Source organism: Peribacillus sp. NPDC076916, from assembly GCF_050269675.1.
GTDB lineage: Bacteria > Bacillota > Bacilli > Bacillales > DSM-1321 > Peribacillus > Peribacillus aracenensis.
This window is the reverse complement of record NZ_JBNNIU010000002.1, coordinates 801,829-859,499: the sequence shown is the minus strand read 5'-3', so window position 1 is coordinate 859,499 and position 57,671 is coordinate 801,829. Positions and strand designations below refer to the sequence as shown.

At 39.2% G+C, this 57,671-nt stretch carries 52 protein-coding genes (2 of these 52 only partly in view); 12 read left to right on the top strand and 40 right to left on the bottom strand.

Features of this window, described 5'->3' with window-relative positions; genetic code table 11:
- Together ACQKFG_RS09085 and ACQKFG_RS09080 are read left to right on the top strand one after the other, a co-directional pair.
- Nucleotides 1-995, top strand: the 3' portion of a protein-coding gene (locus ACQKFG_RS09085) for an L-lactate MFS transporter (protein ID WP_353872075.1). It extends 274 nt beyond the left edge of the window; the window shows 995 of its 1,269 coding nt (coding positions 275-1,269); the start codon falls outside the window, past its left edge; its stop codon occupies nucleotides 993-995.
- Between the two features lie 554 nt (nucleotides 996-1,549).
- On the top strand, nucleotides 1,550-2,617 hold the full coding sequence (locus ACQKFG_RS09080; protein ID WP_427558050.1) for an AI-2E family transporter: 1,068 nt from the start codon (nucleotides 1,550-1,552) through the stop codon (nucleotides 2,615-2,617).
- 448 nt (nucleotides 2,618-3,065) lie between these two features.
- On the opposite strand, the gene ACQKFG_RS09075 is transcribed toward ACQKFG_RS09080, so the two are convergent.
- Nucleotides 3,066-3,518 (bottom strand): YueI family protein, encoded by a 453-nt coding sequence (locus ACQKFG_RS09075; protein ID WP_349728351.1) that lies wholly within the window; start codon nucleotides 3,516-3,518, stop codon nucleotides 3,066-3,068.
- Between the two features lie 222 nt (nucleotides 3,519-3,740).
- Between ACQKFG_RS09075 and ACQKFG_RS09070 the strand changes: the two genes are divergently transcribed.
- Nucleotides 3,741-4,484 carry a L,D-transpeptidase family protein gene (locus ACQKFG_RS09070; RefSeq protein ID WP_427558047.1) on the top strand — a complete coding sequence of 248 codons (744 nt, stop codon included), beginning with the start codon at nucleotides 3,741-3,743 and terminating at the stop codon, nucleotides 4,482-4,484.
- Between the two features lie 394 nt (nucleotides 4,485-4,878).
- Here the strand turns inward: ACQKFG_RS09070 and ACQKFG_RS09065 are convergent, their stop codons facing one another.
- The 11 genes from ACQKFG_RS09065 to ACQKFG_RS09015 form a co-directional block, all read right to left on the bottom strand.
- Complete coding sequence (locus ACQKFG_RS09065) at nucleotides 4,879-5,007, bottom strand: hypothetical protein (RefSeq protein WP_260398137.1); 129 nt, start codon at nucleotides 5,005-5,007, stop codon at nucleotides 4,879-4,881.
- Between the two features lie 110 nt (nucleotides 5,008-5,117).
- A complete protein-coding gene (locus ACQKFG_RS09060) occupies nucleotides 5,118-5,561 on the bottom strand; it encodes a nucleoside 2-deoxyribosyltransferase (protein ID WP_349728572.1) in 444 nt (147 codons plus the stop codon).
- A 305-nt stretch (nucleotides 5,562-5,866) separates the two neighbouring features.
- Nucleotides 5,867-6,187, bottom strand: a complete 321-nt coding sequence (locus ACQKFG_RS09055) for a type II toxin-antitoxin system HicB family antitoxin (RefSeq protein ID WP_076369562.1) — start codon at nucleotides 6,185-6,187, stop codon at nucleotides 5,867-5,869.
- 110 nt (nucleotides 6,188-6,297) lie between these two features.
- Nucleotides 6,298-6,579 (bottom strand): DUF4190 domain-containing protein, encoded by a 282-nt coding sequence (locus ACQKFG_RS09050; RefSeq protein WP_349728349.1) that lies wholly within the window; start codon nucleotides 6,577-6,579, stop codon nucleotides 6,298-6,300.
- A 93-nt stretch (nucleotides 6,580-6,672) separates the two neighbouring features.
- Nucleotides 6,673-6,873 (bottom strand): hypothetical protein, encoded by a 201-nt coding sequence (locus ACQKFG_RS09045; protein ID WP_349728348.1) that lies wholly within the window; start codon nucleotides 6,871-6,873, stop codon nucleotides 6,673-6,675.
- 55 nt (nucleotides 6,874-6,928) lie between these two features.
- Nucleotides 6,929-7,579: an amino acid ABC transporter permease gene (locus ACQKFG_RS09040; protein WP_349728347.1), complete on the bottom strand. Its 651-nt coding sequence runs from the start codon at nucleotides 7,577-7,579 to the stop codon at nucleotides 6,929-6,931.
- A gap of 14 nt (nucleotides 7,580-7,593) precedes the next feature.
- Nucleotides 7,594-8,232, bottom strand: a complete 639-nt coding sequence (locus ACQKFG_RS09035; protein WP_076369568.1) for an amino acid ABC transporter permease — start codon at nucleotides 8,230-8,232, stop codon at nucleotides 7,594-7,596.
- A 106-nt stretch (nucleotides 8,233-8,338) separates the two neighbouring features.
- Complete coding sequence (locus tag ACQKFG_RS09030; protein WP_192204962.1) at nucleotides 8,339-9,166, bottom strand: transporter substrate-binding domain-containing protein; 828 nt, start codon at nucleotides 9,164-9,166, stop codon at nucleotides 8,339-8,341.
- A gap of 22 nt (nucleotides 9,167-9,188) precedes the next feature.
- Nucleotides 9,189-9,917 (bottom strand): amino acid ABC transporter ATP-binding protein, encoded by a 729-nt coding sequence (locus ACQKFG_RS09025; protein ID WP_192204963.1) that lies wholly within the window; start codon nucleotides 9,915-9,917, stop codon nucleotides 9,189-9,191.
- Nucleotides 9,918-10,360: 443 nt separating this feature from the next.
- Nucleotides 10,361-10,771, bottom strand: coding sequence for a hypothetical protein (locus tag ACQKFG_RS09020; RefSeq protein ID WP_192204964.1), 411 nt, complete (start codon nucleotides 10,769-10,771; stop codon nucleotides 10,361-10,363).
- A gap of 268 nt (nucleotides 10,772-11,039) precedes the next feature.
- Entirely contained in the window at nucleotides 11,040-11,942 is a 903-nt protein-coding gene (locus ACQKFG_RS09015) for an AEC family transporter (protein WP_260287526.1), read from the bottom strand.
- A 260-nt stretch (nucleotides 11,943-12,202) separates the two neighbouring features.
- Here ACQKFG_RS09015 and ACQKFG_RS09010 point away from each other — a divergent pair, with 260 nt between their 5' ends.
- The 3 genes from ACQKFG_RS09010 to ACQKFG_RS09000 all read left to right on the top strand — a co-directional run bounded on the left by ACQKFG_RS09010 (nucleotide 12,203) and on the right by ACQKFG_RS09000 (nucleotide 15,650).
- Nucleotides 12,203-12,655 (top strand): nucleoside deaminase, encoded by a 453-nt coding sequence (locus ACQKFG_RS09010; protein WP_192208293.1) that lies wholly within the window; start codon nucleotides 12,203-12,205, stop codon nucleotides 12,653-12,655.
- Nucleotides 12,656-12,687: 32 nt separating this feature from the next.
- Nucleotides 12,688-14,445, top strand: a complete 1,758-nt coding sequence (gene ade, locus ACQKFG_RS09005; RefSeq protein WP_427558038.1) for an adenine deaminase — start codon at nucleotides 12,688-12,690, stop codon at nucleotides 14,443-14,445.
- A gap of 146 nt (nucleotides 14,446-14,591) precedes the next feature.
- Nucleotides 14,592-15,650 (top strand): lactonase family protein, encoded by a 1,059-nt coding sequence (locus ACQKFG_RS09000; protein WP_427558035.1) that lies wholly within the window; start codon nucleotides 14,592-14,594, stop codon nucleotides 15,648-15,650.
- A gap of 58 nt (nucleotides 15,651-15,708) precedes the next feature.
- Here the strand turns inward: ACQKFG_RS09000 and ACQKFG_RS08995 are convergent, their stop codons facing one another.
- The 5 genes from ACQKFG_RS08995 to ACQKFG_RS08975 form a co-directional block, all read right to left on the bottom strand.
- Nucleotides 15,709-16,506 carry an endonuclease I family protein gene (locus ACQKFG_RS08995; RefSeq protein WP_427558032.1) on the bottom strand — a complete coding sequence of 266 codons (798 nt, stop codon included), beginning with the start codon at nucleotides 16,504-16,506 and terminating at the stop codon, nucleotides 15,709-15,711.
- A gap of 93 nt (nucleotides 16,507-16,599) precedes the next feature.
- A complete protein-coding gene (locus ACQKFG_RS08990) occupies nucleotides 16,600-17,214 on the bottom strand; it encodes an NUDIX hydrolase (protein ID WP_192204969.1) in 615 nt (204 codons plus the stop codon).
- 320 nt (nucleotides 17,215-17,534) lie between these two features.
- Complete coding sequence (locus ACQKFG_RS08985) at nucleotides 17,535-18,875, bottom strand: aspartate aminotransferase family protein (protein WP_192204970.1); 1,341 nt, start codon at nucleotides 18,873-18,875, stop codon at nucleotides 17,535-17,537.
- Between the two features lie 71 nt (nucleotides 18,876-18,946).
- Complete coding sequence (locus ACQKFG_RS08980; RefSeq protein ID WP_427558029.1) at nucleotides 18,947-20,404, bottom strand: CoA-acylating methylmalonate-semialdehyde dehydrogenase; 1,458 nt, start codon at nucleotides 20,402-20,404, stop codon at nucleotides 18,947-18,949.
- 219 nt (nucleotides 20,405-20,623) lie between these two features.
- The gene (locus tag ACQKFG_RS08975) at nucleotides 20,624-21,172 is read right to left on the bottom strand and encodes a GNAT family N-acetyltransferase (RefSeq protein ID WP_427558026.1); all 549 of its coding nucleotides are present in this window, start codon (nucleotides 21,170-21,172) and stop codon (nucleotides 20,624-20,626) included.
- Nucleotides 21,173-21,729: 557 nt separating this feature from the next.
- Between ACQKFG_RS08975 and ACQKFG_RS08970 the strand changes: the two genes are divergently transcribed.
- Nucleotides 21,730-21,930 (top strand): cold-shock protein, encoded by a 201-nt coding sequence (locus tag ACQKFG_RS08970; protein ID WP_029714163.1) that lies wholly within the window; start codon nucleotides 21,730-21,732, stop codon nucleotides 21,928-21,930.
- Nucleotides 21,931-22,149: 219 nt separating this feature from the next.
- Here the strand turns inward: ACQKFG_RS08970 and ACQKFG_RS08965 are convergent, their stop codons facing one another.
- The 9 genes from ACQKFG_RS08965 to ACQKFG_RS08925 all read right to left on the bottom strand — a co-directional run bounded on the left by ACQKFG_RS08965 (nucleotide 22,150) and on the right by ACQKFG_RS08925 (nucleotide 32,093).
- Nucleotides 22,150-23,004 carry a crotonase/enoyl-CoA hydratase family protein gene (locus ACQKFG_RS08965; RefSeq protein ID WP_228467421.1) on the bottom strand — a complete coding sequence of 285 codons (855 nt, stop codon included), beginning with the start codon at nucleotides 23,002-23,004 and terminating at the stop codon, nucleotides 22,150-22,152.
- A gap of 205 nt (nucleotides 23,005-23,209) precedes the next feature.
- A complete protein-coding gene (locus tag ACQKFG_RS08960) occupies nucleotides 23,210-24,202 on the bottom strand; it encodes an ABC transporter ATP-binding protein (protein WP_048679436.1) in 993 nt (330 codons plus the stop codon).
- Between the two features lie 13 nt (nucleotides 24,203-24,215).
- A complete protein-coding gene (locus tag ACQKFG_RS08955; protein WP_192204973.1) occupies nucleotides 24,216-25,229 on the bottom strand; it encodes an ABC transporter ATP-binding protein in 1,014 nt (337 codons plus the stop codon).
- A 49-nt stretch (nucleotides 25,230-25,278) separates the two neighbouring features.
- Nucleotides 25,279-26,208, bottom strand: coding sequence for an ABC transporter permease (locus tag ACQKFG_RS08950; protein WP_427558021.1), 930 nt, complete (start codon nucleotides 26,206-26,208; stop codon nucleotides 25,279-25,281).
- Nucleotides 26,208-27,137: an ABC transporter permease gene (locus ACQKFG_RS08945; protein ID WP_063235007.1), complete on the bottom strand. Its 930-nt coding sequence runs from the start codon at nucleotides 27,135-27,137 to the stop codon at nucleotides 26,208-26,210. Before ACQKFG_RS08945 ends, ACQKFG_RS08950 begins: the two co-directional genes overlap by 1 nt.
- Before the next feature lie 133 nt (nucleotides 27,138-27,270).
- Entirely contained in the window at nucleotides 27,271-28,905 is a 1,635-nt protein-coding gene (locus tag ACQKFG_RS08940; RefSeq protein WP_342613938.1) for a peptide ABC transporter substrate-binding protein, read from the bottom strand.
- Between the two features lie 703 nt (nucleotides 28,906-29,608).
- Nucleotides 29,609-30,043 (bottom strand): DMT family transporter, encoded by a 435-nt coding sequence (locus ACQKFG_RS08935; RefSeq protein ID WP_349728337.1) that lies wholly within the window; start codon nucleotides 30,041-30,043, stop codon nucleotides 29,609-29,611.
- Nucleotides 30,044-30,216: 173 nt separating this feature from the next.
- Nucleotides 30,217-30,795, bottom strand: a complete 579-nt coding sequence (locus ACQKFG_RS08930) for a GNAT family N-acetyltransferase (RefSeq protein WP_427558016.1) — start codon at nucleotides 30,793-30,795, stop codon at nucleotides 30,217-30,219.
- Between the two features lie 65 nt (nucleotides 30,796-30,860).
- Nucleotides 30,861-32,093 (bottom strand): NAD(P)/FAD-dependent oxidoreductase, encoded by a 1,233-nt coding sequence (locus ACQKFG_RS08925; RefSeq protein ID WP_427558013.1) that lies wholly within the window; start codon nucleotides 32,091-32,093, stop codon nucleotides 30,861-30,863.
- Between the two features lie 322 nt (nucleotides 32,094-32,415).
- On the opposite strand from ACQKFG_RS08925, the gene ACQKFG_RS08920 reads away from it, so the two are divergent.
- The 3 genes from ACQKFG_RS08920 to ACQKFG_RS08910 all read left to right on the top strand — a co-directional run bounded on the left by ACQKFG_RS08920 (nucleotide 32,416) and on the right by ACQKFG_RS08910 (nucleotide 34,977).
- Nucleotides 32,416-33,042 (top strand): CAP domain-containing protein, encoded by a 627-nt coding sequence (locus tag ACQKFG_RS08920; RefSeq protein ID WP_427558010.1) that lies wholly within the window; start codon nucleotides 32,416-32,418, stop codon nucleotides 33,040-33,042.
- Between the two features lie 267 nt (nucleotides 33,043-33,309).
- Nucleotides 33,310-34,191 carry a helix-turn-helix domain-containing protein gene (locus tag ACQKFG_RS08915; RefSeq protein ID WP_427558007.1) on the top strand — a complete coding sequence of 294 codons (882 nt, stop codon included), beginning with the start codon at nucleotides 33,310-33,312 and terminating at the stop codon, nucleotides 34,189-34,191.
- Nucleotides 34,192-34,377: 186 nt separating this feature from the next.
- Complete coding sequence (locus ACQKFG_RS08910) at nucleotides 34,378-34,977, top strand: exonuclease domain-containing protein (protein WP_427558004.1); 600 nt, start codon at nucleotides 34,378-34,380, stop codon at nucleotides 34,975-34,977.
- Between the two features lie 203 nt (nucleotides 34,978-35,180).
- Here ACQKFG_RS08910 and ACQKFG_RS08905 read toward each other — a convergent pair whose 3' ends face one another.
- The 8 genes from ACQKFG_RS08905 to ACQKFG_RS08870 all read right to left on the bottom strand — a co-directional run bounded on the left by ACQKFG_RS08905 (nucleotide 35,181) and on the right by ACQKFG_RS08870 (nucleotide 47,614).
- Nucleotides 35,181-37,574 (bottom strand): YhgE/Pip family protein, encoded by a 2,394-nt coding sequence (locus ACQKFG_RS08905; protein ID WP_427558001.1) that lies wholly within the window; start codon nucleotides 37,572-37,574, stop codon nucleotides 35,181-35,183.
- 417 nt (nucleotides 37,575-37,991) lie between these two features.
- Complete coding sequence (locus tag ACQKFG_RS08900; RefSeq protein WP_427557998.1) at nucleotides 37,992-38,990, bottom strand: NAD(P)H-dependent flavin oxidoreductase; 999 nt, start codon at nucleotides 38,988-38,990, stop codon at nucleotides 37,992-37,994.
- Between the two features lie 170 nt (nucleotides 38,991-39,160).
- Nucleotides 39,161-39,904, bottom strand: a complete 744-nt coding sequence (locus tag ACQKFG_RS08895; protein ID WP_427557995.1) for a Cof-type HAD-IIB family hydrolase — start codon at nucleotides 39,902-39,904, stop codon at nucleotides 39,161-39,163.
- Nucleotides 39,905-40,081: 177 nt separating this feature from the next.
- On the bottom strand, nucleotides 40,082-41,077 hold the full coding sequence (locus ACQKFG_RS08890) for a cation diffusion facilitator family transporter (RefSeq protein ID WP_427557992.1): 996 nt from the start codon (nucleotides 41,075-41,077) through the stop codon (nucleotides 40,082-40,084).
- Nucleotides 41,078-41,324: 247 nt separating this feature from the next.
- Nucleotides 41,325-42,077 carry a hypothetical protein gene (locus ACQKFG_RS08885; RefSeq protein ID WP_427557989.1) on the bottom strand — a complete coding sequence of 251 codons (753 nt, stop codon included), beginning with the start codon at nucleotides 42,075-42,077 and terminating at the stop codon, nucleotides 41,325-41,327.
- 282 nt (nucleotides 42,078-42,359) lie between these two features.
- Nucleotides 42,360-43,871 (bottom strand): APC family permease, encoded by a 1,512-nt coding sequence (locus ACQKFG_RS08880; RefSeq protein WP_427557986.1) that lies wholly within the window; start codon nucleotides 43,869-43,871, stop codon nucleotides 42,360-42,362.
- Between the two features lie 512 nt (nucleotides 43,872-44,383).
- Complete coding sequence (locus ACQKFG_RS08875; protein ID WP_427557983.1) at nucleotides 44,384-45,529, bottom strand: histidine kinase N-terminal domain-containing protein; 1,146 nt, start codon at nucleotides 45,527-45,529, stop codon at nucleotides 44,384-44,386.
- A gap of 252 nt (nucleotides 45,530-45,781) precedes the next feature.
- Nucleotides 45,782-47,614 carry a sigma-54-dependent Fis family transcriptional regulator gene (locus ACQKFG_RS08870; protein ID WP_427557980.1) on the bottom strand — a complete coding sequence of 611 codons (1,833 nt, stop codon included), beginning with the start codon at nucleotides 47,612-47,614 and terminating at the stop codon, nucleotides 45,782-45,784.
- Nucleotides 47,615-48,115: 501 nt separating this feature from the next.
- Between ACQKFG_RS08870 and ACQKFG_RS08865 the strand changes: the two genes are divergently transcribed.
- Entirely contained in the window at nucleotides 48,116-49,597 is a 1,482-nt protein-coding gene (locus tag ACQKFG_RS08865; RefSeq protein WP_427557977.1) for an aldehyde dehydrogenase family protein, read from the top strand.
- A gap of 201 nt (nucleotides 49,598-49,798) precedes the next feature.
- Here ACQKFG_RS08865 and ACQKFG_RS08860 read toward each other — a convergent pair whose 3' ends face one another.
- From ACQKFG_RS08860 to ACQKFG_RS08845, 4 genes are all read right to left on the bottom strand, one after another.
- Complete coding sequence (locus ACQKFG_RS08860; RefSeq protein ID WP_192204992.1) at nucleotides 49,799-50,503, bottom strand: TerC family protein; 705 nt, start codon at nucleotides 50,501-50,503, stop codon at nucleotides 49,799-49,801.
- Between the two features lie 314 nt (nucleotides 50,504-50,817).
- Nucleotides 50,818-52,305 carry a tagaturonate reductase gene (locus ACQKFG_RS08855; protein ID WP_427557974.1) on the bottom strand — a complete coding sequence of 496 codons (1,488 nt, stop codon included), beginning with the start codon at nucleotides 52,303-52,305 and terminating at the stop codon, nucleotides 50,818-50,820.
- An 82-nt stretch (nucleotides 52,306-52,387) separates the two neighbouring features.
- Nucleotides 52,388-53,401 carry a zinc-binding alcohol dehydrogenase family protein gene (locus ACQKFG_RS08850; RefSeq protein ID WP_427557971.1) on the bottom strand — a complete coding sequence of 338 codons (1,014 nt, stop codon included), beginning with the start codon at nucleotides 53,399-53,401 and terminating at the stop codon, nucleotides 52,388-52,390.
- 45 nt (nucleotides 53,402-53,446) lie between these two features.
- Entirely contained in the window at nucleotides 53,447-54,952 is a 1,506-nt protein-coding gene (locus tag ACQKFG_RS08845; protein WP_427557968.1) for a UxaA family hydrolase, read from the bottom strand.
- 198 nt (nucleotides 54,953-55,150) lie between these two features.
- Between ACQKFG_RS08845 and ACQKFG_RS08840 the strand changes: the two genes are divergently transcribed.
- Nucleotides 55,151-56,020 (top strand): helix-turn-helix domain-containing protein, encoded by an 870-nt coding sequence (locus tag ACQKFG_RS08840; protein ID WP_427557965.1) that lies wholly within the window; start codon nucleotides 55,151-55,153, stop codon nucleotides 56,018-56,020.
- A gap of 96 nt (nucleotides 56,021-56,116) precedes the next feature.
- Here the strand turns inward: ACQKFG_RS08840 and ACQKFG_RS08835 are convergent, their stop codons facing one another.
- Nucleotides 56,117-57,358: an MFS transporter gene (locus ACQKFG_RS08835; RefSeq protein WP_192204997.1), complete on the bottom strand. Its 1,242-nt coding sequence runs from the start codon at nucleotides 57,356-57,358 to the stop codon at nucleotides 56,117-56,119.
- Between the two features lie 158 nt (nucleotides 57,359-57,516).
- On the bottom strand, nucleotides 57,517-57,671 hold the end of the coding sequence (locus tag ACQKFG_RS08830; RefSeq protein ID WP_349728316.1) for a LacI family DNA-binding transcriptional regulator. The gene runs 847 nt beyond the window's last position; 155 of the gene's 1,002 nt are visible here — the last part of the coding sequence; the start codon falls outside the window, past its right edge — the gene reads right to left on this strand; the stop codon is at nucleotides 57,517-57,519.

The window sequence follows — 57,671 nt, the reverse complement described above, 5'->3', positions numbered from 1 at the left end:
TAATGGTCGATTCACTTCCGCTATACCTATTGACATATGGGGTGTTAAGTGGACTTGGCATGGGGATCGGGTACATTTCACCTGTATCCACTTTAGTCAAATGGTTCCCAGATCGCCGGGGATTGGCAACAGGAATGGCAGTATTAGGATTCGGTGCCGGAGCTCTCATTACAGCCCCAGTAGCTGCAAGCCTTATGGAATCCGTTGGCATTTATACTACCTATTATATTTTAGGAGCAGGCTATTTCATACTGATGTTCTTAGGTGCATCCTATATTGCACCTCCAAAGGCCAACTGGCTACCTGAAGGAATGAAGAAAGATATTGAATCCGGTAAGAAAGAACTAAAGAAAGACCTAAGGCAATTAACTGCAAAAGAAGCGGTTAAAACGAAACACTTCTGGATGTTATGGTCCATGAAATTGATAAATACAAGTGCAGGAATCATGATGATTTCTGTAGCTTCACCTATGGCTCAAGACGTTGTTGGTCTGTCTGTAGCAGGTGCAGCAACATTAGTCGGCATTATGGGAATCTTCAATGGCGGAGGAAGACTTGGCTGGGCAGCAGCATCTGATTATATTGGCCGTCCAAATGTTTTCGTCATTTTCTTCATCATTCAAATCGGAGCGTTCCTGTTACTTCCAACGACTACAAATACACTATTGTTCCAAGGACTTATCTTGCTGGTCGTTAGTTGTTATGGTGGAGGGTTTTCAAATCTCCCTGCGTTTGCCGGGGATTTATTTGGTACTAAGGAAATTGGGGCCATCCACGGTTATCTTTTAACTACGTGGTCTCTAGGTGGGGTTTGCGGACCAATGTTGGTTACTGCAATCAGGGAAAGTACGAACAGCTACATCCCGGTATTCTACGTTTTCGCAGTATTAATAGCGATAGCATTCGTCATCTCCATCTGGCTGCGTCTCGACATTAAAAAAATGCAAAGAGCACAGAATCAAGGAGTAACGAACACATTAAGTCAAATATCCTAATTTAAAAACTTGCAAAAAGGCATTATCAAGTAAACTTCCCTAAACGGAATTTACCTTTGATGATGCCTTTTTTAGTTTGTTTATGGTTATTACGGTGTATCTTTTTGAACTGTAGCACAACCGAAGATTTTATGGAATATGCCATCACCCCGGAATGTTTGCTCGTACAGTTGTGATCATTTCTAATGCAGTAGCCTTGGGAAATGCAGTTAGCTGTGCAATCCTTATAGGCGGACTTTATTGAGGACTTATGCACGTAAAGGCAGGAAAACGAAAAAGTAATGATGAACGTTTATCATTCATCTTTAATTCGATTGGAATGTTTCACTTTTGAATCTAATCACCTGATTTAAAAAGCTGGAATTCGTATTTCTTATACTTTTATGGAATTCCGATAGCTAAAGCAGCAACCAAACGAAGCTGTTGGAATTGAATACAAGACTTTCACTGTGAATGATGGTTAATTTTTAAAAAAATATCGGTGCCGGTTTATAAAGTTTAACATTAAGCTAAATCAGGGAATCAAGTAAGAGATGGATTTAGGGGGGATTGTCTTGTGGATCAATAAACCGTTTTTCAAATATGCATGCGCGACCATTTTGATCATTTTAATTATTTTTTTACTAGGTAAGATTGATTACGTTCTGCTGCCGCTACAAAAAATCATTGCTGCCATGTTTTTCCCTATTATTGTGGCTGGGCTTTTATACTATATTTTACGGCCGGTAGTTAACTTATTAACTGAATTTATCCCGAGGTCAATTAGCATCTTCACCGTGTTTTTGATTATATTTAGCATGATTGGGATGGTAAGTTACTTTGGAAGTCCTGTAATCGTGGACCAATTTCAAAAATTATCTGAAACCCTTCCAAGCAAAGTCAAGGAATTCTCTAAAGAATCTGAAGTCATGATTGAGAAAAATGATTTTGGCATGGTTAATATGGAAGATCTAAAAGAAAAAACGGTCACGCATTTGAAAGATTACTCGGAAAAACTAATAGTGAATGTCAATACCATTTTTTCCACGATTACGAGTGTATTAACAGTATTGGTCATTACACCATTCATTTTATTCTATTTCTTGAAGGATGGAGATAAATTAAGACCATTTCTATTAAAATATATACCGAACGATGTTGAATCAGAGGGAAACACGATATTAAAAGATGTCGATAAAGCCCTTTCAACTTATATTATCGGTCAATTCATCATATCAATCGTCATTGGGACTTTGATGTATATCGGCTACTTGATTATCGGTCTCGATTATGCACTCGTATTAGCCATATTCGCCATGATTTTTACCGTTGTACCATTCCTTGGTCCCTTAATAAGCATCATCCCTGCCCTTTTCATTGCCTTACAGCAAGACATTGGGTTGGCAGTGAAAGTACTCATTGTCCTTACCGTTGTTCAACAGGTCGAAGGGCACTTGGTTACACCGAATATTATGGGAAAACGGCTTAACATTCACCCGCTTACCATTATCTTATTGCTGCTTGCTGCTGGATCAATTTACGGTTTCATTGGCATTTTAATCGCTATCCCCACTTATTCTGTAGTAAAAACAATTATAGGGAATTTCAGGAAATTTTATAGATTACGAAAAGGGGTTACTTAATTAAGGAGCTGTATCCTTAGTAGTCCTAATTAGAAGTATTTTTTAAAAAAAGGACATCTTATCAACGCTTCAGATTGTAGGTATAGTAACCTCTATGAGAAGCGGGTTGGCTTTAGTTTTTTTCTTGAAAAGTGTTCAGTTGAATCCAATAAGTTTACCTTGAACTTTAAAAAAACATTCCAGTTGATTGGAACGGAAGGCGCGAGACTCCTGCGGGAAACGCGCCAAGGGAGACCCCATAGGCGTTAAGAGCGCTGTGGAGGCTCCCGGACCGCCCGCGGAAAGCGAGTGCCTGGAGTGGAAATGAAAGTTCAATTTCACAAACCTCCAAAAAGTTCCTGTTGATTTCAAACGGTAACAAGAAGGATAACCTATTTTTGTTTTAAAATCATGGTTCGGGTGAGACCATCCCCCTTTTGTACACAAAATAAAAACGTTGATAATTCTATCAACGTTTGTTTAATAATTTTTTAACAATGCTTTTAAAAAAGGCTTTGTAACTTTTCTTTTTGACAACTTGCTGGACATGATATTTCTTCTCGATATAAATTTCCTCTTTATTTATGGCATTATGTTCTGCTAATACCAGACCCAAGTCGGAGTTATGATCTTTATTCAGGACAATTTTGTATGGGATATTATGACTCATTGCCAATTTTATATATTTCCCTAAATATTGATAGTCCATCTGACCATTTAAAAATAAATTTGAACGGGGATGCTGCTTCATCATTTGCTCTATCTCCGGATATACATTCGTTTCAAAGACTTGGCTTTTTTTTAGGACGATGACGACGCGCTCCCGTAATGTGCCCAGAAATTCCCTGCGTTCACCAGGCTTGATTTCTTTTGGACCATGGATGCCTTGTTCTAGATAGTCCTCCACCTTTAGGCGTGACAATTCTTCCCCACCTCCGCTTTCACATCAATAATGTATGTAATATGGCCAAAAATAGTGCCCATCATTTCTACGTTTGCCAAAAAAGCAGAAAGTTGCCCTTATTTTAATATTACATATTTTTAGTCTACCCCCACTTTAAAAAATTGTCACTTTAGCTCCACTTCATGCATAGGATAGTGTATGTGTAAATGTAGGTTGCTTAAATGAGGGACGGGGAAAAACATGAAGAAATTGATGGTATTTATATTAATATTCGCTTTTAGTTTTGTTGGGTTCAGTAATACTTCAGATGCGGCAGCAAGGCAACTGATTATCATCAATAAAGCCAATAATCAGCTTGCCTATTACGAAAATGATAATTTGGTGAGGGTTTTCAGCGTGGCGACAGGAAAGAAAGCCTCCTACACCCCTGAAGGAAAGTTCAAGGTAGTGACAAAGATTGTGAATCGTCCCTATTATAAAGGCAACATTAGAGGCGGAGACCCAAAAAACCCTCTAGGTAAAAGATGGCTCGGGATCAATGCAAGGAATACACCAGGAAATACCTACGCAATACACGGAAATAATGATCCTGCCACCATTGGGAAATATATAAGTGCCGGTTGTATTCGTATGTATAACAATGATGTTCAATGGCTGTACGAAAGGGTGAAAATGAATACTGTAGTGTTGATTGCCAGTTCGAATAAATCATTTGCCACCATAGCTGCCACGAATGGCTATAAAGTGAGCGGATCTGTGAGCCTACCCGTAAATACCAGCCCTTCCCTGAAGAAAGGAAGCAGTGGCCCCAAAGTAATTGAACTGCAAAAAAGATTAACTAAACTTGGATACAGCACTAAAGGAGTAGATGGGTCATTTGGAAAAAATACTGAAGTTGCTGTAAAGAAATTCCAAAAATCCAAAAAGCTCACTTCAGATGGAGTCGTCGGACCAAAAACGAAAAAAGCGCTTGGACTTAAATAATTTTCAATACCGATATCCACTGTTTAGAGGATATCTTTTTTTATGTTTTAATTGTACAACCTATACATTATTACCCATATCGTCTTTATTTTCCCACCATCGGTTATTGACTTTATGTTATAATTTATACATCAACAGCTAATCATAATCGCACTGTCATTACATACAAGGAGGTAATACAAATGTACGATGAAATTCTCGTAACATCCATTAAAGCAATTTTTGTAATAGGCACCATCGCGATGTTTGTGATTTTAGGATTCGTAAAAGGACGCCGTTTTTAACTTTATCTAAAATATCCTCACCTGCCTGATTACATGTATAATTTTATACCGGTAATCAGGTTATTTTTCACTCAAAAAAAAAAGCATATCCTCTCTGGGCATGCTTTTCCTTACCAATTCCAATAATCCGTTTTATCTAAAAGTTGATCGATGTCAAATGTATCAAGATGGAATGGAACTGACTCTTCCGCAATCGCTTCAGTGGCTGACAATAATTGGTCGATATCAATAATGGCCAAAACAGTCCTCTCCTTTTTTTAATGGTATTTACCCTCATTTTCATTACATTAAACACTTCGTTCAAAAGAAATTTTATTTGAGGGTATCCTTTAAATTTTACATTTGACATTCATTTTAGATGCAGTGAATCTTTTTCAGATCCTTCCTGAGAAAGCGTATGTATCAATTTAACCAGCTTATAAAAAGTCCCGCTGCAGATTGTAACCTCGGGCAGATTATGAAATATTGATTTTTTATTAATATGATAATTGTCTTTCTCGGGTGAATACACTATAATTTTCTTATTTAAAGATAAAGCATATCCAAGCTCATATAGATTACCTTTACCTGCTGTTAGGAAGATCAGCATGAAATCGGCTTCCTCAATCCCTTTTTTTTCATATTCTCCAATGCCGTCCTTTATTTGGTTTTTTTCATCATTCGTAATTAAATTCAAGTCATTCACACAAGTAAACCCTTTTGAAGTCAATTTCTTGATCAATGACCTTACTTGCTTCAAATTTTTTTCGTCTGATGCTATATAATATTTCACACATACACCTCCAAAATAAATAACTATTGATACTTTTTACCTATGTTACCTATACTATACATATTCGTTATAAAGAACGCAATATCCTTTCCCCAAAAATAAAAAATATTTAAAGGGGTTAAAGCGAACCAAAAAACCATCATTCCTTTTTCAGGCAATGATGGTTTATCAAATATGCAGTGGAATCATTTCCACCGTCGAATCAGCTTACTCAAAAAATAATAAACTATGTACAAAATTTGGTTTGACATTCCGGGTTATAAAATGTTCATTGAATGTAAAGAAATACAAAATAAAAACCTTGTCCCCTAATCGACAAGGTTTTTTTATTTTTCATATGTGATATTTTCTATTTCAATCCTGAAGGGGGCAGCCTCACAAATATTAATTCCCCTATCCAGATTCACCTTTTCCATTTCACTTGCATCCGGGATTGTTTTTTTATCGTGAATAAAATGTTCGACCATGGCTTCCAACAGTTCTTGAGCACAAGCTAAGGCATCTACCCGATTCCTACCGCTAACGGAAGAAATAATTCCTTCTCGCCTAAAATCCGGGAAGCAAACTTGAACGGAAAAAGAATCGATAATCAACGGGTGCTTTTCATAATAGAATACGGCTGGATACTCAAAGATTTGAATGGTCAAAATATCATCCCTTCATACTATATTTAGGTTTTTAAGTTAATTATAACATGAATTTCCATTTTAAATATGTTTAATTTACTTTTCTTAGTTTTTTAGGTTAATACTTAGATTTAAAAGGTTGTTATGTCCGTACTTACTGTGAAATAAAAAAACACCAGGAAAATCAGGATCAAGATAACATTCCAGATTATTCCAATGATACTGCACACTTTTCCAGCTGTCACTAATCCCTTTCCAGATTCACCAGTAAGCTTAATTTCTTGTTTACTCTTCGAAGCAAATATTAAACCTAGAATACCTAGTATGATGCCTATGAATGGAATTAACAGGGATAATACCCCCATGATCAATGATACTATAGCTTTGCTATTGGTTAGTTTGATTTCCGACATATATTCCACCTTCTTTCTTCCTTTATATATACGGTTAGTAAAAGGAAAAGATTCGTTTTTTGTGTACTTATACTTCTAATATTCCTGATGATTTCAGAAATCCGCTCCCTTTCCGCAGACTGTCTGCCAATCCTTCTCGCCGAATGCATCTAGCGGTGTCTCAGCTTGCCAGTTATTCGGCAGTTGTGTCGCAAATTCTTCTAGCTGGTTAGGGACTCTTCCCTGATTAAAAATGTAAAAATACATGAGCCTATCCAAGTCTTCTTTTATAACGATGGCCCGAAGTGAGAGCAATCCGATCCCTCCTTTTGTAGACAAGTAGAAAACGACTCATTCCTGAGTCGTTTTTTTAGGTTCGTTTCAATTCAAGTCTTTGGGCTACCATAGAAAGACAATAATTAACAATGAAATACATGAGAGCCACAAGGATCAAAATTGGGATTAAGTACTTTTGACTTTGTCCATATATGATTTGACCATGATGAGTCAGCTCCGGTAAAGAGATGACAACAGCTAAAGAGGTATCCTTTAATAATGAAATGAATTGGCTGACAATAGGAGGAACCATGCGGCGCAGCGCTTGGGGAAGAATAATATGTATCAACGCCTGTGTATAGCTCAAGCCTGATGAACGGGCAGCTTCCATTTGGCCTTTATCAATCGATTTAAGTCCACTTCGAATGACTTCAGAAAGCATGGCAGACTCGAAAATTGTCAAGGCAACAATGGCCGCTGGAATGATTTCCAGTTTAATCCTCACCTCTGGCAAAGCAAAATACGTAAAAAATATTATTAATAGCAGCGGTAAATTCCTTATCGTTTCTACAATCAAAGCTAATATTTGTGATAACACCGGCACCTTTGCGTAACGGATAATACCAACAAGCCCGCCAATAATGAAACTTAGAATGATGGATATAAAAGCTACCTGGAGCGTTACCCAAAATCCTTCTAATAAAAACTTAAGATTATCTGGTGTATAGGCACCTGCAAAATCCATATCATATACCTCCTTCAATTACTCTTAGCCAGACGTTTTTCCAAATAACCAACGCCAAAACTTAAAGGAATGGTAAGTATTAAGTAAAAGGCTGCAACGAAAATGTACACATCAAACACGACAAATGTCCTTGAAGAAATCAAATCCCCGTGGTACATAAGATCGAGTCCTGCAACGACGGCTAAAATGGAAGAATTCTTAACTAGATTGATAAATTGGTTCCCTAAAGGAGGTATGACTATTTTAACGGCTTGTGGCAATATGACGAGCCTCATTGCCTGCCCATATGTCAGGCCTGAAGAACGGGCAGCTTCCATTTGACCCTTTGGCACGGAAAGTATGCCCGCTCGAATTGCCTCAGCTATGAAAGATGAAGTGTAAATGGTCAAGGCCAATGTCCCTGCGTAAAGACCGCTAAGTTTAAGACCGAGAAAGAAGAAAAAGGTTATGATCAATAACGGTATATTCCGAATGAACTCGACATAGGCGGTACCCAGCCAGTTTAGTGGCTTTATCGGCGCAATCCGCATGATAGCAATAAGCACACCAAGAATCAAACTCGCTACCAACGCGATCAAACTCGACATGATCGTATTTCTAAAGCCTAATAAATACATATCCAGATTCTCTGTTAAAATGGAGAAATCAAGCACGGCGTACACTCCTTTAACTAGTAAGGATGAGCAAAACGCTCATCCCCACAGACAAATGTTCAAATGTTATTTAAGGCCAGCTTCCCTTATACATTTGCTAAAATGTTTAATGTTTAATCCATTTATCATGGATTTCATCGTACTTGCCTGAATCTTTAAGTGACTTAAGAGCTTTATTCAACTCGCCAACAAAGTCAGCATTTCCTTTTTTCACGGCAATTCCATAAGGCTCTTCCGTAAATGTACCGCCAACAAGTTCATAACTTGGATCTTCATCCGCCATTCCATAAAGGATGGAATCATCCGTGGTCAAGGCATCCCCTTGTCCGGATTTAAGTGCGGCGAACGCTTCGGAATAGTTTTCAAATTCAAGCACTTGTGCTTCAGGGGCTTTTTCACGGATATTTATGGAAGAAGTAGAGCCCTTGACGGCCAATACCTTTTTCCCTTTTAAGCTATCAATACCCTTAATATCACTGCCCTTTTTGACTAACAAAGATTGTCCGGCATCGAAGTAAACATCAGTGAAGTCAACTTCTTTTTTACGATCTTCCGTGATTGTCATGGTCGCTACAATCGCATCGATATCACCATTATTCAATAATGCCATCCTTGTCTTAGATGTCACTTCTTTAAATTCAACTTTATTCTCATCACCAAGGATTTCTGCTGCAAGAGCTTTGGCGATATCAATATCAAAGCCTTCTACATCTCCAGTCTTAGGATTTTTCAGTCCGAATAGCCTTGTATCATTTTTCACCCCGAAAACGATTTTATCCTTTTCCTTCACTTGTGCGAGAACATCTTTTGCTTTGTCTTTACCTCCACCCTCATCAGCTTTGTCTGATTCCTTGCCCCCGCCGCATCCAGCTAATAAGATGACAGCCAGTAATGATAGCAAAGATAATTTTAACCATTTCTTTTTCTTAAACATGAAATTCACCCCTGTTTTTTATTTAATGATTTAATATACGGCTAAGGAATAAACGAGCCCTCTCTTCACGAGGATTGACGTAAAACTCAGCCGGTGATGCCTCTTCCAAAACCCTGCCTTCGTCCATGAATACGATTCGATCCGCTACTTCACGGGCAAATCCCATTTCGTGCGTAACCACCACCATCGTCATGCCTTCATGGGCAAGGGCCTTCATTACATCCAGTACCTCGCCGATCATTTCTGGATCCAAGGCTGAGGTAGGTTCATCAAATAGCATGATTTCGGGACCCATTGCCAAACCTCTGGCAATCGCTACCCGTTGTTGCTGTCCACCTGAAAGCTGGGAAGGAAATGAATTTGCTTTATCTCCAATCCCCACCTTATCCAAATACTTTAGTGCAATCTTTTTCGCTTCCTCTTCGGATTGGCCTAAAACCTTCCTGGGGGCAAGCATGATATTCTCTAGCACGGTTTTATGAGGATACAAGTGAAAATGCTGGAAAACCATACCGATATTCCGACGGAGTTTGTTTATGTCCGTTTTTTTATCCGCTACATTTGAACCATTTATGGAAAGGGAACCTTCCGAAATGGTCTCTAGACGATTAATGCATCGAAGCAGTGTACTTTTCCCTGATCCGGACGGTCCGATGACCACGACCACTTCCCCCTTCTTAATCGTAAGATTAATCTCTTTCAATACATGGAAATCGCCATAAAACTTATTCACTCGGTCAAAAACTATCATAATTAGCCCTCCGCCCCTAATCAATCTCAAAAAAACTGAAAATTTATAATAATCAGAATTATATAAGCGTGATATAGCATTCTCCTAACTCGAATCAAATTTTATGTATAATCCTTTCTCCCACTATTATTTCCCAATATTTCGAGAGTAATAGTGAAACGACCATTTTTATTGTTATTTTAAACTAGTAATTCAAATAATATATTCAATATTCACACTTTTTATTATATAAAATCTTTCTTAAAATTACCATATAAACTTTAATTTGTTAAAAGTGATATCATATTTCGTGATATTATTGCTATATTTCATAAAACGGATAAGTATAAACTGTTAATTCCCGAATCATTCCCTCTTCTTGTAAAAAACCATTTATTTCCCATCAGCACAAAGAGCTTTTATAAATCAGCACGAAAAAAAGACAGCAATTGCTGTCTTTTTCATCATTCCTTTAACGCATCTTCAAATGGAGCTGAATATAAACCTCTTGGCGCCAGCATATCCGTATCCGATTCACGGATTTCCCCACCGAGAGTATATGGACCTGCTGGAAAATAATCATACATTTCACTTTCCTTATGTATGATCAAGAAATAATCGAATAAATCATCCATAAGTTCTTGATGTTCATCTATTTTGATGATTTCGCCACATTCATCAATTTCAAAGTTTTCATTAATCGCATCTTGAAGTTCCTCATTATTTGAATACGCGATATAAAAATCGACATCCCCGCACTCCATGCATAGCAAGAGTTTTTCTTCTAGTGCTTCTTCATAGGTCTTCAGGACGATTTCCTTTAAAATGGCATCAATCTTTCCAGTATTAATCAGTTTAATTTTAGTCTGGAACACAAAACCCCTCCAATCAAATACAGCATTTAAAAAAGTAAACGCAGTTAAACAAGTTCACCCTTAAATAGGAAATTGTTGAAGATCATTCTCAATCATCACATAAATCAAAGTCGCTAAGTTCGTTTATTAACAGCCATGGGAACCTACCCCAAGACTTGGTCATCAAGGGCAATACAGGCAATTTCTAAGATCCCGTTTTTGAATTAGATAAGAATCCCCCACTTCGTGCATATAATAAGTTTGCCCACATAATTAGAATCATAATCTTCTATAATACAAAGAAAAAGATGATTGGAAGCGTAATCAGGCTTAATGAAGTACTTATGAAAGTAGCACTTGATACGAATTCAGGCTCTGTGTTGAATTGGAGCGCATACATCGTAGTGTTGGCCGCCGTTGGCATGGCAGCTACGATGATCATGATATGCCTGACCATTTCACCCACTGGTAAGGCAAGTGATAGCAGGAAGGCAATGGCTGGTGAAACGGCAAGCTTAAGCAACAGCGAAACTGATAGTTTTCGATAGGCAATCTTTTTCAGGGAAATGTTGGCCAGCTGCATTCCCAGTGTAATCATGATTGTTGGGATTGCTGCATTTGCTACAAGGTTAATAGCTTCCATAACCGAATTGCTTAAAGGTATGTTCCCGAACTGAAATACTGTACCCGCAATGGCTCCATAAACAATTGGCATCCGACATACTGCTTTAATCGCTGTTTGAACTCCGTTACCTTCCGGGCTGCCCTTTGCTGCGAAATAAATGCCTATCGTGCACATCACCAACTGCTGTCCCACCATAAGGATGATTGCATAATCGAGTCCTGCGGCTCCGAATAACAGGAAAATGACAGGTGTTCCGTAATTCCCGTTATTCATGAATGCCGATGCCAATATCATGCCGCTTGTTTCAGTGACTGTATAATTGCGAAAAAAAGATATGATGTAGACTACCAGAATGAGAGAAAGACAAAGTACTATCGTGAATAAGAACAGGTAAACATAATTAATCGTAAATTCTGCGGAATAAAAAGTTCGGAATACAAGAAAAGGTGACATTAAATATAATGCCATCGTTGAAATTGATTTTGTATCAAGTTTAAACTTTTTCTGACCGATGAAACCTAAAACAAATATACCAAATATCGGTAAAAGAACTCCCAAAAACCCCATGCATATCACCTTCATAATTCTAATGATTTTCTTCTAACCATATCAGTTTTATAATTATTTGTAAAAAATCTTTTAAACCACTTTTGATTGCACCTCTTATATATTACCGCAAAATGAATTTTCTTTATTTTCAGAAAAAAATAATCCATTTCCCAAAGCGTATGGTATATTGTTTATTATATTTACGTTCATAAACGTAACATCAACACTTTTTGGTTATTAATATATGAAGGGGTGTTTTTTTAGTGGATGTAAAATACATGGAGATGGCAGTTCGGCTTGCATATGAAAATGTTATGGCAAAGAACGGGGGACCTTTTGGTGCAATAATCGTTAAAGATGGCAAAGTCATAGGCAGAGGATGTAATAATGTAACAACGGCCAATGATCCTACAGCTCACGCCGAAGTACAGGCGATTCGTGATGCATGCAGGAATCTCGACAGCTTCCAACTTACTGATTGTGAAATTTACACTAGCTGCGAACCTTGCCCCATGTGCATCGGTGCTATTTATTGGGCACGACCTAAAGCCATTTATTACGCATGTACTAAAGAAGACGCTGCACTTATTGGCTTTGATGATCACTTTATATACAAGGAACTTGCCCTGCCAATGGAAAAACGGACGATAAAAATGGAACAACTTTCTTTTAATGACCACGAATTACCATTCCGAACATGGGAAACCAATACTGATAAAGTGAAATATTAACCGGTTATACTTTTGTCAAAGGGGTTACGCATATGAAAAAAAACTTGCTTAAAAGGAGAATAGACGTTGCTGCTGGGAGAACGCCTGCGGATTGCGTCATAAAGAACGGGCAAATCATAGATGTTTTCAATGGTGATATCTATAAAGGTGACATTGCTGTCGTCGATGGTTTTTTTGCTGGAATTGGGCGTTATGAGGGTGTTTCAGAAATCGATGCAGCAGGAAAATTCGTATGCCCTACATTCATTGATGGCCATGTCCATATTGAATCTTCGATGGTAAGTCCATCGGAACTCGCAAAAATCCTCCTTTTACATGGTGTGACGAGCATCATTGCAGACCCTCATGAAATTGCCAATGTTTCTGGCAAAATGGGCATGGAATATATGATTGATCAATCCGCTCAACTCCCTTTCGACTTTTACTTCATGATGCCTTCTTGTGTACCTGCTACGGAGTTTGAACACTCTGGTGCTGTCCTAAAAAGTGAAGATTTAATTCCGTTTTATCAAAACCCGAGAGTGCTCGGTTTAGCTGAAGTCATGAATTTCCCGGCCGTTTCACTTACGGAGGAGGATATGCTGCAAAAAATATACGATGCTAATAAATTAGGCAAAAGCATCGATGGCCATGCAGCAGGCTTATCCGAACAACAGCTCGATGTTTATATGTGTGCAGGCATTAAAACGGATCATGAATGCACTACAGCGGAAGAGGCAAAAGAAAGACTGCGTAAAGGAATGTATCTTATGATCAGGGAAGGCACCGTTGCCAAAGACTTAAAAAACCTGATTCCAGTTATAAATGAGAAGAACTCCCGACGTTGTTTATTCGTCACCGACGACCGGCACCTTGACGATATTGTATCTGAAGGGAGTATCGATCACAACGTTCGACTTTCCATAAAAACAGGTGTCCCGCCAATTACCGCCATTCAAATGGCGACCATTAATGCAGCAGAATGTTTTGGCTTAAAGGAAACTGGTGCGATAGCACCTGGATACAAGGCGGACTTCCTTATATTGGATGACCTTGATTCAGTCATCATTCACTCCGTCTTTAAAGAGGGAAAGCTTATCGTTCAAAATAATCGTTTACTTAACTTTCCACCTGAAAAGGATCATGCCATTGACGCCGGGTTGAAGCACTCCGTTCAATTTCATGAATTAACGGAAGGTGATTTGGCGATACCTTTTAAAAATAAGTTCGCTAATATTATTGAGATAACTCCAAACAGCTTGATTACAAAGCATTCGATTGAACCGGTTACACTTAATCAGGATGGGCTATTCCGGTTCTCCGAACTTGTTGATCATATAAAACTTGCTGTTATTGAACGGCATCATATGACCAAACAAGTAGGTCTAGGCATCGTCAAAGGGCTCGGTTTGAATTCAGGCGCAATTGCCACGACAGTAGCCCATGATTCACATAATTTGATCATTGCCGGGACGAATGATCAAGATATGCTTTTGGCAGCAAATGAAATAAAAAAAATGCAGGGCGGATTGGCCGTAATCCAAAATGGGGAAATACTCGCTTCACTTCCCCTTCCGATAGCCGGATTGATGAGCGAATGGAATTATATCGATGTAGTCCATTCGTTGAAAAAAATCGATGGAGCCCTATTGAAACTGGGTGCCAACAGGCATTTCAACCCTTTCCTTACACTTGCATTCTTGGCGTTGCCTGTCATCCCCGAAATTAAACTGACGGATAAGGGTTTATTTTCAGTTTCTGAGTTTAGGCATATTCCTATCGAAGCATCAAAGCCAGTCGATAAAATTTGACCCCCTAGTCGGGGTTTTTTTCTTCTTACCCCAGTAATTTCTAAATGAATCAGGTTCCAACTCGACTTAAACCGGGAAAAGGATATAATGGGTATCATCTATGTTAAAATAAAATTAAACACAAATCTTTCTTGGAGGAGATAAATATGGCAAAACATGATAAACGAACCATAATTGGATACATAGGCACTTACACAAAAGAAAATAGTAAAGGTATTTACCGCTTCACTTTAGATACAGCAGAAGGAAAACTCAGTACACCGGTTCTTGCAGCAGAATTAACCGATCCGACTTATGTTGCCATCAGCCAGGACAAGAAGAATCTCTACGCCATTTTAAAAGAAGCGGGCAGCGGTGGAGTTTCAGCCTATTCGATCAATGAAGAGTCAGGTAAGCTTACCTTCTTGGGCAAACAACTGACACCAAATGGTTCTTCCTGCCATATAAGTGTCGACAGCAAGAAACAGGTCTTGATCACTTCCAGTTATGGAGAAGGTGTGATTGAATCCTATCCGCTTCATGGCGATGCGACCCCTTTGCCCGTATCATCCACTGTTCAGCATGAGGGTCAAGGACCGAATGAAGAACGTCAGGAAAAAGCGCACACTCACTTCGCCGGGTTCACACCGGATGAAAGGTTCATTGCCGTAGTAGACCTTGGAATAGATAAAGTAATAACCTATAAAATAGATAATGGGGTTTTGGAAGAAGTAAACAGCTTAACTGTTTCTCCCGGCAGCGGACCACGGCACTTGACCTTCCACCCAAACGGAAAATTTGCGTATGTTATGGCAGAACTTGTACCAGAAGTCATTGTTTTAAGCTTCGATAGTCAAACCGGAAGCTTTTCTGAATTACAAACGGTTAGATCCGTCCCGGAAGATTTCAAGGAAAATAACCAAGGAAGCGCCATTCACATTTCAGATGACGGGCAATTCATATATGCTGCAAACCGCGGACATGATAGTATTGCCGTTTACCAAATCAATCAAGAAACAGGCAAACTGGCATTCGTGGAACTGGTTTCTACCGAAGGAAATTGGCCACGTGATTTTTCATTGGATCCTAGCGGAAAATTCCTGATTGCTTCTAATGAACAATCAGGAAACCTGACACTATTTGCCCGAAATGAACTTGACGGAAAGTTAACATTACTGCAAAAAGATGTTCAAGTTCCCTTCCCTGTTTGCGTAAAATTCTTATAATCGATAATAAAAAGGATTGAAGCTACAGCAGCTTCAATCCTTTTTTTGTTATCCTTCTTTAATTCCATTTCTCCGCCATTTCGGGAAAATCTATATATGGGTTACGATTACCCTGCATTTCATGTATAGCCTGGTTTCTATGTTTTTCATAAGTGCTGACCGGAAAAAGCCGATGCCATTCCATAAGCAGCTCCAGGTCAATATTGCCGCTATCGATGCTGCCCTCATATCTGAGTAAAAAGTATAAAGTAGCCCTCGCCACGATGCCTTTTCCGTATTCAGGCTCGAATTTACCCTCATCTGATTTCCCGCAACCCGCTTTTATACCGGCAGCCGATTTTTCAGGGATATAATCCTTAAAATCATAGTATGGATAGTTACTCCGGCTACTGTTACACGTTGGTTCACAGGCGAACAGATGATGCAAATCCCCCCTCATCGGTTCTTTTTTATCGAACCATGATTGAGGTACGACATGTTCACAATTAACGAGAATGTTCTCCGTATTTGTTGATTCTATGCCTCTTGACACCACTTCAAGTATACGGATATCTTCCTCAATGACTCGTACAGGGTCCATCCCTTTACCGGAATACAGGCTTTTCAACTGGCCATTTTCCTGTAAGTCCACCCAAGGGTAAACATGACGATGTGGTGAGTAGTTCAGCTGGTTTTTATGGGTTGCCACAAGTAGGTCCTTCAATCCTTCCCGGTCCAAAGAACCATCTTTATAGTATGCCAGCTTAAGTTCCTGATCCTTGGTTTCATCATAGTATTCGCGGTTTTCATTGAAGTTCACAAGTGCAGCCATTGCCATTTCCCGTTCTTTTTCAAGTACTTCAAAACTATACTTCATCCACTCATCCCCCCACTTCTATTAAAACCTAACTTTTACCATAATTTAAGTTTAATAGAAATCCATCTAGAAAAAAAGGTGCTTTAGAAGGGGCTAACGAAGAATTTCAATAAAATGGGTAAGGATTTTCGCCGTCATCCCCCAAATTACTCGTTCATTATATATATAAAAATATTCTTCCATCTGTTTTGGCTGCCATTTATAATTCTCCCCGCCAACTACTAAATCATGAGGGAAGTTGTCATGCGGTTCCACCTTATATTTCACATGATAAATCTCTGGAGGTTTTTCCATGAAAAAGGATAGGGGGACCGTAAAAACGGTTTCTACCTCAGCTGGATTAGGTATGATCCGTTGATGGTTACGAACAAATCCTGCATATGGATAGACAATCATCCCAAATGGAGATACCAAATAATCGATTGGAAAGACATTTTCGATATCTTCTTTTCTCAAATTAAGTTCCTCATATGTTTCCCTTAGGGCAGCATCCTGTTCATCACGGTCCAGCTTGTCTATTTTCCCGCCCGGAAAACATATATCCCCCGGCTGCCTTCTCAGTTTGTGTGAACGCTCTTCGAAAAGAACATGAATTCCATCTTCTTTCTCTATAAGCGGTACCAATACCGCATACTTTGAAAAATTCCCACTCCCTAAAATTTCAGGGATATGCAGTGTCAGTTTTTTTGTTATATCTTCATTATTCATGTCCCTCACCTCTTCTGCCAGATAGTATTGATTTTCTGCCACTCCTTATCATTCCATTTTCGAACATCCGCTATAACTTAGCAAGGAAAACGATTCCAAAATGCCCCCTCAGTTCGCATTAGAATCCTTTTCCGCTCCCTCTTCCTAAATCATTGCCAAAAGCACCGTTCAAAGTTCTGAACGGTGCTAAAATTAAACAGCAGTCTCATTTAATAAGCAAAGTATGGATGCAATCTTTCTTAAATAAATAATGAGTATCAATAAGTACATACAGAAACTCAATAAAATGCTGAATTTTCAGTTTTTTCATCACCTTATTTTCATAGTTCAGCTAGCGTTCGCTTTACAGTCGTTATGATGAATGAAAAATCCTCTTCAGTTATACTAAGCGGGGGAGCAAGGGTCAGGACATTATTGAAACCTGCTACTGTATCACCATTTTTACCTATGATCAGACCCTTTTCTTTGCATGATGCAATTACTTTATTGATTTTGGTAAGTTCAATCGGTTGTTTTGTCAGTTTATCTTCCACTAGTTCAATGCCTACCAACAAACCTTTGCCACGTACATCCCCGACATTCGGATGAGATTTGATTTCTTCAAACTCTTGCAGAAAGCGTAGACCTAGCTCCTTAGACCGTTCTATAAGTTTTTCATTTTCATATATTTCAATATTCTTCAAAGCAAGGGCACAGGCAGCCGGATTGCCGCCAAATGTATTTACATGTCGAAAGCGGTCATAAACGTCTGAGCCAATATACGCTTCATAAATTTCACGTTTGACTGCTGTAGCGGATAATGGCAGGTAAGCGCTCGTGATTCCTTTAGCCATTGTTACGATGTCTGGTTTTACATCATAGTTCATAAATCCGAACTTCTTACCGGTACGGCCAAACCCGCAAATGACCTCATCCGAAATGAGAAGGACGCCATTTTTCTCACAAATTTCCTTGACACGTTTCATATAACCATCAGGCGGCATCAAAATTCCGCCCCCAGTGATTATTGGTTCCATGATGACCGCAGCCACCGTTTCGCTCAACTCCCATGTAATGGTCCGTTCAATTTCCGCTGCACTTTTTTCACCGCTTTCACCCTCTGGATTTCGGTAAGAATCTGGCGGTGATACATGAAGAAATCCTGGGGCGAGTGGTTCATATTTATATTTTCGCTGTGCCTGCCCGGTGGCTGACAGGGCGCCCATTGAATTTCCATGATAGCCGCGATAACGGGAAATGAATTTATAACGTCCATGTTCACCTTTTTGCTGATGATACTGCCGCGCAATTTTAAAAGCAGTCTCATTCGCTTCCGAACCGCTGTTAGAGAAGAAAATCACATAATCCCCACCAAGCCATTCATTTAATTTCTCTGCTAGCTTAATGGCCGGGATGTGGCTATTCGTTAAAGGGGCATAAGGAAGTTCCTTCAGCTGCTCGTAAGCCGCTTCAGCCAGTTCCGTGCGGCCATACCCAACGTTGACACACCATAAGCCTGACATCCCATCCAGGAAACGATTCCCATCAACATCCGTTATCCATGCTCCTTGCCCGTTTTTGATCACCATTGCTCCAGGGCTGGATTCAGCCCCTTTCATATGATGCCATACATATTTACCATCCATCGCTTTAAGATCCTGACCATGTTTTTCAACTTGCATAAGGTACACTCCTCCTAAAATAATTTATAAATGAAGGCCGACCACAATTTGTGTCGACCCCCAATTTCCTATCAGTATCTTGCCGTTAACATTTTCTTTCTAGTGTAAAATTCAACGCCGTCTTTCCCATTGGCATGAAGATCTCCATAAAATGAACTTTTATAGCCGGAAAATGGAAAGAATGCCATTGGCGCGGGTACCCCAAGGTTAATACCAAGCATACCTGCATCAATTTCTTCGCGAAATTCCCGGATGGCTTTTGCACTATCCGTATAGAGGCAGGCACCGTTGGCAAATTCGGATTGATTGGTCAATTCGATTGCTTCTTCAAGGGTATTAACCCGTACTATGGATAAGACAGGGGCAAAAATTTCATCCTTCCATATTTTCATATTTGTTTTCACATGATCAAATAAAGTCGGTCCAACGTAATAGCCATTTTCCTGATCGCCTTCATTCCTGCCATCACGAAGGAGGACAGCTCCTTCTTTTTCCCCGATTTCAATATATTGTTCAGTTCTCTTTTTATGAGTATCACGGATCACTGGTCCCAGGAAAACGTCCTTATCCATTCCATTTCCAATCTTGATATCATCCGCTGCAGCCTTTAATCTCTCAACGAGCGAATCTCCCACTTCCCCCACCGCAACAACCACTGATGCAGCCATGCAGCGCTCGCCTGCAGAACCGAAAGCGGCATTCGTTATGTTCGTTACAGCATTATCCAAATTCGCATCAGGCATGACGATGGAATGATTTTTCGCTCCTGATAAAGCCTGGACACGTTTTTTATTGGCAGCTGCCGTTTTGTATACATACTCTGCGACAGGCTGGGATCCCACAAATGATACCGCTTTAATATCTTCATGTTCCAAAATCCCATTCACGACATCGTGGGCACCATGGACAATATTGACAACACCATCCGGAACTCCGGCTTCTGTCAATAATTCCACAAGACGGTTGGCTAAAAGCGGTGTCCGTTCTGAAGGTTTTAAGATAAACGTATTTCCACAAGCTATTGCCAGCGGGAACATCCAACATGGCACCATCATCGGAAAATTAAACGGTGTAATCCCGGCAACGACACCCATTGGATACCGATACATGCCGGATTCAATGCCTGGGGAAATATCAGGTAGCTGACTTCCCATCATCAATGTAGGCGCACCTGCTGCGAACTCTACGCATTCAATCCCCCGCTGAACCTCACCATATGCTTCTGTATAGCTTTTTCCGTTTTCGATAGTGACCAGCTTTGCAAGCTCATCCCAATGTTCTATCAATAATTGCTGGTAACGGAATAAGAAGCGAGCTCTTTTTGGAACGGCCACCTTTTTCCATTCTTTAAAAGCCTTTTTAGCAACTTGCACCGCTTGGTTTACATCTTCCTTTGTTGAAAGGGGAACGATTGCCAATGCTTCCCCTGTTGCCGGATTAGGCACTTGTTCATGTTTCGAAGTTGTGGACTCCACCCATTTGCCACCGATATAATTTTTCAACGTTTCTACATCATTGATAACTGCCATTAATATACCCTCCATTTCAACACGATTTCATAGTTTCATTATATTTTTCAAATCGACTTTTTTCATTAGACGTTTTGTATAGTTTTTTATTCAATATTTGCACATATTGTTTGTTTTTGATTTTCCCATATTCATAGTAATCTTGAAAGAAATTCACGCTTTCAAAGCCGATGTATATTTCCTTATTATTATCTCTTTGATCAGCTGACTTCACAGCCATCATTTTATGATGGAATATAGCTTTAGGTCTTGATGCTTTCCCTTAACAAACATTCCTTTTCTTATGATTCCTTCAAAAGACATGCCAGACTTTTGCATGACTCGCTCTGAACCCAAATTTTCAACGAAGCACCGTGCTTGTATTCGAACTAGGTTCATATTTTCAAAGCCAAAGGCGATTATCTTTTGAGCTGCCTCCGTCATCAAGCCACTCCCCCAATATTCGGGTGCAAGCACATATCCGATTTCTGCACTATGATGATCAACCTGCCATGTAACAAAATCAATCGTACCAATCAACTTACCACTTTGCTTGTGTTCTATGCCCCATGGAGCAATTTTCTTATCCTCATAATTTTGTAGGATAAACCGGATAAAATCTTTTGTATCACTTAGGGAACGATGAGCTTCCCATGTGACATAACGGGAAACTTCACTGTTGGATGCATAAGCGAACATGTCTTCGGCATCATTCATGGTGACTTTCCTCATTACCAAGCGTTTTGATTCCATAGTAGGAAGCTGTCCATATATGTCTTTCACGTTCATGAATACACCCCATTCCATTGATTACTAGTATTATAGCAAGATTGTTAAGCACTCGCTGTCCCATTTAAAATATTATCGAAACTTACGAATGATTCGGAAAAGAATGATTCAGGGCGTGAAAACCCATAATAAGCCAAAATTTGAATGAGTTCTTTTCTGGAAAAATCGGACAGGAAACCTCAAAAATTGCCAAGTCCTTTGGGATGACAGTATTAGGAATGCATCATAAATCGGAAAAATTTGTAGATGAGATGTCCACAATTACAATTTGCGATTGATTAACTTGAATTCTTTTTTTCGAACATATTCCATGTTTCTGGGGTCAATGTAATGTCACGGCAATCACACCCAGGAGGAAAATCATGGGTATCAAGAATTATTCATGGCCTGTGCACATAAATAATCTTCCATTGTTAGCTTGCAGACTCCGACATTATCTGTTATATTTAAAAAGAATTATTTTTGTTCGGGAAGATTGATAAGTGAAAAACTTTTCGTCTAATGATTGAGCAAGGGTAGTAACACAATGTGTGGATTCACACTAGGAGGCAACAACAATGGAACAAGGTAAAGTAAAATGGTTTAACGCAGAAAAAGGATTTGGCTTCATCGAACGCGAAAACGGAGACGATGTATTCGTACATTTCTCAGCTATCCAAAGCGAAGGATTCAAATCATTAGACGAAGGTCAAGAAGTTACTTTTGAAGTTGAGCAAGGTCAACGTGGACCCCAAGCAACTAACGTTCAAAAAGCGTAATTTTAAATACAATATATAACGGACCCTACTTGTAGGGTCTGTTTTTTTGATTGAAAAAGCAATCAAAAAAAACCCTATTCACATGGAATAGGGAACATGAAACAAGTTTAGTAAATGGTAAACTCAGTATAACACACTAGGAATAGAAACCCTAATTTATCCGAAAAGTAAAAATTATCACGCACTTACGAAGCCCTGGATTCCCTGATATTACCCCATTCATTTCTTCTCCACTTCATAGGTTCGGTCCGTTCCCCATGGATAAAACGGTGGCATATCAGTGCTGCTTTTCATTTTGAAATCGGCTTTCCTTTTTTCGAGAAAAGCTTCGATTCCTTCAAGTGCATCAGCTTGTTTTCCGGTCCAATGAATCATTTTCGATTCTATTTTGTGTGATTCAACCGGATGGTTCGCACCGAGCATTGACCACATTAACTGCCGGGATAGCGTCACAGAGACGGAAGATGTATTTTCCGCAATGTCTGTCGCAATCTCCATTGCTGCAGACATCAATTCGTCTGGCTCGACGATCTTGTTTACCAGCCTTCCCTCATATGCTTCACTGGCCGTAATCATCCTGCCGGTAAAAATCCATTCGGAAGCTTTTCCCATTCCGACAAGTCTAGGCAAGAACCAACCGCTGCATGCCTCCATCGTTATCCCCCGCCTTGCAAATACAAAACCCATCTTTGCATCTGTTGAAGCAATTCTAATGTCCATGGGCAAAGTCATTGTTATCCCAATCCCGACTGCCGCTCCATTAATGGCTGCTATCATAGGTTTCTTCATCTCAAAAATCCGTAATGACAACATTCCCCCTGCATCGCGATATTCAACCAAAGGAGTGTGATCCATAAAGGTTTCTGCACCTTTTTCCAAATCCATCCCAGCACAAAAAGCATCTCCAGCGCCAGTTAATATGACGGCTCGTACGTCATCATTTTCATCCGCTTCATTAAAAGCGTGAATCATCTCTTCACACATTTTTTCATTGAAAGCATTCATTCTCTCTGGACGATTAAGAGTAACAATCATGACACGATCGACGATTTCACTAGTTATCGTGGAATACACTAACAATCCCTCCTTCTCTCACAAATTGAAACATTCAACAGAATTTTATATTTACATATAATTACATTTTATATGTTTTATTTTCAGATTCCTAGTTTTTTATTTTGACATGCTGATAAATAATTTGATAATTGTTTCCATTCCAAAAATATTTTACATAAATGTGTAAAAAAAGACCAGTCGCAAATGCAACTGGTTTTTTTGTTTACCAATATAAATGACAAGCGACGAAATGCCCTGGTTTTTGTTCTTTCCATTCAGGTACAGCACTTGAGCATATCTCCATCGCCTTAGGGCAGCGCGTCCGAAATACACAGCCGCTCGGCGGATTGATCGGACTTGGTACATCGCCTTTAAGGACGATCCTTTCCCGTTTAATAGTCGGGTCTGGTATCGGTACTGCGGATAGCAAGGCCTGTGTGTATGGATGTAGCGGATCTTTCGTTAAAGAATCACTATCCGAAAGTTCCATCATTCTTCCAAGGTACATGACTAAAATGCGATCTGAAATATACTTGACCATCGATAAATCATGCGCGATGAATAAATAAGTCAATCCCATTTCTTTTTGCAGTTCTTTTAATAAGTTGACCACTTGGGCCTGTATCGAAACATCCAAGGCAGAGATTGGTTCATCACAAACGATGAATTTAGGATTTAAAGCCAAGGCCCTTGCAATTCCAATACGCTGGCGTTGTCCGCCACTGAATTCATGCGGAAAACGAGTGATATGCTCCGGACTTAAACCAACCAGCTTTAACAGGTCTTCCACCCGTTTTCTTCGCTCTTTACCTTTTGATATCCCATGAATGGCAAGTGGTTCCCCAATCAATTCCTCCACCTTCATCCTTGGGTTCAAGGATGCGTAAGGATCTTGGAAAATCATTTGTATTTCACGGCGGATATGTGACATTTCCCCAGGTTTGTAATCGAAAATATTTTTCCCCTGAAAAAGAACTTCTCCATCTGTCGGTTCATATAATCGAGTGATTGTACGACCTGCAGTCGACTTACCGCAACCGCTTTCCCCAACAAGACCGACAGTTTCCCCTGGATAGATTTTGAGATCCAAACCGTCTACCGCTTTAAGCGATTGAGAACCGATAGGAAAATGCTTCTTCAGATTCTTTATTTCAACAAGAGGAGAATTTTCGTTGTATGTCTTTTCTTTTACAGCCTTATTTTTCAGTGAAACCATTGGTTCTCCTCCTTTACACATTAGTCGGTGCTTGTACTTGTGCTGCCTTTGCCATCGGGTGGTGCAGCCAGCATGCGGCTGTCTGACCTTCTTCCACTACTTCAAGCTCCGGATCATGGTCTTTGCACACTTTCATTGCTGATTCACATCTTGGGTAAAATGGGCATCCTTTTGGCGGATCCAATAAATCCGGTGGTGATCCGATAATCGGAACCAACGGAGCCGTTTTTTCCATATCGAGCCTTGGCACCGTTTTAAGCAGACCTCTTGTATAAGGATGCTGCGGGTTTGAAAATATAGCCTCTACCGTACCCGTCTCCACAACCTTGCCTGCATACATGACGACTACCCGTTCACAAGTTTCCGCAACCACACCTAAATCATGAGTGATTAAAATGATGGAAGTATCCATTCTTCGTTGGATATCTTTCATCAGCTCCAAAATTTGCGCTTGTATCGTTACATCCAATGCTGTTGTAGGTTCATCGGCAATCAGTAATTTCGGTTCACAAGCAAGGGCCATCGCAATCATTGCCCTTTGGCGCATACCACCTGAAAACTCATGCGGATATTGCTGCATCCTTTTTTCCGGCTGAGGTATACCTACCAGTTTGAGCGTTTCCAACGCCCGTTCATATGCATCATTTCGGGGCATGTTTTTATTATGCTTTAAAATACCTTCCATGATCTGGCTGCCGATTTTTGTCGTTGGATTGAGCGAAGTCATCGGATCCTGGAAAATCATGCTGATTTCATTCCCGCGAATCCTCTGCATTTCTTTTTCACTCATTTTAAGAAGGTCTTTACCGCCAAAGTTTATCGACCCTTTTCCATACTCTGCCGGGGGTGTTTCCAATAATCTCATGATAGATTTCGCTGTAACACTTTTGCCGCATCCGGACTCCCCAACAATCGCAACGGCTTCCCCCTTTTTCACGCCAAAGTTCACACCGCGAACCGCTTGCACTTTACCTGCATAAGTATGGAAGGTGATTTGTAAATCGTTGACTTCTAATAGGTTCTCCATCATCGTCCCTCCTATTCTAGTAATATCAAATCATTATGTTAGGACTCATTTATTTCCGTAGTTTTGGATCTAAGGCATCCTGCAATCCGTCACCAACCACATTGAACGCGAACATCGTTAAGGAAATCAATATTGCAGGAATTAAAAGTTGATAGAAATTCCCTACCAGAATGCTTCCCAGTGCATCACTTGTCAATGTTCCCCAGCTTGCCTGAGGTGCCGGAACTCCCAGTCCCAAAAAGCTAAGTGTAGCTTCGGCAAAAATGGCAGTAGGTACAGTCAACGTTAAATTGACAAGGATCGGTCCCATTGTATTTGGAATCATGTGTTTTCTTAAAGTCCAGCTCGTATTGGCTCCAGAGATTGTTGCAGCATGGATATATTCATTCTCTTTCAGTTGTAAAACTTGTCCACGTACAAGTCGCGCCATCGGAATCCACCCCGTAATCGACATCGCAATGATGATCGGCAGAATACCAGGTTTTAATACGACCATCATTAAGATAACCATCAATAGGTATGGAATCGCATAGATCACCTCAGCGAAACGCATCATGATATTATCCGTGCGTCCACCGCGAATGGCAGAAATCCCGCCATAAAGGACACCAATTAAAAAGTCGATCAGCGCTGCCATCAATCCAATGAACAAGGATATCCTTGCACCGTACCAAGCTCGCGTAAATAGATCCCTTCCTGATGAATCCGTTCCAAACCAATGTTCGCTATTTGGGCTAAGATTCTTTTTATCGAAATCTTGTCCATAATAAGTATATCCGTTAATATACGGACCAAAAATCGCCATCAAGACCAAGAGGATTATTAGAATAAACCCCGTCATCGCCAGCTTATTTTCCTTAAATCGACGCCAGACGTCAGACCAATATGAAACTGTAGGTCTTGCTATTTTTTCAGCTTCCTTAAAGTTGCCTTCGGCGGGTTGGAACATATCTTCGGTTAAATGCACTTTTTCTGCCATTATTTCTTCTCCCCCGTCACTTTAATTCTAGGATCAATCAACGTATAGGCTATATCAACGATGAATATCAATAGAATAAGCACCGCACTATACACAATTGTGGAACCAAGAATGACCGGGTAGTCCCTGTTGGATATTCCCTTTACGAACATATCTCCCATGCCCGGAATACCAAAAATACGTTCAATGATGAAGCTTCCTGTCACGATATTAGCCGTAAGGATGCCCAGAATCGTGATAATCGGCAATAACGCATTCCGAATCGCATGTTTGATTATGACACCGCTCCGTTTCAGTCCTTTGGCTTTTGCTGTCAAAATGTAATCCTGCCCCATTACTTCAAGCATGCTTGTCCGCATCAGTCTCGCGATGAAAGCAAGCGGCATCATCGAAAGGGCAATGGATGGTAAAATGGTATGCTGCCATGTCGCCCATGTAGCAACAGGGAATATATTCCATTTAATTGCGAAATAATTAATTAAAATAGTCGCCAGGATAAAGTTAGGAACGGAAATCCCTACGATGGCAATGATCATTGATAAATAGTCGGGCCATTTATTTCTTTTCAGTGATGCCACGACACCCAAAATGAGGCCAAAGAAGATGGCAATCACCAAAGCTTGTGCCCCTAAGTGCAATGACACCGGAAACCCCTTCAAAATGTAATCATTCACGGAAATGGAAGAAGATTTCAATGAAGGACCAAAATCAAATTGAACGACTTCCAATAAATAATTCCCATATTGGGTCAACAACGGCTTGTCCAATCCATAGTGGACTTGAAGGTTTTCATAAACAGCAGGAGGCATGGCTCCTTCTTTTGCAAATGGATTTCCCGGAATCGTATGCATTATGATGAACGTTAATGTAATAACAGCCCATAAAGTAATAATCGCCCATTTAAAACGGTTTAATGTATATCTCAACATGGTAATCACCCCAATCATCGATTTTCTAAGAAGTTGAAAACGGAAATGAATGCATGAAATATTCAAATTCGCAATTGAAAAATGGGGTATGTCCTTAATCTGACATACCTCCCATTTCACTATTATCCTTCTATTATTTTTTATCCGCGTAAATAAAGTTCGGATAAGCGTTAATTGGAGCAAAAACTCCAGTAACATTCGATTTAACCATATATGGTTTTGTATAGAAGTAAACCGGAAGGATCGGCATTTCGTCAATCATGACTTTCTCTGCTTTATGCAAAGCAGCCATGCGTTCTTTTGGATCCATTGTAGATTTTGCTTCTTTTAATAAATTATCATATTCTTTGTTTGACCAACCTGCATCATTATAGGCGCCGTCCGTTTCCCAAAGCATGAATGTCATCGGGTCAACATAGTCACCAACCCATCCTGCACGGGAAATTTCAAAGTCACCAGCTTTTTCACGGTCAAGCTTAACTTGGAATTCTGCATTTTCAAGTGTCACTTCAACACCCAGGTTATCACGCCACATTCCTTGAACCGCTTCAGCAATTTTCTTGTGTGAATCTAAAGTGTTATACAAAATTGAAAACTCAGGTAATTCTTTCATGCCTTCTTCAGCAAGTCCTTCTTTTAACAATTTCTTAGCTTCGGTAACATCTTCCTTAAATAGGTTACCTGTATTTTCCTGGAAATCTCCAGATGCATCAGGAATACCCGGAGGGACTACGCCGAAAGCAGGCTTTTGTCCGCCTTGAGCAACATTTTCGGTGATTTTTTGACGCTCGATAGCCATCGAAAGCGCTTTCCTTACTTTAGCATTATTGAAAGGTTTCACTTCTGTATTAAAGTTGTAATAGTAAACGGCAAGTTCTTTGCCCATTTTGAATTCTTTATCATCAGAATTGACCATTTGACCTTGAATATCCACTGGCAGTGGATAAGCGAGGTCCAATTCGCCACTCTGATACATTTGCCATGCTGTATTTTCATCTTCAATTAGAGCAAAGTTAACTGCATCCAATTTGATTTTATCTTTATCGTAGTAATTTTCATTCTTTTCGATTTTCAGGCTTTCTTTATGTTTCCATTCCGTTAATTTGAACGGACCGTTCGAAACGTGTGTTTTTGCATCCAAAGCCCATTTTGGATTTTCTTCCTGCACCTTTTTATTGATTGGATAGAAAGTATAGAAAGAAGTCAAGTCAAGGAAGTATGGTGTAGGCTGTTCCAAAGTGACCACTAACGTATGTTCGTCTGTCGCTTTAACTCCTACGTCCTCTTCCTTCCCTTTCTTACTGTTGTATGCTTCCCCGCCTTTAAGATAATAAAGTTGGTAAGCATAATCAGCAGCTGTTTCCGGTTTCAAAGCATATTTCCAAGCATATTCGAAGTCAGTCGCTGTAAGCGGATCTCCATTTGACCATTTCAAACCATCTTTCAATTTGAATGTCCAAGTTAATCCATCTTCACTGATTTCCCATGATTCCGCAGAACCAGGAACGATTTTGCCCTCTTCTGTTTTCTTCGTCAGTCCCTCAAACGTATGTTCAAGGATCCATGATTCATGAGTACCTTGTGCATTGGCAGGGTGAAGCGAACCAGGTTCACTTGAGTTGTTTACGTTTAATACTTTTGGTCCGGATGATTCACCCGAGCCGCCTTCCTTTTCATTCGAAGTTTCCTTCGAACCGCCGTTGCATGCCGCAAGCATTAGCATGATGGCCATAAGAAGAGCAAGCACTGAAAATTTAGACTTTTTCAAAAAATATTCCCCCTATCTTTATTCTTTCTTAGAATATTCCCATTTAAGAGATTATCCTTCTAGCACCTATTAATCTTCCGTATAGTACATATAATGTCCGCGAGGAAAGTAAGAAGCATTCATAGCAGGGATCCCACCAAAACAACTAGCGAACCGTTTGCATAAATCCATATTTCTCCCTAATAAAGCATTAATGCAGTTTACTAGTGAAAAAATCAGCCTCTTTTCAACCTCGCTAAGGGTACTATACCTCGAATTAAAGATGTTGAATTTTAAGTATATTACGAATAAATCAAAAAATCAATAAACCGATGAGTACTTTTTCACAAGATAGTATTTATTTGCTAATCAATTCGATCTAGATACTAGGTAAAAAGGAATAATTACCTTTTTAATGTAAAATGACTCCCGACTTGCAGTGTTTTTTCAAACACATTTATACCAGTATTCATATAAGTTCGCTCACCCGCCTTTTTTCTAAATATTCTAATAATTCGAGCCAGGTCGGTTGCTAAGGCCACGTTCCTAGCAAACCATTTACTAACAAACATTAAACTTTAGTAGAATAACATTTTTTCTCCATATAATATTCAGGTCTTTTCAATCACACCCCAAATAATGGATAATAACTATGTAGGAATAGTGATATTCCTTCAATTCCTCACCTTAAGTACGCGTCAAATCCAATGATAATGACCCTTCTTCATTTATGATTAAATAAATATAATGACACGAAAAGCAAACAAATGCCTGTCACCTTTTTCACATCCAATGGGATCCGTACGCCTCCAAATAAACCGAAATGGTCAATGACTGCCCCAATCAGTATCTGGCCTGCGATAACCCCGGCCAATGCTGGTGCCACTCCAATCTGAGGGACGACCAATACCATCACAATGACATAAATAGCCCCTAAGAGTCCGCCTATCAATTGCCATTTTGGAACAGACGCGATGGCAGATATGTTTCCATTTCCCGCGAACAAAACAATAAATAATAAAGCGAGTGTCCCGATTCCAAAAGATATGAAAGAGGCTTCAATAACTCCCACTTTTTTCCCTAGCCCACCATTGATTTGACCTTGTATGGCAATGGTGATTCCGCCTAGGACCGCAAGCAACGGAAATAACATCTTCACAATGATTTTGCTCCTTTTTATGTCCATCCGGACTGATTAATGAATCCTTATTCTAATATTAACATGAAAAATATGTATATTGTCCTTTAGTGATATAAATTGATCCTAACGGGAGAGAAATGCCACAAATAAAAACTGGCCCAATTGGCCAGCTGCAATGTTCTAATACTAAACTATAATCTATTTGATTCCTGAATAATTTGTTGTCTTAACTGGCAATACTCTGAACTTAACAAGGAAAATACCAGTGCATCATGCGATTGATCCCGAAGAAATAGATAACTTCGAAGGGTGCCTTCCTCTTTAAATCCAAATTTCTTCAATAGGTTTCTGGATGCAATATTATCCTTGAAAGTTAATGCCGCAATTCTGTTTAGTCCCAATTCTTCAAAGCAATAGCGCAATACTTCGTTAACGGCTTCAGACGTAAAATGATTCCTCCAATATTCGGGATGGATTTCATAACCTATTTCGGCCCGTTTGTTCGCAAGGCTCAATTGGTTCAGGCCAACAGTACCGATGAATTTGCCTGAATCCTTTAAAATGACTCCCCACCGCAGCCCACGTTTGTTTATATAAGCACTTTTAAACGAGTCGATTAAGCGGCGGGCATCTTCAACTCGGGTTAAACTTTCTATACCATCATATTTGGTCACTTCATCTTTAGAGAGAATTTCAAACAGACTCTCAGCATGATGGTGACCTATTTCGATTAAACGCAGCCTTTCTGTTTCCAATTCCTTTAACCACATCGAAGTATCCCCCCGGTATATTCAGTTGTCTACTTTATTCTATTCTTGAAGAAGAGATACCTGTCTCAGTGGACAATACTTTTTGAAAAATTCCTTTCCTTAACATACAATGCCGAGTCTTCATGTCCTCCCTTTGTAATCAAATCCCTGATGATTTGGGAGAGGATGACACTGTAAACCGTCCCATTACCGCCATAACCTAATAAGAAATAACAATTAGGATGGTTAGGATATATTCCTATTGTCGGTAAACCATCATGGGTCTCACCAAAAAAAGCTCCCCAATAATAATCAGCCCTGACCCGATTCTCTAATTCTGGAAACAAATTGATAAGCTGCTTCAATAATTTATCTCTTTTGTTCAAAATCATTGAATCCCTCTTCTCCAGATAATTGATAGATTCATCAAGACCACCAATGATAATTCGATTGTCAGGAGTTTTTCTTGCATATAAATAAGGCCGTGCCGTTTCCCAGATCATCATATTATCATGCCATTTAGCTTGATCGGCTATTTGATTTGTTGTTATGGCATATGAACTGAGGATCACTGCATTTTTATCCTTCACTTCTTCTTGGGCTTCATACCCAGTTGCGAAGATTACTGCCTGTGCATGTATCGTGTGTCCGGTTTCAGTAAATAACTGGGTTTTATTCTCTTTTAATATCTTCCCATTGATTTTCGTTTTTGAATAGACACGTACGCCTTTCGAAAATGCCTTTTCAATCAATAAATGTGCATGTTTATAAGGATTGATTTCAGCATCATTACCTGTAACCAGCGCTCCTTCTTTTGAAAACAAAAATTTTCGGCCAAGCTCTTTTTCAGTATAATATTCAACAGGAAAATTACGGGATTTAAGATTACTATATTCTTCTTTAAGCTTGGAAACATCCTCTGGATTGGATGCAAAGTACAAACTTTTTCTAATTTTAAAATCCGGATTTTCCTTTAAATTTGGAACAACCTCTTTCTCAAGGGTCCGAATGGCGTCCAAACAAAGCTGAACATGTCGTGTCCCAGCTTCTTCTCCAAAACTATGGATGAGGGAAGTTAATGTTTTATCATTTGAATACTGTAAAAGTCCAGTATTCGCAAGCGTACTTCCTTCACTTATATCCCGTTTATCGATAAGGACGACATTCAGACCCGTCTCTGCCAAAAAATAGGCACAGTGCGCCCCCGATGAACCACTCCCTACTATACAAACATCACATGAAAGATCCTCTTCCAAAATTGGATATTTTCTAGCTTCAAATGTATCTTTCCAAAACATTTTCCCTGCCTTTAAATCCATACAAGCTCCACCCTTAGGATAATTTATTAGTTCCATATAACTATATCGTTTTGCTGCTATTATTATTTACCCTGACAAACATGGCCTTCAAACGTAAAATGATTCTTTTTCTACATGAAATAATTCTTCCAATTTATCAAAAAGCCCTATGATTTTGGTTATCCTTAACACACTTCCAGGTTATATGGACCCTTAACATCAGCTTCCCATTCGATACCTTTTCCCCATTCCAGTAAGGAATGTTAATGAGCTAATTTTACACAAAACTATTTTTATAGCATACTATACTTCCAATCCAGATATTCTACTAGGAGGAATCAAAATGAAGAAAATCATCCTTTTATCAGCACTGTCGCTATCCCTATTAGCTCCAAAAGTTGCTCTGGGAGCCAATACTTACGAGGTGGCAAAAGGAGATACCTTAACGAAAATCGCTACTGAATATGATGTCAGTATTGACGAATTACTTAAAACGAACTCTGCTATAAACGATGCAAACCAAATTCGAATCGGACAAATCATAAATCTTCCCGCTTCCAACACCACAGTTAATCGAGAAGAAAGTCAATCAGTTGAACAGCAGGTCCTTAGTTTAGTGAACGAAGAACGGTCAAAACAGGGCATCCCTTCCCTTAAAATGGATACAGCCATTTCTCAAGTAGCAATTCTGAAATCCGAGGATATGCGAGATAGTAATTATTTCAATCATACAAGCCCCAGTTATGGATCGCCTTTCGAAATGATGAAATCCTTTGGGATCAGTTACAAGTACGCAGGGGAAAATATCGCAGCAGGTCAACCTAGTGCGGATGCTGTCATGAAATCTTGGATGAACAGCCCTGGACATAAGGCTAATATTCTGAACAAGAACTATACACATATTGGAATTGGGCATGTGACAGGAGGGAAATACACCCACTATTGGACCCAGCAATTCATTGGAAATTAAAAACGTTAGAGGCGGCAGATTGCCGCCTCCTTTTTTTATCCTTATATTCCAAATCTAAAGCTTGCTATTATCCTTTATTAGAAACTCCAAGCAAAATATGCGGGAACCTTTCACTTTATTTAGAAAAATGCAGTTTCCACATCAAAAAAATGTCATTCCAGAACATATGTAAAGTAGTTATATCATACTATCTTTCAATTATCGTACTTATAAAAATTAAATTATGTTAAAATAGAATTCAGACATAGGTACAAAGGGGCAATTGTAATGAAAATAGAGGTTGGCTCTGTTATCAACGAATTACGAATAAAACAAAATCTTACAAGAGAAGAACTGGCTAAGGATATATGTGAACCTAATGCCCTGTCGGATTATGAAAGAAGCATTACTTCTCCAACCATTGATGAATTGGCACTTTTTGCGGTTAGACTTAAAGTTGACCTGCCGTATTTCTTCACCACCAAAAATGAACCGATTTATAATTACATAGAAACCATTAAACTTTTGATTAACAAATACAAACGCACACGTAATTTTGAAGCAATTTATGAAATCGTCCAAAAAGAAATGGCAACTGCACCGGAAAAATCGATATCGTTTTATCAATTCTTGAAATGGCATGAAGGTATCTCTTTTTTTTATTTGTACAATGACAAACAAAGGGCTATAGAATTATTGAATGAAGCCATTCAGATTACCATGGGTAAACGGGTCATTCTTCATCAACAGGAGATAGAAGTTTTAAATAGTATCGGAATTATCCATTTTAAAACGAAGAATTATGAAGAGGCCATCAACATTTTCAATGAAGCACTGGAGTTTATCGAGAATATTCCCCATGTGAATCAAGAAGGCACCATTATCTTGAAGATCATTCATGGATTGGCCCAAACATTGAATGAACTTCATTATTATCAGGAATCATTGAATTATACCCTTAAAGGGATCAACATTTGTAATTCGATAGAATCATTATATTTATATGCGGAACTCCATCTTTTAACTGGTAAGAATCTTGTTCATCTTCAACAACCTGAAAATGGACTGCACTATATAGAACAATCCAAGAACCTTTTCAGTCTTCAAAAAAACGAAGAATTCATACGAATTGCCGAACATGAATTGGAAAGCATTTTGCAATGCTTATGAACTTCTATGGATAAAAAAAGATAGAGATTGCTTTGAAAAAAGCAATGCTCTATCTTTTTTTATCATTGTTTGTCCTCACTTACTCTACCAATTTTCAGAATGCTACTTTAAAACAATCATTACACTTTCAATAGCTATCCTAATTCAGCTATAATAAAAGAATGTAACCCAACTGGAGGAAAAAAAATGTCTAATAGATTAGGTTTATTGCTTGACGTAGAAACAACCGGTTTACGTCCCTCTTCAGATGAAATTATCGAGCTTGCTCTTATACTCTTTACATACAGCAGTGAAACAGGGGAAATTATTAATCTTATTGATCAGGAATCTTTTTTAAGGGAGCCCCTCTCCTATGGAGCAAGAAGGAATTATGATCAAGCGTATAGAATTCATGGAATTCCATACAGCTCCGTAGAAGGAAAAAGTTTTCATGATGAAAAAGTTAAATCCTTCATTTCCCGTACCGATTCGATTTTCGCACATAATGCTTCTTTCGATAGAAGTTTCCTTTACCAAATGTATCCGGAAATCAATGATCAGAAATGGTTCTGTACGATGCGGAATGTACCTTGGAAGCAATACGGATTTGAGAATGGTAAACTCTTAACATTATTGCAGGCACATAATATCACAAATTTCCAAACACATAGGGCTATGGACGATATATCTTACCTAATGGAACTCATGAGAAAACCAGGACCTTCTGGCCATCCTTATTTAAAGGAAGTCATTGCAAAAAATCCAATGAAGAAATATGCACCTGCTTCTCAAAAGACAAGGGTATAGCTGATTGCATAATTACCTCATTGTACAGGCTGCACCAAACAAAAAACCGTTTTATTGCAAATTGCCCATTCCACGAGAACAGGAATGCATATCTTTACGATGGATGTTATTTTAGGGGCACTTTCATTTCCCTGCATTTCACTTATTACCTGATATTTATCAAAAAACAGCGACCCATGACGGGTCGCTGTTTTTTTTGACCATTATACAGTTGCTTCTTCCTGTTTTTCATTTAATGCACCGTTCAATTTCTTATACCGATAAATAAAGTAAAGAAGTGATAATATTAATGCGACAACGAGGAATATGGCCAATATGCCAAGATTATGCCACATGAAGCTATAATCTCCTGTTGAGATGACTGCACGGAAAGCATTAATAGAATATGTCATCGGTAAGAACGGTGTGAATCCTTGCAGGAAGCCAGGAACTAATTCATTCGGGAATGTTCCGCCACTGCTGGTCAGTTGAAGAATCAAAATCAATAATGCTATGAACCGGCCAGGATTGTCAAAGGCCGAACCCAGGAACTGAATGATTGCCATGAATGTACAGCTAGCAAGAATGCTTACTGCAAAAAATAGCGGCAGGCTCGTAACATTGATTCCAAGACCTAAAATTAAAATCGAGTCCACCAATATGGCTTGACAGATTCCTATGAGTGCCATGACGCTGTATTTACTAATAAACCAGCTAAATCCACTCGCGGGTTTTACAGCAGGATCTTTTAACGGGAAAATGATCGTCAGAACGATAGCCCCGATAAATAAACTTAATGAAATTAAATATGGTGCAAAACTAGTGCCATAGTTCGGGACATCATTAATTGGTAATTTATCCACTTTAACTGGGCTTGCAAACATGTCATATACTTCATCATTGGACTTTATCTTGCCTGCTTCGTCTGCCCCATCACTTAATTCGTCATGTAATTCTGCAGATCCATCTGAAAGTTTGGCGATTCCATCTTGTAACTTAATGGCTCCATTCGCCAGTTCTCCCATTCCGCTAGTAAGGCTGGATGAACCTTCCTTCAACTTATCCGTTCCTGTAACCAGACCTTTCGAACCTTCGGAAAGCTGTGAGGTTCCACTTGATAATTGCTTGGAGCCATCTTCAAGCTGATCAAGCCCGCTTACCAAGTTATTGCTGCCTTCGGTTAACTGTCCAAGCCCACTTTGTGCAGAATCTATACTATCACCAAATGTTGTCAAGCCAGATACCAATTGACCTTGACCATTTTTCAGTTCATTCGCCCCATTGGCGAGTTTATCCTGAGCTTGCTTCAATTGAGTGAAACCGCCGCTTATTGCACTTGTGCCTTCACCTAACTGATTAGCTCCAGCACTAAGGCTATTTGAGCCCTTAGCAATTTCAGTTGCACTTGCCGATAGTTTACCTACTCCTTCAGATACTCCTTTACTACCTTCACTGATGCGGGTTAGAGAAGTGATCACTCCCTCCAAACGCGCTTTCTCTGCAGGATCATCCGTAGCTTCTGATTGTTGTTTCAATCCGGAAATAACCTCATCCAAACCTGCCGAAACTTCAGATGCCCCAGCTTTTGCTTCGTTCGATGCTGCACTCCATTCAGACAATGAACCTGAAAGTTGGGAAGCCCCATCAGCTACACCATTTGCTCCCTCTGTCAAAGCGGGCAGCTTTTCTTCGATTTGATTGAAGCCCTCTAAAGACTGTTGCAGTCCAGAGGCCAATTCACCAGTACCCGCTTCAGATTTCTTGGCTCCTTTCAAAAGCTCGGATTGCCCATCTTTCATCTGTCCAACACCAGAGCTAAACTGTTGTAACCCTTGATTGAGTTCTTTTGATCCTGCGGCTGCCGAACCGACCCCATTCGAAAAGGTCAATGATTTTTCAGCTAATTTTTCCAGGTTTTCATGGATTTCGACAGAACCTGAATGAAGGGAATCAATTCCTTCATCGACTTTTTTGGAACCTTCTTTAGCAGAGTTAATTCCTTCACCAAGTTCATTTGATCCGTTCTTCACTGTATCTGTTCCATCTTTCAATTCTCCAGCTCCATCACTGGCACTTTTGAGTCCGTCAGCCATTTCGTTCAAATTATCGAACATTGACTCCGCATAGGTTTTCGTAACGGCTGACGAAACCTCCCCTTTAATTTTCTCCGAAGCTGCGTCACCTATTTTTGTGGATATATAGTTGAACCCTTCATTGGACGTATAAATTAAATCAAGTTTTTCCGGATTGTCCTCCTGTAAGGTCGTTGCATTTTTGGAGAAGTTCTTCGGAATTTCTATTTTCATGTAATAATCTTGTTTTTCCAGGCCTTCATTTGCTTCTTTTTGACTGACAAAATGCCAATCGAAATCCTTCTTTTCCTTTAACTCCTTGACTAAATCTTTTCCTATTGTAAGTTCCGATTCATTGAACTCCGCACCCTCATCCATGTTGACAATGGCAACAGGCAATTGGTCCACCTTCCCATATGGATCCCAAAATGCCCACAGGAAAGTGCCGCTGTATAATAAGGGAATCAGTATGATCCCTATTATGGAAATGAGTATCATAGGATGTTTTATTATGGCTAAAAATTCACCCTTTAAAGATTTTAACACGCCTACCAAGCCCTCCTATACGACGAATATGCCGTTTATTTAATCTATCTCGGTGAAAAACGGATTGAAAAATACATATTTAACTCATTTGCTTCTGCAATATATATTTAAAATTCACTATCTTAATCTTTAATATATATTTACTTTTCACGCAAATAATAACTAATGACTATATTGTTCATTCGGTCATTATCACGAAAATAATATAACATTTTTCCATTCTTTTATCAATATTTTTTCACTGTCTTACATCCTATATCTACTATTTATCCCTCCTGTTTAAATTGCCTCTTAACTGATTAAGACCTTAGCATCGGCTGATAAAATCCCCTCTATTTTTCATGGCAAAAAAGGGCATCCATTTTGGATACCCTTTTAATAAGGTATATAAGCATAATTAAATGAAGCGCTTACAAATCATTTTGTTATAATGCCTTTTAATTTTTCCGCCTGTCCGTTCAGTTTCTTTAAGGATTGCTGATATTCTTTTTCTAATTGTTTAATGATGCCTGCGGCGGTATCTATTTTTTTAATCGCCCCCACACCATGACCCGCTGACCAAATATCACGCCACGCTTTAGATTCAGATGATTTGGACATGCTGTCAAAATCGACTTTTTCTTTTTTGGCTAATTGTTCCGGGTCCAATCCTTCCTTTCTGATGCTCGGTTTCAGCATATTACAATTAACTCCTGAAAATGCATCAGTCAAGATGATGTCATCATGATCAGAATCGACAAGCATTTCACGATAATCATCATTTGCCCTGCTCTCTTTCGCCACGATAAAACGAGTACCCATATATGCAAGATCCGCTCCTGCAGCCTGAGCTGCCAAGATACTGTGACCAGTACTGATGGATCCGGCAAGCAAAATGATTCCGTCCCAGAATGTTCTTACGCTGTCCACGAAAGCAAAGCTATTTATTTCACCAGCATGACCACCGGCTCCCGCAGCAACCAAGATCAATCCGTCCACACCTGACTCCGCAGCTTTTTTTGCAAAATCCACGGAGCTGACATCCGAAAAGACCAACCCGCCATAGCTATGTACGACATCAACCACCTGTTTTGGTGAACCTAATGATGTAATGACGATGGGAGGCTGATGCTTTTTGACCAATTCCAACTCTTCTTCAAGACGGCTATATGTACGGTGGACAACCATATTCATTGCCCATGGAGCAATCTTTGAGCCAGGTTCTTTATCCTTTGCTGCAATCAATGTATCGTTTATATCACTCATCCATTGATCCAACACCTCAATCGGCCGCGCATTCGGTGCTGGAAAAGAGCCAATCACCCCATTCAAGCAGCATTCTTTCACTAACTCAGGACCCGATATTAAAAACATAGGTGCTGAGATAACTGGTAAAGATAATTGATTCCACCATTGTTCAGGCAAACTTCTTGTCATCTATGAAACCTCCCATTTTAGTATATTACCAAAATATAACACTACAATATTATCATACTTCTAAAATACACAATTTTCAAGAAATTAATTCAGCAGCTCAATTAACTTGTCATGAAACGCCATTTCAATAAAAAAACTGTATATGGCTACATCCCATATACAGTTTCGATTCAATTTGAAAGCGCCCATTTACGAATGGCCTTGGCCACACCATCTTCATCATTTGTTGCTGTAACCCAATCTGCCTTTTCTTTCACAATTTCTTGGGCGTTTCCCATAGCCACACCCACTTTTGCATCAGAAATCATTGCAAGGTCGTTAAGGCTGTCACCTACAGCCATAACATTATCCATCGTAATATCGAGCAATGAACATACGAGCTTGATCGCTTTCGCTTTATTAACGCCCATGGCATTCACTTCAATATTCGTTGGGCTAGAATTGCTTATTTCAAAGTTTCCTTTTGATGCCAGTTCATCCATGATGATTTGGCGGATGTCATCATCAGTTGTATCAAAACCGAATTTAAGCCATTGCGAATCATGGATTTTTTCAGGCATTTCAGCCCTGTAAATATTATCGCAACTAATCGCCCAAAAATGTGTACCGTGTTTTTGGCTTAATTCCCACATCCATTGTATGGACTCACTATCGACGACATTCCTTTCCACCAGTTTTCCTTGATTATCGTATATTTCGCTTCCGTTTACGGTAATGAGGTATGATTGGAGTTCCATTGACTTTGCAAAATCACTGCATGTCGCGTAGGATCTCCCTGTGCTCAATACAACAAAAATCCCTTGATTTTCTGCTTCTTTTATCGCTCTCCGATTTTCTTTTGATATCTCCCCATCCTTATTGAGAAGCGTGCCATCCATATCAAGTGCAACCAGCTTAATATCTTGTTCCTTCATTCTTATTCACCCTTCCATAATCCTTCTTTATGTAACTAAGTCCATGATAGCTTATAATGCATACGTTAGGAAAGTACGTGAATAATTGAACAGGCATTGCCATTCGTTTTCATGATTTTTATAATCCACCAAATATCTTTATCCGGCCACTTTATATTCTGCCAATCTAAACATCCTCTACTCCCTTTCTTTTTTCATTTCATTCAATTCTTTTTTTAGCTGACCTTCCCATTTTGGGATACCATCATTTTCATCAAATTCTATAATGACATCCGTTACTCCTCTTTCCTTGAATATCTCATTAAACAACCGATCTTTAATGTCATCCGCTTGGGCGATTGAAATATGGGGATCGAGTTCAACTTCAAGTTCAACATGAAAGTCTTCTCCTTCTTTTATTACGGCAAGTTTCTGTATATCCCTTACGTCTGGATCATCCATGACCATAGTTCCAATTTTTTGTCGCATTTCAATATCGGCTTCCCCAAGAGCACCTGCAGCATTATCAAGAAATACCCTACCAACCACATAGAACATCCCGAGACCGATCATGACGGAAGCAACGCCTTCAGCTTGGATGAAGGGCGTGAAGTTTGCTAATAAAATGGCAATTATCGCTAGTACCCCACCACCGGTTGCTACCATATCTTCCATGAATACTAATTTCGTCGCCGGTTTTGCTCTTTTTAAACCAGCGAAGCTCTTAAATATGATGGCTGCTCCTTTAGCTTCGATTCCAGTCTCATGCACCACTTCTTTCATCGCTTTAAATAATACATATGATTCCAACACAACCGCTAACGAAAGGACCGACAAGTTAATAAGGATACCAGTTGATTCTACAGGGTGCAAAATGTGATGGAATCCTTCTTTAATCGTTTCATAAGACATGATCCCGACAACCAACACTGCCCCTAATAATACGAGGTTAACCAAACGTCCAAAACCATCTGGGAATCGATCAGTTGGTGACTTTTTACTTAGTGCGGATCCAATAAATACGAAAAACTGATTCGCAGCATCGCCCAAAGTATGTAAAGTTTCAGCAAACATGGCTACATTGCCTGTCATGAAATAAGCAATCCCCTTTAGCACAGCGATGATACTATTCACACAGGCAGCAATGAACGCCGATTTATTACCTTGTTTTAATAACCGAAATAACTCTTTCATATAAAAACCCCCCTTATATTATTATAAATCCATTATCATAATGTATTATCCCCAACACTGGAAAATATGAAACCACATAAGCCAAACCCTTATCTATACGATTGGTAAACGAATATATTCCAGGAATGGACCCATCTATTCTAATAAGTTCACATGAATGCATTCATTCCTATTGAAAACTGATTAATCAACAAAAAAGGGAGTAAGCGGCGGCTTACTCCCTTTCGCAAGAACTTCTGCGTTAAGCTTACATCTCTTGTTTCACTAACTTAGATGGATTATTAACTTTATATCGTATTTCTTTATTGTATTTTTTGTCGACCACTTTTCCATCAAATTCGATTGCGTCCCCTTCTTCGAGCTCAGCTTTTTTTAATGTCTTGCTATATCCACACCAAGCATCGCCGATAGTCAATGCAGGCTCCGTTGTCACTTTGACATTCTCCAAGAGTATGACTTCATCTTCTTCACCAGTGAAATGGTTCATTTTCGCCGTAAACTCCTTGACTGTTGCGGTGAAATGCACTTTTTCCCCAGGTAAGTCCAATTTAGGTTTTGCAGTCGCCTTTTTAGTTTTGGTTTTTGCTTTTTTTTGTTCTGCACTTAGCGGATCGGAGTTTTCCGTAATTGGTGCTTCCATCACCTGCTCAGTTTCACTTGAATCTGCGGATGTTTCTGAAACCGGCCCACTCAACAATTCTTTTCCGAAACTGTTGCTTTGCATTTCCTTTAAATAGGAAGGGTGAATGCAACTAAGCTTACCATTTTCAAATTCAACAACTACAGTGTCAAGGCCGTTTCCATATTGTTCATAACCTGCCAATTTAACTTTAGCTTGAAAACTACCGCTTTTATATAATAGTTCTCTTTTTACCGAACGGGCAGTGAATAATTTCCATTCCAATCCTTTAGCGATATAGTCCGTATCATCTAAAAAAGGGATATACTCTCCTTTTGGTGCAATATAATGAATCAATTCTTCAGCTGAATTTCCAGCCACAGTCACCACTCCTAATCTTTTCTATAGATTATATTCTAGCAAAGGATTTCAAAGTTGCAAATGAATGAGTATCATGATCACAGTCTGCACTAAAAATCAGCCAGACATGAGAGTAATAGAAAACCGTTTATATACAAATTTCTCACGAGTTTTTCTGCGAAATAATTACCATCCTTTTGGACCTAGCAAAAAAGCTGCTCACTAAGAGCAGCCCTTTAATAACAATAATAAATCTTTGTCGCATATGTTTCGCCAAAAATGACTCAGATTAATTCATTCCTTTTACCCTTCTTTCACCTCATCCATTGGCAACTGGTCTGCGTTGTACTTCATTTCGCCAGAACTATAATTTTTTCTCATTTTAAACATGAGGAGAAAACCAATAGCCCACCAGCCTGCAAAAATCAGCCATTCATAAGGCCAAATTAAAGCCGCTGGCATACCTGGTAAGTATAAGGCAATAAATCCAATGCTAAGAACCAATGCGATCCAGCCCACGATATTTGATTTTCCAGCACGGAAAGGCCTTGCCATCTCAGGAGCATTTTTTCTCAATTGAACAAATGCAATTGCAACGAATAAATATGCCAATACAATAGCCAGTCCGCCAGCATCCACCAGCCAAACTAACATAGGTCTCCCTAATAATGGACTAATCATGGATAAAGCACCTATAAACAATACAGCATTTGTAGGCGTATTTGTTTTCGGATGTAATTTACCAAACCAAGCTGGAATCATCTTTTTTTCCGCCATTGAATAGAGAACTCGGCTGCCGCCAATGATAAATGCATTCCAGCTCGTCAAAATACCTGCAACACCACCTATTATCAAGATGGTTGCAAAAATGCTCGATCCATAGACTTTGGCCATTGCATCTGCCGTTGGTAATACAGAAGTTGTTATTATATTTTCATCTAAAGATACTCCTACCGCGTATATAATGGCAATATACCAGATAACGGCAAGGCTTACTGAAAATATAAGAATTTTCCCAATTAATTTCGGCTCAACATTCATTTCTTCAGCTGTTTGAGGTATTACATCAAAGCCCACAAACATGAACGGAGTCATGATCAGTACAGTTATGATTCCTACTGTGCCATCCAAAAATAGTGGTTTCGCATCTCCAAAATCACTAGTGAATCCGGCTCCAAAAATTAACATCAAACCAATGAGACCTATTACAATGGTTAAAACCATTTGGAGAATGGCTGCCGATTTCACACCAAAATAATTAATCAGTGTAACTAAAATGGAACCTATTACCCCAACAAGCACCCATGTTAAATACACATCATATCCAGTAATAGAATACATGAATCCTACCTTATAATTAGGAAATACATATTCAATGACAGTTGGCAAAGCAACCGCTTCAAAAGCAACCACAGATATATAACCTAATGCGAGGGCCCATGATGCTACAAATGCAGCTTTTGGACCGACGCCCCTTAATACATAAGATAGAGCACCTCCAGCAGCAGGCATAGCTGAAGCTAATTCTGCATAGGTCAGACCTACAAAAGTGACCAATACCCCACCTATTAAAAATGCTATCATCGCACCAAGTGTACCTGCTGAATCAATCCATGTACCTGATAATACTACCCAACCCCAACCAATCATGGCCCCGAATGCCAAAAATAATATATCTACCTTAGAAAGAACTTTATTTAGACTCTTAGTTTCTTTAATGGTAATCCATCCCTTTCTTGAAAGACTGTAGATCAAAACAAAAACTTGAGAACCTTTTTTAAAGAAATAATGATAGAAATAATAATAAAAAAACATTTGGTTGATATGTAAAGAACTTATGGACATTTCTGCATTATAAAGTGCTGACATTAAGGAATAATTGGTTATGTATCTGAATCCACCAAATTCATCTATATCTGACTATTTTCCCAAATAAAAACATCCTCTCTTACTAAGAATTTGTAATAATATAAATAACAGCAATATCCATGCCAAGAAAAGGATAGTTATTTTATTGGAGTTTAACGCTATTATAAATTTAAAATGATTCATTATTGAATCGTTAACCTAATTTATGATTCATATATTAATTATTAATCCTTTTTGATCCACAATCGAATCAAAATGACAATTTTATTATTTTATTTTAAAATTTCGACACACATTTTGAAAAATAACAGAAAAAAAGATGCCAAAATCCAAATTATTATTTCTTGGCATCTTCCATATAGATTTATTTTCACTCAGAATGATTTTGATTAATGTACAGTCCCGAAAAATATCGATAAGTATATAATGCTCTCTGTAATGTCACAATATGATATGTATTAAACCCTTATAAATTCGTTCTTAACTGCGGGGAAATGGATACTGAATGTAGTTAAACTTTCATTGGAAACACAATTCATATATCCATCATTGCTTTCAATGATTTTTTTACAGACGTATAATCCAATTCCCGTTCCTAACTCTTTCGTTGTGACAAAGGGCTCAAAAATAGATTCGATTAATTCATTGTCAATGGCCGGTCCATTATTTGAAATTCTAATTATTCTTTCATTCGCCTCAATTAAAGAGGTTATCCTCAAAATTCTTGGATGTTCCTTATCCTTTAAGGCGTCAATGGAATTTATAAAAAGATTCAAGAACACTTGTTTTAATCCATCCTTGCTCGCTGTCATGACGAAGTTTGGATAAATATCTATTTCCACATTAACACTTGCATCCACAATATTTGCATAAGTCAGTTCTTGAATTTCTTCAATTAACTTCAACACGGAAATTTCCTCTCTTTGTTCCTCATTAAAATCTGATTTAGAGGTATGGAGGAATTGGGTTATCCTGAAATTCAACTGATTTAACTCATAATCAATGATATCTAAATATTTCAAGCCTGGGTTCTCCCTTTTCAGTAATTTATTGAACCCCATAATAGCTGTAAGAGGGTTTCGGAATTCATGTACAAAGCTTGATGATATCTGACCCAGTACCGCTAATTTATCTTTGTGGTTTTCACTAATATAAGACTTTTTCTCCTCTATCACTTCATTTTTAAGATTCGTATATCTCGTTACTGCATGGTAGCTGAACGTATCAAAGTGCAAGTTGATATCATTAATGAATTTCTGCATATAATTAATTGGGATATTGACCCCAAAAAGATTTCTGATTATGATATTTCTCCCCAAATTGATATTATATAGAAAATCCCCAATGTTGATATTTGCTTCAAGTCGCTCTTTTGCAACCTGGTAAGCCAATTTTATCAGCTTATCTTCAGACAATACATCCTTGAACGTTTGGATGACCAATGAGTACATCCCATAACCATTTTCTTTAATCTTATCTTTGTAGGGGTCAATTTCATTGATCTTAATAGTCTCGTTCCATTCATTTAAAAACACAGATTCTTTTTCTTCCAAATATTGAATCAATACATTTTTATACTTCTTATGTTCAGATGAAAACTCCATACTATTGACCACACATCCCCTTACGGAATTTTAGATACTCTATCAATAACATCATTCTATATGAGATTTTGATTACCTGCACTTCATTATTCATAGTCTTTAAGGTGAAATATAGCTTATATGGAGAAAAGGTATGCTGTTCCGCATATGTTTACTCGCGATACAAAAGAACCGACCAAATCAGGTCGGGAATCTGAGATTTTCATAAAATGGAAACTCATCATTCATGTTTTTAAATATACTAGGAAACTCTTACTTTAGAAATTTGATTCCGTATTTTTTCATTTTTCTATAAAGCGTATTTCGGCCGATATCGAGTTGCTTCGCGGCGTTACTGATATTTCCATTTGTTCGTTCCAACGCATTTCTGATCAGCTGGGTTTCTTGTTCTTGAAAGTTTCTTGGTCCTTGATCGGCATTTGCCCCTTCCTCATGTGTAATGGAAGAAACAGGACAAAGCGCCACAAGCAAGTCCCTTGTAATCGGTCCATTTTCAGCTAGGAATGCAGCCTGTCCCAGTACGTTTTGCAATTCACGGAAATTTCCTGGCCATGAATATTCCAAAATGAACGTTTTAGCTTCGTCAGTTAATTCGGTATTTTCACTCTTATAAGGTAAATCCGCTAAAATGTATTCTGCTAACAGCAATAAATCCTTCCGACTTCTAAGATTTGGAATTTTTAAAGATAATCCACAAAGGCGGAAAAATAGATCTGCACGGAATTCTCCAGCTTCAATTTCTTTTTGTAAGTCTTTGTTTGTGGCGGCAATGACCCTTACATCGATTGGAATGGAAGCATGTCCGCCGACACGCGTCACACATCGTTCTTGAAGCACGCGAAGCAGGCTCGCTTGAGCTTGAAGCGGCATGTCACCGATCTCATCCAAAAAAAGGGTTCCGCCATCCGCAGCTTCGAACTTCCCCTTATGCCCGCCGCTTTTTGCGCCAGTAAAGGCACCCTTTTCATACCCAAATAACTCACTTTCCAATAAATTTTCGGGAATTGCGCTGCAATTGATGGCGATGAATGGCTTATCACTTCTTAAACTAACCCCATGAATGGATTGTGCGAATAGTTCTTTTCCCGTTCCGCTTTCTCCAGTAATTAGCAAGCTGATATCAAGTGCTGCAGCTCTTTTAGCAATGGATATGGTTTGATTCATTTGCGGATCGTTACTTAATATATCTGAAAATTGATAACGGTTAGTTGTTAAACCATCAATCAATTTTTGTTTTTTTAACCGAACGATCACAGATGATTGATTTTCCATATTTTTGCCAAGGGTTTGCACCATAAATTCCTGGTCTTTAATTGAAACCCTCTGTTCCAAAACAAGTGGGTCTGTTCCTGATATTATATTCGATACCGGTTTTTTCAATGTGCCGATAACTTGTGACGCCGCTAAATTGAGATCTGTAACTTTCCCCTCTTTATCAAGGGTAATTAACGGATCAGGGTAAGAATCATATATAAAATAAAGGTTTTTCTCCCTTTTTTGTGTATGGGACAATAAAAGCGCTTGTTTGATGCTATCAGCCACCCTTTGAACTAAGCTTACGGAAAAAGGATGATAATTCTGTTGATGACTGCTTAAGTTCAAAACACCTAGCAGATGCCCATCAGGGTGATAAATGGGCGATGCGGCACAAGTGAGGAAATGGTTATCCTGATGAAAGTGTTGACTGCCATGAATCAATACAGGATTTTTCTCTACAATGGCCGTTCCTATTGCATTTGTTCCTTTTGATTCCTCTAACCAATTGGCCCCTTTCCTAAGGGAAACATTATCTGCATGGCGAATGAAAGCTGGATCCCCAACTGTTTCGATGATATATCCTTCAGGAGCAGCAAGTAATAAAATGGACTCCAAACCATTAATCGAGCGATAAACTTCTTCTAAAATGGGGGAAGAATGATACAGGAGTTCAGCATATCGATCGTGGTATTCGGCCAACTCAAATGCACCAAGCATATCTTCCTTATCCATCATGCTTGGCTGAAGTCCCTTCGAAATGCACCGCTGCCATGATTCTTGAATAAATGCCGGTATGGTTCCTTTATCCGCGCTTATATTAACAGACATTGAATAATCCTCCCGTATGTATAATCGAGTAAATCGGCTACTGTTTTTTATTCAATTTCATAAAGAAACTCTATGTAATTCAAAGTTTCAGGACATTCAGGATTCGTTCATACAGTTTAATTATAACAGAAAATTCAGATACTCACCAAAATGAATACGGCATTACGCGAACTGCTAAACTTTTTTGTTCCATATTGGATCACCATCCTGTTCCAATATGGAACAGGATGACATCTTCCGATATCGCTCTACCATCTTTTAATTGGTTTCATCGTTTTTTTGTTTTGGCATAGGTCTTGCATAATTACATGTCGAGAAATTGATTCCTATTGATAAGGGGGGAAAGAATCAGTAAGTTTTTAAAAATATTCTGACTTGCTGCATGGCAGCCAAAGAGAATTGTATCAAACACATAAGATCATACCTGATCCTTTACTTAGAGGAAAGCCATTGTCCGAACAAATATGTAACGTAAAATCCAAATGAAAAGGGGTATTATACATGGAACAAACTATTAAACTTAATCCACGTGTGCAAGAATTCTTGAAGGGCACTAAAAAGCTTTTGATTAATGGGGAATTGGTGGAAGCTGCTTCAGGAAAAACCTTTGAGACTCTCGATCCTTCTAACGGCAAGGTTTTAGCGGTTGTGAGTGAAGCAGGTCCTGAAGATGTAGATAAAGCAGTCAAAGCAGCCCGTAAGGCATTCGACAACGGTCCTTGGAAAAAAATGAGTGCATCGGAACGCAGCCGCCTCATTTATAAATTAGCGGACCTCATGGAAGAACATAAAGAGGCTTTAGCACAATTGGATACCTTGGATAATGGCAAGCCAATTGGTGAAACCACTAATGCTGATGTCCCCCTTGCAATCGATCACTTCCGTTATTATGCTGGGTGGGCAACTAAGATAGTAGGACAAACAATACCTGTTGCTGGGAATTACTTCAATTATACCCGTCATGAAGCAGTTGGAGTGGTAGGACAAATCATCCCTTGGAATTTCCCTCTCCTTATGGCTGCATGGAAATTAGGCGCAGCCCTTGCAACCGGATGTACGATCGTTTTAAAACCAGCGGAGCAAACGCCGCTTTCAGCATTATATTTAGGTCAATTAGCGCTTGAAGCAGGTTTTCCTCCGGGCGTCCTCAATGTCATCCCTGGATTTGGGGAAACAGCAGGGTCACCGCTTGTTGACCATCCAGATGTCGATAAAATTGCCTTTACCGGTTCAACCTCAGTAGGGAAAATGATCATGCGCCAAGCTTCGGGAACTGTGAAAAAAATCTCGTTGGAGTTAGGCGGGAAATCGCCTAATATCATTCTACCAGATGCAGATATGGGTAAAGCCATTCCTGGAGCTTTAATGGGCATCATGTTTAATCAAGGACAAGTTTGCTGTGCCGGTTCCCGCCTGTACATTCAAAAGAAATCCTATGACAACGTGGTAGCCGACTTAGTGTCTCATGCAAAAAACATTAAACAAGGGGCCGGTCTTGATCCTTCTACACAGATAGGGCCATTGGTTTCCAGTGAACAATTGGAACGAGTGGGCAGTTATATTGAAAAAGGAAAGTCTGAAGGAGCTGAAGTGGTTACCGGGGGCAATTATGGGCAAGGAGAGGGCTATTTTGTAACACCTACGATATTTGCAGGCGTTGAAGATGAAATGACGATCGCTAAAGAAGAAATCTTCGGCCCTGTTGTAGCTGCAATGCCTTTTGATGATTTGGATGATGTGATAAGCCGTGCAAATAACTCAGAATATGGATTGGCTGCAGGTTTATGGACACAAGACGTAAAAAAAGCCCATTATGTGGCCAATGAATTAAAAGCTGGTACAGTTTGGGTAAACTGCTATAACGCCTTTGATGCCGCTTCTCCATTTGGCGGTTATAAACAAAGTGGAATTGGTCGGGAAATGGGCAGTTATGCTTTGGAGAATTATACGGAAGTCAAAAGTGTATGGATTAACTTAAACTAAATAAAAGAGTGAACGCTCCATATGATCATTCGGCTCAGATATCATGATTGAAATGCAGGTTATCTTTTCCTTTATTATTTGCAAAAGGCTGTACCAAAGTGTGGACTTCGGTACAGCCTTTATCTTGTTATTTAACTTATATCATTCAGGCAAAGAGAAAAAGAAGAGACTTTTCATTTTTGAAAAGTCTCTTTGTACCCATTATCCATTACGTTCGATTTGCATTTTTTCTCTGTTTGCTTTTTCTTTTTCAATAGTTTTCTGTCTTGAAGTCCCGGCTACCAGGATTCCAATCACCACTATCGCTTCAAATCCATATTTAATGAAGGGATTTGCAAAGTAGTCGAGCATGAAAGGTTCAGCTACAATCATTTTAGCAGCTGTCCAGCCTAGTATTCCCGCACCAATTATAATGATGAATGGGAAACGTTCTATCAGTTTGAGGATTAAAGTGCTTCCATACATCACTACTGGGATGGAAACAAGTAGACCGATCACCACTAAAGTGAAGTTACCATGTGATGCACCTGCAACTGCCAAGACATTATCCAATCCCATCAAAGCATCTGCAATAATGATCGTTTTTATGGCAGCCCACATCGAGTCTGCAGGCTTCACATCATGTTCTTCTTCATCAATTAGAAGTTTATAAGCGATCCATACAAGAAGTAATCCGCCTATTAAATGCAGTCCAGGCACCTCTAAGAGTACGACAACCAGCAGCGTTGCAATGATCCTTATCACTATTGCCCCGACCGCTCCCCAAATTATCACCTTTTTTTGCTGATCTTTTGGAAGCTTTCTTGCAGCCAATCCAATAAGGATCGCATTATCACCGGCTAGAACCAAATCTATCATAATGATCGCTAAAAGTCCTGAAATGAATTCACCTGATAAAAAATCCAACACCATTTCCTCCTTTATACAAAAATAAAGAGACCTCTGCCATAAATGGCAAAGGTCTCGCTAAGCACTAAATGAATTAGGCCAATAAAGCCGGTGGGATCCCCACGTAATGACGACTTTATTTCAGGTTATCCCTGACGCTACTCCCCTTCACGGGAATAAAAAATATGTAACTCTTTTACTATCTTTCCATTAGGAAACTACCAAGAAAAAATATCACTAATTCAGTATACCAAAAATACAAATAAAATAAAGAAAAAAATAGAGATAGGCAGGAGATACTTAACTAGTTCATATCCTTTCAAGGGATAATTTCAGTCAATCATCCCTTCTAGATATTGGCATATTTCGTTTCCTAGGTTGGGGATATGGCTCAAATCCTTCCCCCATAAATATTGATTACTTAAGGTGGCCTCTATCAATTGTCTAAGTGGGATTTCTTGCTTATCATAACGAAGCCATTGTTCCTTGAAAAATTCAATGGTCTTTATATCATCTTTAACGACATAAGCTTTACCCGCAAAGCTTTTACCAATATAACGCCCCTTCACTTCGTGAACCTTATAAAATCGGATCAAGCCTGAAAAACCCCGTACGATACAGTGAGGAAGACCGCCTTGCGTCTTATGATATTCTTCTAAGGTAGGCAGGAGACGGACCTTGAACTTCGAAATGCTATTCAGCGAAATATCGGCCAGGAGGTGTTGTACAAAAGGATTCTTAAATCGCTCAAGAACACTTTCCCCATATAACAACATTTCGTTTTGATCAAAAGGTAATGAAGGAATTATTTCCTTTTCGATGGCATTGCTCAGAAATTGATTGAATTCTGGATGATCGATTGCCTGTTTTACTTCTTCCATTCCAGATAAAATGCCTAAAGGAGCCATCAAGGTATGAGAACCATTAAGAATCCGTACCTTCCTCATTTGATAAGGTGTTAAATCTTTTACCCAACGCACATTTAAGCCTGCTTGTTGTAAAGGAAGACGTTGATCAATACAAGGGTCACCTTCTATAGCCCATAAATGGTATGGTTCTGCCGTATTTAGCAGCGTATCCTTATATCCCCATTCCGTAAATAGTTTTTCCGACTCATTGGCTGGGAACCCTGTAACGATACGGTCTACAAGCGAGTTTAGGAATAGGTTGTCCCGGTCCACCCACTCCATGAATGGCTTTGGTAAATCCCAATCCCTGCTATGCTTAAGAACGCATTGCTTCAATGAATCACCATTTCTCTCTAAAAGTTCACATGGCAGCATGATCAGTCCTTTTTTCGCATCTCCGTTGAAATGGAAATAACGATGATGCAAAAAAGCAGTCAGTTTTCCTGGAAAAGATTCCATTGGCTTTCCTTCTTCCAAAGGAATCGGCTGGTATTTGAGCCCTGCTTCAGTCGTGTTGGAAACTACAAATTCCAATTCAGGATTTTCTGATAATGCTAAGAATCCCTCCCATTCTTCATATGGATCAATTACCTTCGAAAAAACGGAAATGATCTCTGTTCGCTCCACTTTCTCCCCTTGGTGAAAACCACGTAACATTAATGTATACAGTCCATCTTGCCGCTTCACCTCCTCTATTTTCCTTTTTCCGGCGAGGCGAGGCTGGGTAACTGCAATACTTCCCATGAAATGACCTTGTTTATTACATTCATGAATCATCCAATCAAAGAAGCCTCGAAGAAAATTCCCCTCCCCAATCTGCAATACTTTGATGGGAAAATCCATCATATGTGAATATTGGACAGCTTTTGTCTCTTTACTCAGACCGTTTAGTTGACCTTTCTTTATTTTCATGATCAAAGAACCCCTTTTCTCATTGAAATATACAATTCAGAGTGCGTTTTAAGAGGTCGCCCTTACGAAGCATACCTAATGCTTATATTTCGACAATAGCCTTGATCACTTTAGCTTCAGGAGTTAACCACCCTTCAAACTGATTGATCATTTCATCCAAATGTGTGCGGTGTGTAATATACTGGCCCATATCCAGCTTGTCATTCTTCAGCGTATTCACAATATAATCAAAGTCATCCCTTGTTGCATTGCGGCTTCCCATTAATGTAAGCTCTTTACTGTGGAATTCAGGATCATTAAAGGTAATATCCGCTTTAACTAAACCAACATAAATCAGCCTTCCGCCGTGAGCAGGATATTTGAATGCATCCATCATTGACTTAGCATTACCTGTCGCATCAAATACCACGCTTGGCATATCTCCATTCGTCAATTGGGCTAATTTCTCCATTGGATTCTCCAAAACGTTCAAAGTATAATCGACATTTGCCCATTTGCCAGCAAACGCAAGGCGTTCATCATTTACATCCATTGCGATCACCCTCGCACCCTGTTCTTTAGCGAATGCCATGACTCCCAAGCCAATTGGACCGGCACCAATTACCAGTGCAAATTCCCCTTTATGAATAGCGGCGCGCCTAACTGCGTGTGCCCCTATACTTAAAGGCTCTATCATTGCGGATTGGTCAAGTGTAAGACCTTCCGTTCTCACCAAATGATTATAAGGCACCGTCATCCACTCACTCATTCCGCCTTCAGCATGTACACCCAAAACTTTCATATCCGTACAGCAGTTCGTTTTTCCACTCCTGCAAGCCAGGCATTTTCCACATTCCATATAGGGAATGATCGATACTTGATCCCCGACATTCAACCCTGATTCATTCTCCGATATGGATTCAATATAACCGGATAATTCATGTCCAAGTATTCGAGGATAGCTAAAAAAGGGTTGATTACCACCATAGGCATGAATATCCGTACCGCATATTCCTATGCGGCGCACACGAATCAAAGCTTCTCCTGAGTTTGGAACCGGTTTTTCCGACTCGATCATCTTAAATTCAAAAGGTCGTTCACAAACAATACTTTTCACTGAATAACACTCCTTTTTAATAACTTAATAGATATGTATCACCTGTTAGAGAATGACGCCTTCTTTAAAAATGCTTATCTCCCTAAAACCGAATTTTTCATTATTCGTTTTCTTTTTACCAGATGAAAGTTCAAGAATGTATTGGAATAAATCGTCCTTCAATTCCTCGATCTTTCGACCTTCAATTAACTGCCCTGCATTATAATCAATCCAGTGTTTTTTACGATTGGCTAAATCTGAATTCGTTGCTATTTTCACAGTTGGCACCGGTCCGCCAAATGGTGTACCCCTTCCCGTTGTGAACAGGACGATATGTGCTCCCGCTGCTGCCAAAGCCGTCACCGAAATCAGGTCATTTCCAGGAGAATTGATTAAATTCAAACCATGCTTCACTACCCGTTCACCATATGGGCTAACATCCACTACAGTGGCATGGCCGCCTTTTTGCGTGCACCCAAGTGATTTTTCCTCCAGCGTACTTATGCCGCCTTCCTTGTTTCCAGGTGAAGGGTTTTCATAAATTTCCTGATCATGGCGAATGAAATACTGTTTGAAATCATTAATAAGCCCAACGATTTTATTAAAGGTTTCTTCATCTTTTGCCCTGTTCATCAATATCGTTTCCGCTCCAAACATCTCAGGAACCTCTGTCAATATCGTGATCCCTCCATTTTCTACAATAAGGTCGGAAACAGCACCAACCAATGGATTAGCGGTAATGCCTGAAAAACCGTCGGACCCCCCGCATTTCAAGCCTATTTTCAACTTTGAAAGCGGTACTGGCTTGCGTACGAACCCTTCGGCATATTCCACTAATTCTCCCATTAAACGCAAGCCGCTCTCCAATTCATCTTGAACCTCCTGGGCTTTTAAAAATTTAATGCGACCGGGAGGAAATTCACCAATGACATCTTTAAATGCTTCGATTTGATTGTTCTCACATCCTAATCCTACAACTAAAACCCCTGCTGCATTTGGATGTTGAGCCAAGGCAGCTAAAAGTTTCTGTGTATGTGTCAAATCATCACCCAATTGAGAACAGCCGTATGGGTGGGAAAAGTGATGAATCCCATCGATTTGCCGATCTTTAAACTGCTCATTTCCCATTTTAGCGAGAACTTCACATGTTTTATTGATGCAACCAACCGTGTTGATGATCCAGATTTCATTCCGGATACCCACTTCCCCATTTTCACGGATATATCCTTCGAAGGTATGACTTTGACTTAGCTCTTTGGTTTTTTGACTGCTAGGTTGATAAGAATAATCCAATATACCATGCAAACCGGATGCTAGATTATGGGTATGAACCCAATCGCCGATGGAAATATCTTCTTTTGCTTTTCCGATCGAGTAGCCGAATTTGATTACATCTTCCCCTCGGTTTACCGGTTTCACTAACATTTTATGCCCTTTGGGAATGTCATCACTTGCCTTTACATTGATCATTCCCCTGTCCTCCGTTTGAATTTGGAGGCTCTGTCCTTTATGAATTTTCTCCAAGGAAATAACAACATCATCATTTGAATGCAATTGAACAAATTTATTCATTTTGTCCCCTCCTTATCATGAGTGAAGACGTTCAAAACCAAACGTCAATCCATTCAGAAAGCCCTTTCATTTTTCGCGTGAACTTTTTAAATTTTTAAATCTATTTTAATTTTACCATCAATTTTTGAAATATAAATTGCGTATTTTGCTATAAATATACTCATTCTTGTTGTATTATACTTTCAGGAGATGAACGAAATGAAAAAAATTCATAATGCATTAAATCATGATTTACTCTTCCCATTTTCTTTTGTCTATCAAGATACGAAAAGTCCCCAGAATGAATTGTCCGATCATATGCATGACTACTATGAAATTGTTTATGTTTATAATGGTAAGGGGACCTTTTTTATCGGTGATGTGTTTTATGATATGCAGCAAGGGGATGTATTCCTGATCCCTAATAATACGATTCATAGGGCTTTACCCAATAAGGACGATCCCGTTACCTCCACCATTATCTTTTTCAGTCCCACATTGATATATAAAGATATGGTTGATGATTCTTTTTCATATTTACATTTGTTTGACCTGACAAAAAAGAGTAAGAATTATAAAATATCATTGCCGCAAAAGAAACAAGATAAGATGGAGGAACAGCTACAACTCATCCTGCAAGAAACATCTAGCGAATCAATTGGCTCGAGGCATGCTTGTTTGCTGACCGTTCATCAAATCATACTCGATTTATACCGCACTCGGATAAATGGCAAAGAAGATTTACCAGAGGGCAATAGCTATAGTTCAGAATGGATCAAAGATATTTTAATCTATATCAATGAACATATCGATGAAGCATTGACTTTGACGACTCTTGCACAAAAAGCTTTGGTCAGTCCCGCTCATTTCAGCAGAGTTTTTAAGGAAACGACTGGAATTGGCTTAATAGTATATTTAAATACGAAAAGAATCATCAAGGCAAAAGAACTTTTACTGGAAACGAATCACACCATTGCCCATATTGCTGAAATGTGTGGTTTTGTAAGCATGCCCCAATTTTTTCGTAGCTTTAAAAAATACAATGAAAAGACGCCAGCAACATTTCGAAAAGAAAATCGGATGCGCTAAGCATGCCTAATAAATATGAAAAATATTAATTCTTTAAAAATGGAAGTGTCATCCCTTGATATTTCCTTTGGGAGACACTTCCATTCTGATAATCTATTAAACAGGCTTTACTATCGGTCTTACAAAACGGATGACTGCAAGCGATGCAACGATGGCCAATCCACCTGCAAGCAAGAATGCAACTGTGTATGTGCCTGAGGTATCGACAATATATCCTGTTAACGTCGGTCCGATGATACCTGCTGTATTTGCCAAGAAATGCATAAAACCTCCAACAGATCCAACATTACCAGGATCGACAACATCGTTGACGATTGCCCAGTAAATGGCCCCAGTCAAATAAAGGAAGAAGACGGAAAGTGCGACTAGCGTAACTGCACTGACCGTTGTGGATACCAGTCCGGCAAAACCGATACATACCGCCGATAAGAACAAACATGTTACAAGAACGAGCTTACGTGAGAATAAAACACCTTTTTGAGCGAATTTTTTAAAGAAGAAATCCGACACGAAACCACCCAAAGCAAGTCCGATGAATCCAAAAATCCAAGGAATCACAGTGATGATGCTCATATTTTCTACACTTAGGCCGCGTGCATCCACCAAATAGCTTGGGAACCAAGTTAAGAAAAAGAAGAGAATATAGTTGTAAGAAAAAAAGGCGAGAGCAGTAAATAAAACCGTTTTTTGTTTTAAATAAAAGGTGAATTTCAACTTCCCTTCCGATGTTGCCGCCACATATGATTTCCCCGTATGTTTCTGTTCTTTTGAATCTTCTGGTTTTTCTTTAACGAATTTCCACCAGCAAATCGCCCATATAAGACCAATCACCATTATGGCAATGAAAGAAACTCTCCATCCATATGAGATGGCAATAAATCCAACAATCGGACCTGCTATGGCGCCACCAAGCGGGGTACCGCTATTCGTCAAACCAACGACAGATGCCCGTTGATTCGCTGGGAACCAGTTATTCACCATCTTATTGATGGTTGCCGAAAGAGGGCCTTCGCCCATTCCAAACAAGATGCGAATGACGATTATACTGGCAAAACCGACAGCCAGTACAAGAGCACCACTGAATAAAGACCAAACGATCATCGCCACGAAAAGCGTAAGCTTTGCACCCCATCTATCGGACGCCATTCCACCAAGGAAATTAAATATGGCATAACCAACTGAAAAGCTACTAAAAATAATCCCCATCTGTGTCGCTGTTAAGGATAAATCATCTTGGATGAACGGAGCTGCAATGGATAGTGCAGATCGGTCCAGATAATTTATCACCCCTGCCAAGAACAAGAAAACAATAACCATTCCTCTACCATTTGAAAACATAAAGTACCCCCCTATACGTTTCTATAAATGCAGCAGCATTTTTGGAAACGTTTCCATTTAATAACCAAGAGTAAAGCCTATATGACCTTTAACTAAATCGGTTTAGAATCCCCGTATAAAAAACGTTTCTTTTTCACTAGGAATTCTTACAAACGGTTCTAGCAAGAATTCCTTGAAAGCAATGTCGGTTTCAAGCGATGTACGCTTGTATCCTCTTTTCCTGTTTTATTGATTTGACTAAGCAGTAACTCTGCTGCCAAGTTGGCCATTTGAATGGCAGGCTGATTAACCGTAGTGATGGTCGGTGTATAGA

What these genes read in the sequence shown, in the direction of transcription:
- ACQKFG_RS08840 (WP_427557965.1), top strand. Translation starts at nt 55,151, where the DNA reads ATGAAAAAAATTCATAATGCATTAAATCATGATTTACTCTTCCCATTT.
- ACQKFG_RS08870 (WP_427557980.1), bottom strand. Translation starts at nt 47,614, where the DNA reads ATGTCTGTTAATATAAGCGCGGATAAAGGAACCATACCGGCATTTATT.
- ACQKFG_RS08970 (WP_029714163.1), top strand. Translation starts at nt 21,730, where the DNA reads ATGGAACAAGGTAAAGTAAAATGGTTTAACGCAGAAAAAGGATTTGGC.
- ACQKFG_RS08875 (WP_427557983.1), bottom strand. Translation starts at nt 45,529, where the DNA reads ATGGAGTTTTCATCTGAACATAAGAAGTATAAAAATGTATTGATTCAA.
- ACQKFG_RS08985 (WP_192204970.1), bottom strand. Translation starts at nt 18,875, where the DNA reads ATGCAAGTTGAAAAACATGGTCAGGATCTTAAAGCGATGGATGGTAAA.
- ACQKFG_RS08880 (WP_427557986.1), bottom strand. Translation starts at nt 43,871, where the DNA reads ATGTTTTTTTATTATTATTTCTATCATTATTTCTTTAAAAAAGGTTCT.
- ACQKFG_RS08910 (WP_427558004.1), top strand. Translation starts at nt 34,378, where the DNA reads ATGTCTAATAGATTAGGTTTATTGCTTGACGTAGAAACAACCGGTTTA.
- ACQKFG_RS08900 (WP_427557998.1), bottom strand. Translation starts at nt 38,990, where the DNA reads ATGACAAGAAGTTTGCCTGAACAATGGTGGAATCAATTATCTTTACCA.
- ACQKFG_RS09000 (WP_427558035.1), top strand. Translation starts at nt 14,592, where the DNA reads ATGGCAAAACATGATAAACGAACCATAATTGGATACATAGGCACTTAC.
- ACQKFG_RS09040 (WP_349728347.1), bottom strand. Translation starts at nt 7,579, where the DNA reads ATGGATTTTGCAGGTGCCTATACACCAGATAATCTTAAGTTTTTATTA.
- ACQKFG_RS09025 (WP_192204963.1), bottom strand. Translation starts at nt 9,917, where the DNA reads ATGATAGTTTTTGACCGAGTGAATAAGTTTTATGGCGATTTCCATGTA.
- ACQKFG_RS08845 (WP_427557968.1), bottom strand. Translation starts at nt 54,952, where the DNA reads ATGAATAAATTTGTTCAATTGCATTCAAATGATGATGTTGTTATTTCC.
- ACQKFG_RS08890 (WP_427557992.1), bottom strand. Translation starts at nt 41,077, where the DNA reads ATGAAAGAGTTATTTCGGTTATTAAAACAAGGTAATAAATCGGCGTTC.
- ACQKFG_RS08865 (WP_427557977.1), top strand. Translation starts at nt 48,116, where the DNA reads ATGGAACAAACTATTAAACTTAATCCACGTGTGCAAGAATTCTTGAAG.
- ACQKFG_RS08945 (WP_063235007.1), bottom strand. Translation starts at nt 27,137, where the DNA reads ATGTTGAGATATACATTAAACCGTTTTAAATGGGCGATTATTACTTTA.
- ACQKFG_RS08950 (WP_427558021.1), bottom strand. Translation starts at nt 26,208, where the DNA reads ATGGCAGAAAAAGTGCATTTAACCGAAGATATGTTCCAACCCGCCGAA.
- ACQKFG_RS08895 (WP_427557995.1), bottom strand. Translation starts at nt 39,904, where the DNA reads ATGAAGGAACAAGATATTAAGCTGGTTGCACTTGATATGGATGGCACG.
- ACQKFG_RS08960 (WP_048679436.1), bottom strand. Translation starts at nt 24,202, where the DNA reads ATGGTTTCACTGAAAAATAAGGCTGTAAAAGAAAAGACATACAACGAA.
- ACQKFG_RS09030 (WP_192204962.1), bottom strand. Translation starts at nt 9,166, where the DNA reads ATGTTTAAGAAAAAGAAATGGTTAAAATTATCTTTGCTATCATTACTG.
- ACQKFG_RS08980 (WP_427558029.1), bottom strand. Translation starts at nt 20,404, where the DNA reads ATGGCAGTTATCAATGATGTAGAAACGTTGAAAAATTATATCGGTGGC.
- ACQKFG_RS08975 (WP_427558026.1), bottom strand. Translation starts at nt 21,172, where the DNA reads ATGAACGTGAAAGACATATATGGACAGCTTCCTACTATGGAATCAAAA.
- ACQKFG_RS08955 (WP_192204973.1), bottom strand. Translation starts at nt 25,229, where the DNA reads ATGGAGAACCTATTAGAAGTCAACGATTTACAAATCACCTTCCATACT.
- ACQKFG_RS09050 (WP_349728349.1), bottom strand. Translation starts at nt 6,579, where the DNA reads ATGTCGGAAATCAAACTAACCAATAGCAAAGCTATAGTATCATTGATC.
- ACQKFG_RS08990 (WP_192204969.1), bottom strand. Translation starts at nt 17,214, where the DNA reads ATGAATAATGAAGATATAACAAAAAAACTGACACTGCATATCCCTGAA.
- ACQKFG_RS08920 (WP_427558010.1), top strand. Translation starts at nt 32,416, where the DNA reads ATGAAGAAAATCATCCTTTTATCAGCACTGTCGCTATCCCTATTAGCT.
- ACQKFG_RS08930 (WP_427558016.1), bottom strand. Translation starts at nt 30,795, where the DNA reads ATGTGGTTAAAGGAATTGGAAACAGAAAGGCTGCGTTTAATCGAAATA.
- ACQKFG_RS09015 (WP_260287526.1), bottom strand. Translation starts at nt 11,942, where the DNA reads ATGGGGTTTTTGGGAGTTCTTTTACCGATATTTGGTATATTTGTTTTA.
- ACQKFG_RS08855 (WP_427557974.1), bottom strand. Translation starts at nt 52,305, where the DNA reads ATGAAAATAAAGAAAGGTCAACTAAACGGTCTGAGTAAAGAGACAAAA.
- ACQKFG_RS08925 (WP_427558013.1), bottom strand. Translation starts at nt 32,093, where the DNA reads ATGGATTTAAAGGCAGGGAAAATGTTTTGGAAAGATACATTTGAAGCT.
- ACQKFG_RS09010 (WP_192208293.1), top strand. Translation starts at nt 12,203, where the DNA reads ATGGAGATGGCAGTTCGGCTTGCATATGAAAATGTTATGGCAAAGAAC.
- ACQKFG_RS08915 (WP_427558007.1), top strand. Translation starts at nt 33,310, where the DNA reads ATGAAAATAGAGGTTGGCTCTGTTATCAACGAATTACGAATAAAACAA.
- ACQKFG_RS08995 (WP_427558032.1), bottom strand. Translation starts at nt 16,506, where the DNA reads ATGAAGTATAGTTTTGAAGTACTTGAAAAAGAACGGGAAATGGCAATG.
- ACQKFG_RS08835 (WP_192204997.1), bottom strand. Translation starts at nt 57,358, where the DNA reads ATGTTTTCAAATGGTAGAGGAATGGTTATTGTTTTCTTGTTCTTGGCA.
- ACQKFG_RS09070 (WP_427558047.1), top strand. Translation starts at nt 3,741, where the DNA reads ATGAAGAAATTGATGGTATTTATATTAATATTCGCTTTTAGTTTTGTT.
- ade (WP_427558038.1), top strand. Translation starts at nt 12,688, where the DNA reads ATGAAAAAAAACTTGCTTAAAAGGAGAATAGACGTTGCTGCTGGGAGA.